The sequence below is a fragment of the Streptomyces sp. NPDC001532 genome (assembly GCF_040298625.1).
In the GTDB taxonomy this organism is placed as follows: Bacteria; Actinomycetota; Actinomycetes; order Streptomycetales; family Streptomycetaceae; genus Streptomyces.
On sequence record NZ_JBEPAL010000011.1, the window covers coordinates 1 to 57671 of the forward strand.

Consider the following 57671-nt stretch of genomic DNA (forward strand, 5'->3'; position numbering starts at 1 on the left):
GGGCGGGGGCCCCCCCCCCCCCGCGTGTCGGCCCCCGGGCCTCGACCGCCCCCCGCCAACGACCCCGCCAACGACCCCGGGTACGGCGAAGGGCGGTGGGATGCGTGGCCGCACGCATCCCACCGCCCTCGCCGCACACGCTCTCAGTCCCGCGACTCAGTCCTCCGACGACTCCCCGTCGTCCGTGCCCGGCTTCGGCGGCTTCGGCGGGCGGGTGCGGTCGCCGGGGTTGTCCCGGCCGCCGTCCCGGCGCCGCAGATACCGCTCGAACTCGCGGGCGATCGCCTCACCCGACGCCTCCGGCAGCTCGGCGGTGTCCCGCGCCTCCTCCAGCGTCTGCACGTACTCCGCGACCTCGCTGTCCTCGGCGGCCAGCTGGTCCACACCGACCTGCCAGGCGCGCGCGTCCTCGGGCAGCTCGCCCAGCGGGATGCGCACGTCGATCAGGTCCTCCAGCCGGTTCAGCAGCGCCAGTGTCGCCTTCGGGTTGGGCGGCTGCGACACGTAGTGCGGAACGGCGGCCCACAGCGACACCGCCGGTACGCCCGCGTGCGTGCAGGCCTCCTGGAGCACGCCGACGATGCCGGTCGGACCCTCGTACTTGGTCTCCTCCAGGTCCATCCGGCGGGCCAGGTCCGCGTCGGACGTGGTCCCGCTGATCGGGACCGGACGGGTGTGCGGGGTGTCGCCGAGCAGCGCCCCCAGGATGACCACCAGCTCCACACCCAGTTCGTGCGCGAAGCCCAACAGCTCGTTGCAGAACGAGCGCCAGCGCATGGACGGTTCGATACCGCGGACCAGCACCAGGTCGCGCGGCTTGTCACCGCCGACCCGCACCACCGACAGCCGTGTCGTCGGCCACGTGATCTTGCGCACGCCGCCGTCGATGAACACCGTGGGGCGGTTCACCTGGAAGTCGTAGTAGTCCTCGGCGTCCAGCGCCGCGAAGACCTCGCCCTTCCATTCCCGTTCCAGATGCGCGACCGCGGTGGAGGCGGCGTCGCCGGCATCGTTCCAGCCCTCGAACGCGGCCACCATGACTGGGTCGATCAGCTCGGGAACCCCCTCCAGCTCGATCACCCAGTGCCTCCTTCCGACGTGCCCTCGCTTGACGTCCCAACCTTACGGCGTGCGGCGGGGGCGCCCGCAGCCCCCTCGCACAGGGGAGTGAACGGATCACTGCCCCGATCACCGTCCCGGAACACCCCGCGATTCATCCGAGCTGTGAACCGGTCCGTCCGACGCCGCTCACAGCGTGCCGCGCAGCCACTGCTCGACGCCGGCGATGTGCACGGTGGCCCAGGCGCGGGCGGCCTGCGCGTCCCGGTCGCGCAGCGCGGCGAGGATGGCCCGGTGCTCGCGCAGGGTCCGGTCGACCGCGTCCCGCTCGCCCAGTCCGCGCCGGATGCGGGCCGAGGTGGTCGGCCCGGACAGGCCGTCGAGGAGGGAACACAGCACCGAGTTGCCGGACGCCCTCGCCACGATCCGGTGGAACTCCAGGTCGACGGCGACCAGTTCGGCCACCGGCGGAGCGGTGCCGAGGGCGTCCAGCCGGGCGTCGAGCTCGTCCAGTTCCCGCTCGCCGATCCGGGCCGCGGCCAGCGCCGTGGCGGCCGGCTCCAGGATGCGCCGCACCGCCAGGAACTCCAGCACCGTGTCGTCCCGGTGGAGGTCGACGACGAAGCTCAGCGCCTGAAGCAGCAACTGCGGGTCCAGGCTGGTGACATACGTGCCGTCGCCCTGCCGCACGTCCAGGATCCGGATCAGGGCCAGCGCCCGTACGGCCTCCCGAAGGGAGTTGCGGGACAGGCCGAGGCCGGCGGCGAGTTCGCTCTCCTTGGGCAGCCGGTCGCCCGGTCGCAGCGCACCGGAGACGATCATGCCCTTGATCTTCTCGATCGCCTCGTCGGTCACCGCCATGACCGGCCCCCTGTCCCTCAGACCTCCGATGTCTCGGGTCATTATGGAGGCGGCCGTCAGGGCGGCCGAGGCCCCCGCCGACGCCCGCTCGTCGACACCATGGGGGGCGGCTCCCGTCGGCGGGGAGCCGCCCCCCACTGAGGGTGTCCGGCCCCCTTGTGCGGAGGGGGCCGTTCCCGGGGCCGGCGATGGTCAGGGAGGAGCCGGCCCGAGGTCCGGTCTACTGCCCGTCGAGCAGCCCCTGGACCTTCGCCCGGACCTCGTCCGTGGCCAGGCCGCGGATCGTCAGCGTCGTACGGCGGCGCAGCACGTCGTCCGCCGTCTCGGCCCACTCGTGGTCACGGGCCCACACGACCTGCGCCCAGATCTCCGGCGCGTCCGGGTGGACCCGCCGGGCGAGTTCGGGGTTCTCGTTGGCGAGCCGGGCGATGTCGAAGGCCAGCGAGCCGTAGTGGGTCGCCAGGTGCTTCGCGGTGTCCGCCGCCATTCGCGGGCCGGGCGCCGGACCGTCGGTGAGCAGCCGGTGGGCGACCGCGCGCGGGTTGGCGACACCCGGCAGCGGCAGCTTCTTCGGCAGCGAGGAGATCGGCTCGAAGTCTTCGCCCAGCGGGTGGCCGGGCAGCGCCTGAAGCTTCTGCATCACCGTACGGCCGATGTGCCGGAAGGTCGTCCACTTGCCGCCCGCGACCGACAGCATCCCGCCCTTGCCCTCGGTGACGACCGTCTCGCGCTTGGCCTTCGCGGTGTCGCCGGGGCCGCCCGGCAGCACCCGCAGACCGGCGAACGCGTAGGTGATCAGGGACCGGTCCAGCTGCTGGTCGCGGATGGAGAACGCGGCCTCGTCGAGGATCTGGGATATGTCCTTGTCGTCGACCGAGACGTCCGCCGGGTCGCCCTCGAACTCCTCGTCCGTGGTGCCGAGCAGCAGCATGTCCTCCCAGGGGAGGGCGAAGGTGATGCGGTACTTGTCGATGGGGGTGGCGAGCGCGGCCTTCCACGGGGAGGTGCGCTTCAGGACCAGATGCGCGCCCTTCGACAGCCGGATCGACGGCGCGGCATTCGGGTCCTCCATACGGCGCAGGTGGTCCACCCACGGTCCGGTCGCGTTCAGCACCAGCCGGGCGTCGACGCCGAACTCGTCGCCGGAGAGCCGGTCGCGCAGCTCGGCGCCGGTCACCCGGCCCTTGGTGAAGCGCAGTCCGGTCACCTCGGCGTGGTTGAGGACGACCGCGCCCGCCTCGGTGGCCGCGCGGACCGTCATCAGCGCCATCCGGGCGTCATTCATCTGGTCGTCGCCGTACACGGCCACGGCCTTCAGGTTCTCGGTGCGCAGCTCGGGCACGTCCGCCTGCGCCTTGGCGGGGGAGAGCAGGTGGCCGACGCCGTCGCCGAAGGCCGACAGCATCGAGTACGCGAACACACCCGCGCCGAGCTTCGCGGCGCCGTGCGGCCCGCCCTTGTACACCGGCAGGTAGAAGGTGAGCGGGTTCGCCAGGTGGGGGGCCACCTGGCGGGAGACCGCACGGCGTTCGAAGTGGTTCTCCGCCACCAGCTTGACCGCGCCGGTCTGCAGGTAGCGCAGACCGCCGTGGAGCAGCTTGGAGGAGGCGGAGGAGGTGGCGCCGGCCCAGTCGCCGGCGTCGACCAAGGCCACCCTGAGGCCGGACTGCGCGGCGTGCCAGGCGGTGGAGATACCCAGGATGCCGCCGCCGATCACGAGGAGGTCGTACGACGCCTTGGCGAGCTGCTCCCGGGTCTCGGCTCGGCTCGGGTTCGAGCCGGTGGCCGGGCGCGTGCCCAGGGCAGGCACGGACTGCAGGGTGGACTGAGTGGTCATGTCGGGTTCTTACTCCTCGTCCTCGAGCCAGCCCATGGTCCGCTCGACGGCCTTGAGCCAGTTCTTGTACTCACGGGCGCGGGTCTCCGCGTCCATGCGGGGGGTCCACTCGGCGGCCCGGCGCCAGTTGGCACGCAGGTCGTCGGTGCTGGTCCAGAAGCCGACGGCGAGGCCGGCGGCGTAGGCGGCGCCGAGGCAGGTGGTCTCGGCGACCATCGGGCGCACCACGGGGGCGTCCACGAAGTCGGCGAGGGTCTGCATCAGCAGGTTGTTGGAGGTCATGCCGCCGTCGACCTTGAGGGCGGCCAGCTCGACGCCGGAGTCCTTGGTCATGGCGTCGGCGATCTCGCGGGTCTGCCAGGCGGTGGCCTCCAGCACGGCACGGGCCAGGTGCGCCTTGGTGACGTACCGGGTGAGACCGGCGATGACACCGCGGGCGTCGGAGCGCCAGTACGGGGCGAACAGACCGGAGAAGGCCGGCACGAAGTACGCGCCGCCGTTGTCCTCGACCGACAGCGCCAGCGTCTCGATCTCGGCGGCGGTGGAGATCAGGCCCATCTGGTCGCGCATCCACTGCACCAGGGAGCCGGTGACGGCGATCGAGCCCTCCAGGGCGTAGACCGTGTCCTGGTCGCCGATCTTGTAGCCGACCGTGGTCAGCAGGCCGCTGTAGGAGTTGATGATCTTGTCACCGGTGTTCATCACCATGAAGGTGCCGGTGCCGTAGGTGGACTTGGTCTCACCCTCGGAGAAACACGTCTGGCCGAACAGGGCGGCCTGCTGGTCGCCGAGCGCGGAGGCGACCGGGATGCCGCCGAGCAGGTCGCCCAGCTTGCCGCCGGTGATCTCGCCGTACACCTCGGCGGAGGAGCGGATCTCCGGGAGCATCGCCAGCGGGACGCCGATGGACTCGGCGATCCGCTCGTCCCACTCCATGGTGTGCAGGTTCATCAGCATGGTGCGGGAGGCGTTGGTGACGTCCGTGACGTGCTTGCCGCCGTCGGTGCCGCCGGTCAGGTTCCAGATGACCCAGGTGTCCATGGTGCCGAAGAGGATGTCGCCGGCCTCGGCGCGCTCGCGCAGGCCCTCGACGTTGTCCAGCAGCCAGCGGGCCTTGGGACCGGCGAAGTAGGAGGCGAGCGGAAGGCCGGTCTCGCGGCGGAAGCGGTCCTGGCCGACGTTGCGGCCGAGCTCCTTGCACAGGGCGTCGGTGCGGGTGTCCTGCCAGACGATGGCGTTGTGGACCGGCTCACCGGTGTTCTTGTCCCACAGCACGGTGGTCTCGCGCTGGTTGGTGATGCCGATGGCCTTGATGTCGTCACGGGTGATGCCGGCCTTGTCGATGGCTCCGGCCACCACCTCCTGGACGTTGGTCCAGATCTCGATGGCGTTGTGCTCGACCCAGCCCGGCTTGGGGAAGATCTGCTCGTGCTCCTTCTGGTCGACGGAGACGATGCGCCCGTCGCGGTCGAAGACGATGCAGCGGCTGGAGGTGGTGCCCTGGTCGATGGCGGCGATGAACGGGCCATGCCCGTGGGAAGCGATGCCGGCGGTGTGGGCGTCGGTCACGGTGTGCTCCTCGGATTCAACGGATACGTGTGCAACGGATACGTCATGGGGTCGTGCGCTGATGCTCCAGCGGCCGCTAGGCGAAAGCCAGCTTGTAGAGGCCTGCCGCGATCGCGCCGCCGGCGAGCGGGCCGACCACCGGGATCCAGGCGTAGCTCCAGTCGGAGCCGCCCTTGTTGGGCAGCGGGAGCAGGGTGTGCACGATCCGCGGACCGAGGTCGCGGGCCGGGTTGATGGCGTACCCGGTCGGGCCGCCCAGGGACAGACCGATGGAGACCACGACCAGGGCGGTGATCAGCGCGCCGAGGGTGCCGAGGCCGTTGCCGTTGTCGTTCAGGCCCTGGGTGAGGACCGCGAGCACCAGCACCACCGTGCCGATGATCTCCGTGGCGAGGTTCTGCACCGCGTTGCGGATCTCGGGGCCGGTGGAGAAGACGCCGAGCACCGGACCGGCGCCCTTCTCCTGGGCCTCGACGGCCTTGGTGGTGGTGGCCTGCGCGCCCGGACCGCCGACGATCTCCCTGTCGGTGAGGTGGGCGTGGAACTGGCCGTAGTAGGCGACCCAGACCAGGGTCGCGCCGATCATGGCGCCGAGCACCTGGCCGCCCCAGTAGGTGGCGACGTTGCTCCAGTCGTTGTCCTTGATCGCGAGAGCCAGGGTCACGGCCGGGTTCAGATGCGCGCCGGACAGCGGCGCCGTCGTGTAGACCGCCGTGAGCACGGCGAAACCCCACCCGAAGGTGATGGCGAGCCAGCCGGCGTTGCGGGCCTTGGAGGCCTTCAGGGTGACAGCGGCGCAGACGCCACCGCCGAGCAGGATGAGTATGGCGGTACCGATGGTCTCGCCGATGAAGATGTCGGAGCTGGACACCCGCGACTCCTTTGTCCTTCGTCCAGGGGAAGCCGAAACCCCGTGTCCCTACGGAGGTTCGAGCGCCCTCAGGGGTGAGAGCGATGCCGGCCCTTGGCGTTGCCACACTCTAGCGTGTATTGCCGGTAGGTGTTCGACAATGCCGACCGATGGACGGGAGTCTTGTCCCGGCGTCAGGCGTGCGTCAAGAGTTCCGTTATCGAAAATACGATCGTTATTGATCGTGATGGGTTATCGATCTTCGGTGCCGCGTCGGGCGGGGTATGTCTGGTATGCCCGTTGCCGGGCATGCCGATCACCGGAACGCCGTCCGGCGTCCCGGTGAGAGGGGTGTGGTCACGGCCCCGAAGGTGCCGCCGCGGGCCTCAGAAGCGGCCGGCGCCCAGGTCCCGCGACACCGCGCGGGCGCAGTCGCGCACCGCCGCGATCAGCTCGGGGCGCGGCTCGCCGTCGCGGTTCAGCCGCTCCACCGCGCCGGTGATGCCGACCGCGCCGACCGGCATCCGGCGCCGGTCGTGGATGGGCGCGGCGAGGGAGGCCACGCCCTCCCAGGTCTCCTCCACGTCGGACGCGTAGCCCCGCGCGCGGGTGACGTCCAGGATCTGCTCGAAGGGCTCCAGGTCGCAGACGGTGCGGTCGGTGAAGGGCTTGCGGTCGGCCTCGACGACCTCGCTGTGCGCGACCGGGTCGTACGCCGAGAGCACCTTGCCGAGCGCCGTGGAGTGCAGCGGCTGCATGGCGCCGATCTCCAGCACCTGCCGGCTGTCGTCGGGCCGGAAGACGTGGTGGACGATCAGCACGCCCTGCTGGTGCAGCACGCCCAGGTAGACGCTCTCGCCGCTGGAGCGGGCCAGGTCGTCGGTCCACACCAGGGCCCGCGCCCGCAACTCGTGCACGTCCAGGTAGGTGGTGCCGAGCCGCAGCAGCTCCGCGCCCAGCTGGTACCGCCCGGAGGCGTCGTCCTGCTCGACGAAGCCCTCCTGCTGGAGGGTGCGCAGGATGCCGTGGGCGGTGCCCTTGGCGAGGCCCAGGGCAGAGGCGATGTCCGACAGGCCCAGCCGCCGTTCACCGCCCGCGAGCAGCCGCAGCATCGCGGCCGCCCGTTCCAGCGACTGGATGTTCCGTGCCATCGCCGTCCTGCCTCCGTCCCCTTCGACTGTCGAACCGCGGACTTCACTGCCGCCGTTCGGCAATGTCGAACACTACCGGTCGATGCCGACCTCCCGCTAATGGTCGGTCGTCATCCGTTGTGCCGGCGTCCACCCCGGGTGGCCGAAAGTGAGCGGCCGATGGTCCGGCCTTTCCACTCGTCCGCCTCGTGGACGCCCCTGACCATAGGCCCCCGCCGCCGGTTACCCTGACGGCGTGCGTCCGCCCCGGGAAGGTCCCCGACCGCATCCTGAGGTGACGCAAAGCCGACAGCCGTCGCATTCCAGGGAGCCCTTACATGGCCTCGTTGCCGCCGACCCCTTCCGCCGACAGCCGGACCCGTGCGTCCGCTCTTCGCCAGGCCTTCGCCACCCGAGTGGTGGTCGCCGACGGAGCGATGGGCACCATGCTCCAGGCGCAGGAACCCACTCTTGAGGACTTCCAGACCCTGGAAGGCTGCAATGAGGTCCTGAACGTCACCCGGCCCGACATCGTCCGTTCGGTCCACTCCGCCTACTTCGACGTCGGCGTGGACTGCGTGGAGACCAACACCTTCGGCGCCAACCTGAGCGCGCTCGGCGAGTACGACATCGCCCACCGGGTGCACGAGCTGTCCGAGGCCGGCGCCCGCATCGCCCGCGAGGCCGCCGACGAGTACACCGCCCGGGACGGCCGCCCCCGCTGGGTGCTGGGCTCCATGGGCCCGGGCACCAAGCTGCCGACCCTCGGCCACATCTCCTTCACCGCGATCCGCGACGCCTACCAGCAGAACGCCGAGGGACTGCTGGCGGGCGGCTCCGACGCACTGATCGTCGAGACCACCCAGGACCTGCTCCAGACCAAGGCCTCGGTCATCGCCGCCCGGCGCGCCATGGAGGTCGCGGGGTACGAGGTACCGCTGATCGTGTCGGTCACCGTCGAGACCACCGGCACCATGCTGCTCGGCTCCGAGATCGGCGCCGCCCTGACGGCCCTGGAGCCGCTGGGCATCGACATGATCGGCCTGAACTGCGCGACCGGCCCCGCCGAGATGAGCGAGCACCTGCGCCATCTCTCCCGGCACTCCCGCACCCGGCTGTCCTGCATGCCCAACGCCGGCCTGCCCGAGCTCACCAAGGACGGCGCGCACTACCCGCTGACCGCGCCGGAGCTGGCGGACGCCCAGGAGAACTTCGTCCGCGACTACGGCCTCTCCCTGGTCGGCGGCTGCTGCGGCACCACGCCCGAGCACCTGCGCCAGGTGGTGGAGCGCGTCCGCGACCTGGCCCCGGCCGAGCGCAGCCCGCGCCCGGAGCCCGGTGCCGCCTCGCTGTACCAGTCGGTGCCGTTCCGCCAGGACACCGCCTACCTGGCGATCGGCGAGCGCACCAACGCCAACGGCTCGAAGAAGTTCCGCGAGGCCATGCTGGAGGCCCGCTGGGACGACTGTGTGGAGATGGCCCGTGAGCAGATCCGCGAGGGCGCCCACATGCTGGACCTGTGCGTGGACTACGTCGGCCGGGACGGCGTCGCCGACATGGAGGAGCTGGCCGGCCGCTTCGCCACCGCCTCCACGCTGCCGATCGTGCTGGACTCCACCGAGGTCGAGGTGATCCGCGCCGGCCTGGAGAAGCTCGGCGGCCGCGCGGTGATCAACTCGGTGAACTACGAGGACGGCGACGGCCCCGAGTCCCGCTTCGCCAAGGTCACCCGGCTCGCCCAGGAGCACGGTGCCGCGCTGATCGCCCTGACCATCGACGAGGAGGGCCAGGCGCGCACGCCGGAGAAGAAGGTCGAGATCGCCGAGCGGCTGATCGCCGACCTGACCGGCAACTGGGGCATCCACGAGTCGGACATCCTCATCGACACCCTGACCTTCACCATCTGTACCGGCCAGGAGGAGTCCCGCAAGGACGGCATCGCCACCATCGAGGCGATCCGCGAGCTCAAGCGCCGCCACCCGGACGTCCAGACCACCCTGGGCCTGTCCAACATCTCCTTCGGCCTCAACCCGGCCGCCCGCATCCTGCTGAACTCCGTCTTCCTCGACGAGTGCGTCAAGGCGGGCCTGGACTCGGCGATCGTGCACGCCTCGAAGATCCTGCCGATCGCCCGGTTCACCGAGGAGGAGGTGCGGACGGCGCTCGACCTGATCCACGACCGCCGCAGCGAGGGCTACGACCCGCTCCAGAAGCTGATGGCGCTGTTCGAGGGCGCCACCGCCAAGTCGCTGAAAGCCGGCAAGGCCGAGGAGCTGGCCGCGCTGCCGCTGGACGAGCGGCTCAAGCGCCGCATCATCGACGGCGAGCGCAACGGACTGGAGGCCGACCTCGACGAGGCCCTGCGGGACCGTCCGGCGCTCGACATCGTCAACGAGACCCTGCTGGACGGCATGAAGGTGGTCGGCGAGCTGTTCGGCTCCGGCCAGATGCAGCTGCCGTTCGTGCTCCAGTCCGCGGAGGTCATGAAGACCGCCGTGGCCCATCTGGAGCCGCACATGGAGAAGACCGACGAGGCCGGCAAGGGCACCATCGTGCTCGCCACCGTGCGCGGCGACGTGCACGACATCGGCAAGAACCTCGTCGACATCATCCTGTCCAACAACGGCTACAACGTCGTCAACCTCGGCATCAAGCAGCCGGTCTCCGCGATCCTGGAAGCCGCCGAGGAGCACCGGGCCGATGTCATCGGCATGTCCGGGCTCCTGGTGAAGTCCACGGTGATCATGAAGGAGAACCTGGAGGAGCTGAACTCCCGCGGCCTGGCCGCCGGCTACCCGGTCATCCTCGGCGGCGCCGCACTGACCCGCGCCTATGTCGAGCAGGACCTGTACGAGCTGTACGAGGGCGAAGTCCGCTACGCCCGCGACGCGTTCGAGGGCCTGCGCCTGATGGACGCCCTCATCGGCGTCAAGCGCGGCGTGCCCGGCGTCCGGCTGCCGGAGCTGAAGCAGCGCCGGGTGCGGGCCACCACGGCCTCCGTGGAGATCGAGGAGCGCCCGGAGGAGGGCCACGTCCGCTCCGACGTCGCCACCGACAACCCGGTCCCCACCCCGCCCTTCTGGGGCACCCGCGTCGTCAAGGGCATCCAGCTCAAGGAGTACGCCTCCTGGCTGGACGAGGGCGCGCTGTTCAAGGGCCAGTGGGGCCTGAAGCAGGCGCGCAGCGCCGACGGGCCGACCTACGAGGAGCTGGCCGAGACCGAGGGCCGGCCGCGGCTGCGCGGTCTGCTGGACAAGCTCCAGACCGAGAACCTGCTGGAGGCGGCCGTCGTCTACGGCTACTTCCCGTGCGTCTCCAAGGACGACGACCTGATCATCCTGGACGACGCGGGCAACGAGCGCACCCGCTTCACCTTCCCGCGCCAGCGCCGCGGCCGCCGGCTGTGCCTGGCCGACTTCTTCCGCCCGGAGGAGTCGGGGGAGACGGACGTCGTCGGCCTCCAGGTGGTCACCGTCGGCTCCCGGATCGGCGAGGCGACCGCGCAGCTCTTCGCGTCCGACTCCTACCGCGACTACCTCGAACTGCACGGCCTCTCCGTGCAGTTGGCCGAGGCGCTCGCCGAGTACTGGCACGCCCGGGTCCGTTCCGAGCTGGGCTTCGCCGCGGAGGACCCGGCCGACATCGAGGACATGTTCGCCCTGAAGTACCGCGGCGCCCGCTTCTCCCTCGGCTACGGCGCCTGCCCCGACCTGGAGGACCGCGCCAAGATCGCGGAACTGCTCCAGCCGGAGCGCATCGGCGTCCAGCTGTCGGAGGAGTTCCAGCTCCACCCCGAGCAGTCCACGGACGCCATCGTCATCCACCACCCGGAGGCGAAGTACTTCAACGCCCGCTGAGGCGCGAGCCCCGACGTCCTGGACAGGCGTTCGAGGGGTAGGTGGGGCACGTCGGGGCGCGCCCCGGCGGTTCCTGCCGACTACCCCCGCGCCCGCCGGTCAAACGAGGCGCTTCGTCCGCCGGAGTCGTACACTGGTCGGTCCACTGCAGGCCGGTTCCCGCGCGGGAACCGGCCTGCTCGTCCCCCAAGGAGGTACGCCGGATGACGACGACCGTCCCCGCGCTCGGCACCCGTACGGCCGAAGGCTCAGCGCTCCAGGCCGTGCTCCTCGACATGGACGGGACCCTGGTGGACACCGAGGGCTTCTGGTGGGACGTCGAGGTCGAGGTCTTCGCGGGCCTCGGGCACACCCTCGACGACTCCTGGCGCCATGTCGTGGTCGGCGGCCCCATGAGCCGCAGCGCGGGGTTCCTCATCGAGGCGACCGGCGCCGACATCACCCTCGCCGAGCTCAGCGTGCTGCTCAACCAGGGGTTCGAGGACCGCATCGACCGCGCGCTGCCGCTGATGCCCGGGGCCGCGCGGCTGCTGGCCGAGCTGGCCGCGCACGAGATCCCGACGGCCCTGGTCTCCGCCTCCCACCGGCGCATCATCGACCGGGTGCTCACCTCGCTCGGCCCGCAGCACTTCGCGCTGACGGTGGCGGGCGACGAGGTGCCGCGCACCAAGCCGCATCCGGACCCGTACCTCTTCGCCGCCGCCGGACTGGGCGCCGAGCCGGGCAGATGCGCGGTCGTCGAGGACACGGCGACCGGGGTGGCCGCGGCCGAGGCGGCCGGCTGCCGAGTGGTCGCGGTGCCGTCCGTGGCCCCCATCGCACCGGCCCGCCGACGGACCGTGGTGAGCTCCCTGGAAGAGGTGGACCTGGCATTTCTGCGCGGGCTGATGACGCAAAAGCGCTAGCTCTTCACCCACCGTGCAGCGCCGATAGTGCCGGAATTCATCGAACGTTCCAGCGAACGAATTCGAGCCGCCACGGCCGGCCGAATTCCGGCGGCTTCACACCTTGTTCACCGTGTGACGTTCACCACGCCGGCGAGGCTCGACAGCCTGCCACCCGCGTGCTCCTTGCCCGCTTCCTGCGGGTTGCGCCGTGCCCTTGTGTCCCGATTGATCGCACGCTGCGCCAATCCTTCCGCTGTCGGGTTTTCGGTGCGTCCGCGCCCGGTTTCGCTGCGTGATGAACGCTCAACTCCGGTGGCCGTCAACCCCGGTGCGGACGCGCATTAATCTCGTCGCGAGAACCTCACCCCTACTCCCGTGATCCGGCCGCGACACCCCTGCATGCCGGATACACGGACTCGAACAGCTCTGGAGAACGTCGAGCATGAACCGCAAGACTTTGGTGCTGCCGGCTGTGGTCGGCCTGCTCGCGCCCGCGCTCGCCGCGTGCGGCGGGTCCGACAGCGGGGGCGACGGCGGTGACGCGATCGTCGTCGGCACCACGGACCGGTTCATCGCCTCCCAGGACGCACCCGCGCCCCTCGACCCGGCCTACGCCTACGACGTCGGCACCTGGAACGTGCTGCGCCAGACCGTGCAGACGCTGATGATCCAGCCGCGCGGCGAAGGCGAACCCGTCCCCGAGGCGGCCGAGAGCTGCGGCTTCACCGACACCGGCAACGAGCGCTACTCCTGCACGCTGCGCGACGACCTGACCTTCGCCGGCGGCGACCCCATCACCGCCGCCGACGTGAAGTACTCCATCGACCGCGCCCGTGCCATCAAGGCCGACAGCGGCGTCTTCGCCCTGCTGTCCACCATCGACACCGTCGAGACGCAAGGCGACCGCGAGGTCATCTTCCACCTCAAGACCGCGGACGCCACCTTCCCGTACAAGCTGTCCACGCCCGTCGCCGGCATCGTCAACCCCGACGACTACGCCAAGAACAAGCTCCGCGACGGCTTCGACGTGGACGGCTCCGGCCCGTACACCCTCCAGGCGGAGGAGAAGAACGGCGAGCTGGTCAAGGCCGTGTTCACCAAGAACCCCGACTACAAGGGCGCGTTGGAGGTGAACAACGACAAGGTCGAGCTGGTCTCCTACGCGGACGCCGACGCCATGGACAAGGCGCTCGGCGACGGCGACATCGACCTGATGACCCGCACCATGACGCCGCAGCAGATCCAGAAGCTCGGATCCGACGCCCCTGAGGGCGTGGACCTGGTCGACATGCCGGGCCTGGAGATCCGCTACCTGGCCTTCAACACCGACGCCCCCGCCGTCCGCGGCAAGGCCGTGCGCCAGGCGATGGCCCAGCTCATCAACCGCGGCGAGATCGTCTCCGAGGTCTACGGCTCGCAGGCCGAACCGCTGTACTCGCTGGTGCCGGCCACCATCACCGGCCACTCCAACTCCTTCTTCAACCGCTACGGCGACCCGAGCCTCGCCAAGGCCCGCAACATCCTCGCCAAGGCCGACATCACCACGCCGGTCAAGCTGACGCTGCACTACACGACCGACCACTACGGCTCGGCCACCAAGAAGGAGTTCGAGCTGCTCCAGAAGCAGCTCAACGACAGCGGCCTGTTCGACGTCGACATCAAGGGCACGCCCTGGACGACGTTCCGCCCCGCGGAGCAGAAGGGCGAGTACGAGGTCTACGGCATGGGCTGGTTCCCGGACTTCCCGGACGCCGACAACTACCTCGCGCCCTTCCTCGACCAGGACAACTTCCTCGGTTCGCCGTACGCCAACAGCCAGATCCGCAACACGCTGATCCCGCAGTCCCGTCGCGAGGCCGACCGTATCTCCGCCGTCGACAGCCTCACCCAGATCCAGGACATCGTCGCCGAGGACGTCCCCGTCCTGCCGCTGTGGCAGGGCAAGCAGTACGTGGCCGCGGGTGACGACATCACCGGCACCGCCTACGCGCTCAACTCCTCCTCGACCCTTCAGCTCTGGGAGCTCGGCCGCGGTGTGAGCGGCTGACATCCGCTGACATCCCCACCCGTGCCCGGGGCGACGGCACCCCGCCGCCCCGGGCGCACTTCTCGAGATCGACGTAAGGCACACGCACGTGAACATGCGCAAGCAGTGGCCCGTCCTGCCCGTGGTGGCGGGGCTGGCCTCCGGCCTGCTGACCGGATGCGGTACGGAGACCGGTGGCGCGGGGGAGAACGGCTCCTCCATCGTCATGGGAATGTCCGACGACGTCCTGGCGACGGACCCCGCCTCCGGCTACGACCCCGGCTCCTGGCTGTTGTTCAACAACGTCTTCCAGTCGCTGCTCAGCTTCCCCAAGGGCGGCACCGAGCCCGAGCCCGAGGCCGCCGAACAGTGCTCCTTCACGGACGCGTCGACCAAGGTCTACGAGTGCACCCTCAAGGACGGGCTGAAGTTCAGCAACGGTGACCCGCTCACCGCGAAGGACGTCAAGTTCTCCTTCGACCGCATGCTGGACATCGACGACGCCGACGGCCCGGCGATCATGTTCCCCATGCTCGGCTCGGTCCAGACGCCGGACGACAGGACCGTCGTCTTCAAGCTGAAGGTCCCGGACGCCACCTTCCCCAGCAAGATCGCCTCCGGCGCCGGCTCCATCGTCAACCACCGCGAGTACGACGCCAAGGGACTGCGCACGGACGGCCAGGCCTCCGGCTCCGGCCCCTACCAGCTGGACTCCTTCGACGACGACCGCGCCGTCTTCTCGGTCAACGAGCACTACAAGGGCAACGCCGAGGTCCCCGACACCGGCATCACCCTGAAGTTCTTCCACGGCGACCGGACCGCCCTCAAGCAGGCCCTGCTCGACGACGAGGTCGACATCGCCTACCGAGGCCTGAGCGCCGGCGACATCGCCGACATCGAGAAGGCCGACACCGACTCCGGCGCCGAGGTCATCGAGGGCACCAGCGCCGAGGTGCAGCACCTGGTCTTCAACATGGACGACCCGATCGCCGGAAAGCTCTCCGTGCGCAAGGCCATCGCCCACCTGATCGACCGTGACGCCCTCATCGCGGACGTCTACCAGGGCACCGCGACGCCGCTGTACTCGATCATCCCGGCCGGCATCACCGGCCACAACACGGCCTTCTTCGACACCTACGGCGCCCGGCCCTCCAAGGCCAAGGCCGCCGCCGCGCTGCGCGCCGACGGCATCACCGGCAAGGTCGAGCTCACCCTCTGGTCGACGCCGTCCCGCTACGGCCCCGCCACCGACGAGGAGTTGCAGGCGATCGCCGGCCAGCTCAACGCCAGCGGGCTGTTCGAGGCGAAGGTCAAGTCCGTCGCCTTCGACCAGTACGAGAAGGACATCGAGGCCGGGAAGTACGGCGTGTACGTCAAGGGCTGGGTGCCCGACTACCCGGACGCCGACAACTTCACCGCCCCGTTCTTCGGCAAGGGCAACGTGCTCGGCAACAACTACGCCAACGACACCATCACCGGCACGCTGATCCCGCGCACGGCGGCCCAGTCGGACCGCGCCTCCACCGACAAGGACTACGGCGCGCTCCAGGACATCGTCGCCGAGGAACTGCCGCTGCTGCCGATCTGGCAGGCCAAGCAGTACGCGGTCGTCCGCGACGGCGTCTACGGCCTGGAGTACTGCCTCGACGCCTCGACCGTGTTCCGGTTCTGGGAACTCAGCAAGAGCTGAGCCACACCCACGCGAAAAGGGGGCGGCCCCTCCTCCGACCGGAGAAGGGGCCGCCCCCTTTTCGACGTTCGCCCGTCGACGCGAGGTCTACTGCGCGCCGGGGCGCACCAGTCCGCTCTCGTACGCGTACACCGCCGCCTGCACCCGGTCGCGCAGCCCCAGCTTGGTGAGCACATGACCGACGTGGGTCTTGACCGTGGTCTCGCTGACGAACAGGTCCGCGGCGATCTCCGCGTTGGACAGGCCCCGCGCGACCAGCTTCAGCACCTCCACCTCGCGGTCGGTCAGGGTGTTCAGCGCGTCCGGCACCGGCTCCTCGCCGGACGGCAGATGCGTGGCGTACTTGTCCAGCAGCCGGCGGGTGATGCTCGGGGCGAGCATCGCCTCACCGGCGGCCACCACCCGGATCGCCTGCACCAGCTCATGGGCGGGCGCGTCCTTCAGCAGGAAGCCGCTCGCGCCGGCCCGCAGCGCCTCCACCACGTACTCGTCCAGATCGAAGGTGGTCAGCACCAGCACCTTCGCCGGGCCGTCCCGCCCGGGACCGGTGATCTGCCGGGTGGCCTCCACACCGTCCATCCGCGGCATGCGGATGTCCATGAGCACCACGTCGGGCTGGAGGGCCCGCACCTGGTCGAGTGCCTGGAGGCCGTCTCCGGCCTCGCCGACGACCGCGATGTCCTGCTCGGCCTCCAGGATCATCCGGAAGCCCGTACGCAGCAGCGGCTGGTCGTCGACCAGTAGGACGCGGATGGCCACGTAAGTCTCCTTAGCTAGTCCGGCCCCATTCTGCCCTGCTCGCCGGCGCCGGACTCGGCCGCCCTCACCGCCAGCGGATACGGCGGGGGAGTGCCGCCGAATTCCGGACAGTGGGCCTGGTGATCGCACCAGCCGCACAGCTTGGTGGGGCGCGGCCGCCAGTCGCCGGTCTCGGTGGCCAGCCGGATCGCCTCCCACAGCGCGAGCAGCTTGCGCTCCACCCGCTCCAGGTCGGCGAGGACCGGATCGTAGGTCAGCACATCACCGCTGCCGAGGTACACCAGCTGGAGCCGGCGCGGGACGACGCCCTTCAGTCGCCAGACCACCAGCGCGTAGAACTTCATCTGGAACAGCGCGCCCTCGGCGTACTCGGGCCGCGGGGCCTTGCCCGTCTTGTAGTCGACGATCCGCACCTCACCGGTCGGCGCCACGTCGACCCGGTCGATGATGCCGCGCAGCCGCAGCCCCGACTCCAGCTCGGCCTCGACGAACAGCTCGCGCTCGGCCGGCTCCAGACGGCTCGGGTCCTCCAGGGTGAACCAGCGCTCCACCAGCCGCTCCGCCTGCTCCAGCCAGGCCGCCATCCGGGCGCCCTCCGGGTCGTCGGCGAACAGCTCGGCCAGCTCCGGCCGCGACTCCCGCAGCCGGTCCCACTGGCCCGGGATCAGCGACTTGGCGCGCGGCGCGGTGCGCTCGGCGGCGGGCGCGTCGAAGAGCCGCTCGAGCACCGCGTGCACCAGCGTGCCCCTGGTCGCCGCCTCGCTCGGCTTCTCCGGCAGCTTGTCGATCACCCGGAACCGGTACAGCAGCGGGCACTGCATGAAGTCGCCGGCCCGCGAGGGGGACAGGGAGGAGGGCGGTATGACGACGGGAGCGACGGCTGCCGCCGTCGCCGTCGTGGCGGTCGCGGGAACCGCGTCGACCGGCGTCGCCGCCGGATCGGCCGTACCGTCGCTCAGGGCCTCCGTCACGCCCTCGGTGCTCGTCTCCATGCCCACAGACCTTACGGCCCGCCACCGACAGCGGACCCCTCGCGGTCGTGTCGCCCGCGACAGCTGGGGAACGAGAGGGGTGCCGGGGCGGAACGCGACCCCTCGGCCGCATACCATCGACCCGAGACCTTCCGCCCGGCAGGTGCGGGACACGCTTCGAACGAGGGGACACCGTGGACGAGAGCGGCGGGAGCGGGCAGCCGCGGTCGGGCAACGACCACTCGACCGACCACCGCACGGCAGCCCCGACCACATCGGCGGCCTCGGGCCCGCCCGACACCGGCGCGGGCCGCGCCCCCCGAGAACCCCACAGGGCCCCGACCGGACAGCCGGCCCCGCCCGCGGACACCTCCGCCGCAGGCCCCGAGGGCCCGGCCCCCGCGACGGCACCCCCCACCACCCCGCAGGCCCCGGCCCGGGCCGCGGACCCCTTGCGCAAGCCCACGGAACCCACCGAGCCCACGGAACCGACGAGGCCCGCGGAACCCACCGAGCCCCCGCCGCCGGCGACCCGCCCGGACGCGCCCACCGAGGGCGGGCACGAGACCGGATTCCCGGACCTCCGGGAAACGGCCCCCGGCGGTGCCGGGCACGACCGCACCCACGCGCACTCCGGTACCAAGGGCCCCGTCCCGCAGAAGCCGGAGCCGGGCGGCGGTCTGCGGGTGGGGCGGCCGTTCGGCGTGCCCGTCTACGTCGCGCCCAGCTGGTTCCTGGTTGCCGCGCTGATCACCTGGGTCTTCGGCGGTCAGCTGGACCGTGTGCTGCCCGAGCTGGGCGCGGCCCGCTACCTGGTCTCCCTGTTCTTCGCCGTCGCCTTCTACGGCTCGGTGCTCGTCCACGAGCTGGCGCACACGATCGCCGCCCTCCGCTTCAAGCTCCCGGTCCGCCGCATCCAGCTCCAGTTCTTCGGCGGCGTGTCCGAGATCGAGAAGGAGGCCGAGACCCCCGGCCGCGAGTTCGTGCTGGCCTTCGTCGGCCCGCTGCTCAGCCTCGTCCTCGCCGGCGTCTTCTACCTCGCCATGCTGCCCGTCGAGCCCGGCACCGTCCCCGGCGTCCTGCTGGCCGGCCTGATGATCTCCAACCTCATCGTGGCCGTCTTCAACCTGCTGCCCGGCCTCCCGCTCGACGGGGGCCGGATGCTCCGCGCCGTCGTCTGGAAGCTCACCGGCAAGCCCATGAGCGGCACCGTCGCCGCCGCCTGGGTCGGCCGCGCGCTCGCCGTCGCCGTGCTGATCGGCCTGCCGCTGCTCACCCAGTCCGGCGCCCTCGGCTCCGACGCCGTCGACAACGTCGGCATGGACACCGTCATGGACGCCCTGCTCGCCGCGATCCTCGCCGCGATCATCTGGACCGGCGCCGGCAACAGCCTGCGCGTCGCCCGCCTGCGCGAACACCTCCCGGAGCTGCGCGCCCGCGCCCTGACCCGCCGCGCGGTGCCCGTCCAGACCGACACCCCGCTCTCCGAGGCCCTGCGCCGCGCCAACGAGGCCGGCGCCCGCGCCCTGGTCGTCGTCGACGCGGACGGCGCCCCCGTCTCCCTGGTCCGCGAGGCCGCCATCGTCGGCGTCCCCGAGCACCGCCGCCCCTGGGTCGCCGTCAGCGGCCTCGCCCAGGACCTGACCGACGGCATGCGCGTCTCCGCCGAGCTGGCCGGCGAGGAACTCCTCGACGCGCTGCGGGCCACCCCCGCGACCGAGTACCTGGTGGTCGAGGAGACCGGCGAGATCTACGGCGTGCTGTCCGCCGCGGACGTCGAGCGGGCCTTCGTGAAGGCGATGGCCCGCCCCTCCTAGGTCCCGGCCCGTGGTCGGCGGCCTCCGCAATCCCCGGTAGTCTGTTCACATGTCCGAACCGACCGGTGCCGCCCGCCGCCGCGGGCCCTTCAAGGTCGGGGACCAGGTACAGCTGACCGACCCCAAGGGCCGCCACTACACGTTCACGCTCGAAGCCGGAAAGAACTTCCACACCCACAAGGGTTCCTTCCCGCACGACGAGCTGATCGGCGCACCCGAGGGCAGCGTTGTCCGTACGACGGGGAACGTCGCCTATCTCGCGCTGCGCCCCCTGCTCCCCGACTACGTCCTGTCCATGCCTCGCGGGGCAGCCGTCGTCTACCCCAAGGACGCGGGGCAGATCCTCGCCTTCGCCGACATCTTCCCCGGCGCGCGCGTCGTGGAGGCCGGCGTCGGCTCCGGCTCGCTCAGCACCTTCCTGCTGCGCGCCATCGGCGACCAGGGCATGCTGCACTCCTACGAGCGCCGCGAGGACTTCGCCGAGATCGCGCAGCAGAACGTGGAGCGCTACTTCGGCGGCCCGCACCCCGCCTGGCAGCTCACCGTCGGCGACCTCCAGGACAACCTGAGCGACACCGACGTGGACCGCGTCATCCTCGACATGCTCGCCCCCTGGGAGTGCCTGGAGGCCGTCTCCAAGGCCCTGGTCCCCGGCGGCATCGTGTGCTGCTACGTGGCCACCACCACCCAGCTCGCACGGACCGTGGAGTCCATCCGGGAGATCGGCTGCTTCAACGAGCCGACCGCCTGGGAGACCATGATCCGCAACTGGCACATCGAGGGCCTGGCCGTCCGCCCGGACCACCGGATGATCGGCCACACCGGCTTTCTCCTCACCGCCCGCCGCCTCGCGGACGGCGTCGAGCCGCCGATGCGCCGCCGCCGCCCCGCCAAGGGCGCCTACGGCGAGGACTACTCCGGCCCCAACGCCGACGGAGGCGCCGGCCGCTGAGCCGGCCGGGCGGCCTCCCGGCCGTCCACGCCCCGTCCCGCCCAACGTTCCGGCGCCGTGGCCGAGTTCCCGCACCCCGCGGAGAACTCGGCCACGGCGCCGCGTCGTTGACACCCCGCGCGCGCTCCGGCCCCGCCGCCCGCAACAGGTCGTGACCCCGCCGTTCCCCCGTCCTGTGACGTGTGGCACCATGCTGGCCACCCCACCGGCACAGCCCTCACAGGAGACACTCCTAGTGCAGCAATCCGCGGTCCCGGAACTGGCACACACGCACACCCGCCCGATCCACTGGCTTGCCACCGCCACCGCGCTCGCCGGTGTCGTAGCCCTCTCCTCTCTCCTGCAGCCGGACGCCGCCACCGCCGCCCAGAAACCGGGCCACCGCACCCAGTCCGCCCCGGTGGCCGCGCCGCCCGCGACCGACGGGGTGGACTTCCCCCTCGAATGCGGTCCCGTGAAGGCCGTGGTGGAGCGGAAGGCGACCGGGGACCTCGACGGCGACGGCCGGCCGGAGACGGTCGCCGTGGTGCACTGCGACGCCGGCATCAGCACCCCGCCGGACGGCGTGTACGTCCTCACCGGCGGCGCCGACGACGGGCACGCGCGCGTGGTGGCCACCCTCGTGGACCCCAAGGACCGCTACACGGTGAAGGACTTCGCGGTCCGCGACGGCGCGGTCGCCGCGACGCTGCTCGGCTACTCCTCGGTGGACGTGCCGACCTGCTGTCCCGACCTGGAGGAGAGCGCTAAGTGGCAGTGGCGCGACGGCGCGTTCGTCCGTTCGTCACCCGCCGAGGCCCGCAGCGTCTGACACCCGGCCACCGGGCCGTGTGAGAAATCAGACAGTAGTAACGCACCGTACAGATCTGGTCACTCTGCGTCCGGTCCATAGACTTCGACCCTGTCCGAAACCCGACGTACGTGAATGCAGTCGCCCGGACACTCCTTCGCCGAGTCGATCACGTCGGTGAGGAGCGGCAGCGGCACGGGCGTTGTCGCTCCGGCGTCCTGGAGCAGCTCGTCGTCGGCGCTCTTCACATAGGCCAGACCGTCGATGTCCAGCTCGAACACCTCCGGCGCGTACTGCGCGCAGATGCCGTCGCCGGTACAGAGGTCCTGGTCGATCCAGACCTCCAGCGCCTCGCCGTCGACTCCGGCCTCCTGCTGCACGGTCATCTCTCCTGCCGTTTTCTGCGCCAAGCCATACGGGAATCCGGCCAGCTGTGGCGGGTGTTGAACGCTTCGACCCTACCTCTGGTCGCTTTCCAACCGCGTTCCGTGGGTATTCCCCTGGCGTGAGGGAGAGCGCAAGGGTGAAGATCGGACACACCCCGACAGTCTTTGTGATCTAGGGGTTTCAATCGACACCCACCCAGGTAGGGTCTGGAAGCGTCCAGCTCCCCTTGGAGGAGGTGAGGACCGTGGCAGCCCACGACGACGACATGAACCGCGGCATCCGCCCGGGACGCGGGTCCGACGACCCGGCCGGGCAGATCGCCTACCTTGAGCAGGAGATCGCCGTCCTGCGACGTAAGCTCGCCGACTCTCCGCGACACACGAGGATTCTCGAAGAGCGGATCGTCGAGCTGCAGACCAACCTGGCCGGCGTGTCCGCCCAGAACGAGCGACTTGCCAATACGCTCCGTGAGGCCCGCGACCAGATCGTGGCCCTCAAGGAGGAGGTCGACCGGCTCGCGCAGCCGCCGGCCGGCTTCGGTGTCTTCCTCACGGCGAACGAGGACGGCACGGCCGACATCTTCACCGGGGGCCGCAAGCTCCGGGTGAACGTCAGCCCGAGCGTCGAGCTGGAAGAGCTCCGGCGCGGCCAGGAAGTCATGCTCAACGAAGCGCTGAACGTGGTCGAGGCCATGGAGTACGAGCGCGTCGGGGACATCGTCACCCTCAAGGAGATCCTCGAGGACGGCGAGCGGGCCCTGGTGCTCGGGCACACCGACGAGGAACGGGTGGTGCGGCTCGCCGAGCCGTTGCTGGACGTCACCATCCGTCCCGGCGACGCCCTGCTGCTCGAACCCCGCTCCGGCTACGTCTACGAGGTCGTGCCCAAGAGCGAGGTCGAGGAACTCGTCCTCGAAGAGGTCCCCGACATCGGCTACGAGCAGATCGGCGGCCTCGGCAACCAGATCGAGGCCATCCGCGACGCGGTCGAGCTCCCGTACCTCTACCCCGACCTGTTCAAGGAGCACGAACTGCGGCCGCCCAAGGGTGTGCTGCTGTACGGGCCCCCCGGATGCGGCAAGACGCTCATCGCCAAGGCCGTCGCCAACTCGCTGGCCAAGAAGGTCGCCGAGGTCACCGGCCAGGCCGCCGGCAAGAGCTTCTTCCTCAACATCAAGGGCCCCGAGCTGCTGAACAAGTACGTCGGCGAGACCGAGCGGCAGATCCGCCTGGTCTTCCAGCGGGCCCGTGAGAAGGCCAGCGAGGGCACCCCCGTCATCGTCTTCTTCGACGAGATGGAGTCCCTCTTCCGCACCCGTGGCTCGGGCGTCAGCTCGGACGTGGAGAACACCATCGTCCCGCAGCTGCTCGCCGAGATCGACGGTGTGGAGGGCCTGCAGAACGTGGTCGTGATCGGCGCCTCCAACCGCGAGGACATGATCGACCCGGCGATCCTGCGGCCCGGCCGGCTCGACGTCAAGATCAAGATCGAGCGTCCGGACGCCGAGGCGGCCAAGGACATCTTCGGCAAGTACCTGACCCAGCGCCTGCCGCTGCACAGCGAGGACCTCGGTGAGCACGGCGGCGACAAGGACGCATGCGTCCAGGCCATGATCCAGACGGCCGTGGAACACATGTACGCCGAATCCGAGGAGAACCGCTTCCTGGAGGTCACCTACGCCAATGGCGACAAGGAAGTCCTCTACTTCAAGGACTTCAATTCCGGCGCCATGATCGAGAACATCGTGGGCCGCGCCAAGAAAATGGCGATCAAGGACTTCCTGGAGCACAACCAGAAGGGCCTTCGCGTCTCCCATCTCCTCCAGGCCTGCGTGGACGAGTTCAAGGAGAACGAGGACCTGCCGAACACCACCAACCCGGACGACTGGGCCCGCATCTCCGGTAAGAAGGGCGAGCGGATCGTCTACATCCGCACCCTGATCACCGGAAAGCAGGGCGCGGACACCGGACGCTCCATCGACACGGTGGCGAACACCGGACAGTACCTGTAAAACACAGGGCGGCTGCGGGTGCCCTTTCCGGGTATCCGCAGCCGACTGTTTTTCAGGCCACGGCTGGAGCAGGCAATGACGCAAATGATCTCCCCACCAGCGCAAAGGCGTTCTAGGCTCTTCCGTACCGCCAAGTCGCGCAGTGCGGGGTCGGGCACCGCATTCGCAACCGAGCGCCAGCGGTACGAGAGCGGAGCCCGCGACCGAGGGCTTCGCCGGGCAAGGAGGGCCGCATGACCGTACGGCGAGTGATGGGCATCGAGACGGAGTACGGGATCTCCGTCCCCGGACACCCCAACGCCAATGCCATGCTCACCTCGTCCCAGATCGTCAACGCCTACGCGGCGGCGATGCACCGGGCCCGCCGGGCCCGCTGGGACTTCGAGGAGGAGAATCCGCTGCGGGACGCGCGGGGCTTCGACCTCGCCCGTGAGGTCGCCGACTCCAGCCAGCTCACCGACGAGGACATCGGCCTCGCCAACGTCATCCTGACCAACGGCGCACGGCTCTACGTCGACCACGCGCATCCCGAGTACAGCGCCCCCGAGGTCACCAACCCGCGGGACGCCGTCCTCTGGGACAAGGCCGGCGAGCGGATCATGGCCGAGGCCGCCGAGCGGGCCGCACAGCTCCCCGGCGCCCAGCCCATCCACCTCTACAAGAACAACACCGACAACAAGGGCGCCTCCTACGGCACGCACGAGAACTACCTGATGAAGCGGGAGACCCCGTTCTCGGACATCGTGCGCCATCTGACGCCCTTCTTCGTCTCCCGCCAGGTCTTCGCCGGAGCCGGCCGTGTCGGCATCGGCCAGGACGGTCACGAGCACGGCTTCCAGCTCAGCCAGCGCGCGGACTACTTCGAGGTCGAGGTCGGCCTGGAGACGACCCTCAAGCGGCCGATCATCAACACCCGCGACGAGCCCCACGCGGACGCGGAGAAGTACCGCCGCCTCCACGTGATCATCGGCGACGCGAACCTGTCGGAGATCTCGACCTACCTCAAGCTCGGCACGACCGCGCTGGTCCTGTCCATGATCGAGGACGGCTTCATCGCCGTCGACCTGGCCGTCGACCAGCCCGTGCGCACCCTGCACCAGGTCTCGCACGACCCGTCCCTCAAGCGTCTGATCACCCTGCGCAGCGGCCGGACACTCACCGCCGTCCAGCTCCAGATGGAGTACTACGAGCTGTCGCGCAAGTACGTGGAGGAGCGCTTCGGGGCCGACGCCGACGAGCAGACCAAGGACGTCCTGGCCCGCTGGGAGGACACCCTCAACCGGCTGGAACACGACCCCATGAGCCTGGCCGGCGAGCTGGACTGGGTCGCCAAGCGCGAGCTCATGGAGGGCTACCGGCGCCGGGACAGCCTCGACTGGGACGCGGCCAGGCTGCACCTGGTCGACCTCCAGTACGCCGACGTACGCCCCGACAAGGGCCTCTACAACCGTCTCGCGGCCCGCGGCCGGATGAAGCGCCTCCTGGACGAGGCGGACGTCGAGCGGGCCATGCAGAAGCCGCCGGAGGACACCCGGGCCTACTTCCGCGGGCGCTGTCTGGAGCAGTACGCCGACGACGTCGCCGCGGCCTCCTGGGACTCGGTGATCTTCGATCTGCCGGGCCGCGACTCGCTCCAGCGCGTCCCAACCCTGGAACCGCTTCGCGGAACGCGTAATCACGTCAAGGAGCTGCTGGACCGCTGCCGCACGGCGGAGGACCTGGTGAGGGTGCTCTCCGGCGGCTGAGCGGGTACTCGGGGGATGTCGGCCGGACAGGGTGGAAAACACCGGGTCCGGGAATCATCGAGACGGGCCCCGTACGTTGAGGAAACTGCGGGGCCATTGTCGGACCCGGCTTGTAGGGTCTGATCTTGACCGAGCAACTGTGTCGGGCGAACCGAGCGGGGTGAGGGTTATGGCGACCAAGGACACCGGCGGCGGACAGCAGAAGGCCACCCGGTCCACGGAGGAGGTCGAGGAGCAGGCGGCAGAGGCGCAGGCTTCCGAGGACCTCAAGGAGCGTCACGAGAAGCTGAGCGACGACGTGGACTCGGTCCTGGACGAGATCGACGACGTCCTCGAGGAGAACGCAGAGGACTTCGTGCGTTCGTTCGTGCAAAAGGGTGGCCAGTAAAGGTATCCCGCCTCGTCCTCCTCTGAGCCGAAGGTCCATGGAGGTCTGAGGAACGCCCGGAAGGCGAGACACCGGCGCGGTGCCGGGAGCGTGTGGCAGGGATGCCTGCCGTGCGCGACCGGTGCCGCGCCGTATCTGCCGAACCGCTTCCGCCACGCATGTGGATCACCGCCGGAAGACGGGTAGGGTCCGTGGCGTAACGTGCTTCAACTGCAATTCCGGCCTCGGCCTGTTGACTACTTGGAAGGAAACGCGTGGAAGCCAACACTCGTAGCACCGGGCGTCTACCAGCAGCCTTCCTGACGCCTGGATCCTCTTCGTTCATGGACTTCCTGTCGGAGCACCAGCCCGAGCTGCTGCCCGGCAAGCGCCAACTGCCCCCCACCCAGGGCGTGATCGAGGCGCCGCACGGCACGACCATCGTCGCCGTGTCGTTCCCCGGCGGCGTGGTGCTCGCCGGTGACCGGCGCGCCACGATGGGCAATGTCATCGCGCAGCGGGACATCGAGAAGGTCTTCCCGGCGGACGAGTACTCGGCCGTCGGCATCGCCGGCACCGCCGGTCTGGCCGTCGAGATGGTCAAGCTGTTCCAGCTGGAACTCGAACACTTCGAGAAGGTGGAGGGCGCCCAGCTCTCGCTGGAGGGCAAGGCCAACCGCCTGTCGACGATGATCCGGGCCAACCTCGGCATGGCCATGCAGGGCCTCGCCGTGGTCCCGCTCTTCGCCGGCTACGACCTGGACCGCGGCAAGGGCCGCATCTTCTCCTACGACGTGACGGGCGGCCGCTCCGAGGAGCAGCAGGGCTACGCGGCCACCGGCTCCGGCTCGATCTTCGCGCGCGGCGCCATGAAGAAGCTCTTCCGCGACGACCTCACCGAGGAGCAGGCCACCACGCTGGTGGTGCAGGCCCTGTACGACGCGGCAGACGACGACTCGGCGACCGGTGGTCCCGATGTCGCCCGCCGGATCTACCCCATCGTCACCGTGATCACCGAGGACGGCTTCCGCCGGCTCACCGAGGACGAGTCCTCGCAGATCGCCCGCTCGGTGCTGGAGCGGCGGCTGGAGCAGCCCGACGGCCCGCGGGCCGAGCTGCTCTGACCGCGGGCGCTGTTGTCTCAGGTGATCCAGTGACTTCCACAGAAAGGGACGGATAACCGGTGTCGACGCCGTTCTATGTCTCACCCCAGCAGGCCATGGCCGACCGGGCCGAGTACGCCCGCAAGGGCATCGCCCGCGGCCGCAGCCTGGTCGTGCTGCAGTACGCCGACGGCATCGTCTTCGTCGGCGAGAACCCGTCCCGCGCGCTGCACAAGTTCAGCGAGATCTACGACCGGATCGGCTTCGCCGCGGCGGGCAAGTACAACGAGTACGAGAACCTGCGCATCGGCGGCGTGCGCTACGCCGACCTGCGCGGTTACACCTACGACCGGGACGACGTCACTGCGCGGGGCCTGGCCAACGTCTACGCCCAGACGCTGGGCACGATCTTCTCCAGCGTGGGCGAGAAGCCGTACGAGGTGGAGCTGGTCGTCGCCGAGGTCGGGGAGACGCCGGAGTCCGACCAGATCTACCGGCTGCCGCACGACGGCTCGATCGTGGACGAGCACGGCTCGGTCGCGGTGGGCGGCAACGCCGAGCTGATCAGCAGCTACCTCGATCAGCGCCACCAGGACGGCATGACCCTGTCGGGGGCGCTGAAGCTGGCCGTGCAGGCGCTGTCCCGCGAGTCCAACGGCACCCAGCGGGAGATCCCCGCGGAGCGCCTGGAGGTCGCGGTGCTGGACCGCACGCGTCCGCAGAAGCGCAAGTTCAAGCGGATCGTCGGCGGTCAGCTGTCGCGCCTGCTGGCGGAGGGCACCACCACGCAGACGGAGAGCGAGTCGTCCGCGGAGCCCTCGGAGTCCGACACGGAGTCCGGCGAGTAGTCGCGCTCCCGCCTCTTCGCGCATGCCCCGGCTCCGTCAGGCGCCGGGGCACGGTGCGTTCAGAGGGCCGGTGGAGGCGCCGTGGAGCCGCGGACGACCAGTTCCACCGGAATGTCGCCGCGGGCGGGCCTACGGCCCTCCAGGACGTCCAGCAGGGCCCGCATCCCGTGCTCCCCGAACAGCTCGGCGTCCAGCCGGACCGTGGTGAGCTCCGGATCGATGGCGGTCGCCAGGGCCAGGTCGTCGAGACCGGTGACGGAGATGTCGTCGGGGATGCGCAGACCGAGCCGGCGGGCCGCCTTGTAGGCGCCGGCCGCGAGCTTGTCGTCGTCGCACACCACCGCGGTGGGCCGGGGGCCGGGCGCGGTGAGCGCGGCCTCGGCGGCGGCCCGCGCGCCCTCGATGGAGATCGGCGCGGGCGCGGTGCGCACGGTGGTGTCCGGCACCGCGCCGACCCGGGCGGCCAGCTCACGGGCGCGCACCTCGAAGGTCCAGGAGGGCACGTCGGCGGCCAGGTGCAGGAAGCGGCGGTGGCCGAGACCGAGGAGATGCTCGGCGACCTGCCGGACCCCGTCGGCGATGTCCAGGTTGACGGTCGCCGCGCCCAGGCTGCCCTCCGGATCGCTGTCCAGCATCACCAGCGGCAGCTGGTCGCCGCGGATGGCGGTGAGGGCGTCGGCGGCCATGGAGGAGGCGATGACACCGTCCAGGGCGGCCTCGGCGGACGCGAAGGGGTCGCGGGCGGGGCCGATGCCCTCGGGGGAGGGGTACAGGACCACGCCGAAGCCGTGGGCGGCGGCCACCCGGGCGGCACCGGTGTAGACGCCGGCGAAGAACTCGGTGGTCAGGACGGGGACCACCAGGAGGACGGTCCGGGTGCGCCCGAGGCGCAGGTTGCGGGCGGCGAGGTTGGGCCGGTAGCCCAGCTCCCGGGCGGCCTCGCGGACCCGCTCGGCGGTGGCCTCGGAGACCCGGCCGCGCCACTTGCCGCCGAGCACCAGCGACACGGCGGCCTGGGAGACCCCGGCGGCCTCGGCGACGTCGCGGCTCGTGGGGCGGGTGCTGGCTCGGGCCACCGTCGGGTGCTCCTTGGTCGGGGTCGCGCCCGGGCCTCGCCTGGACGTGCGAACTGCGCACATGGTACGTATGACGGAGGACGTTATACGTAAAACCTGAGCCGGAGGACGGGACCATGGCCGCGGGATACCTGGAGATCCTCAGGGCGAGGCACGCCGCCCGGCTGCTCACGGGCACGCTGGTGGGACGGCTGCCCAACGCCACCGCCGCGATCGCGATCGTGCTGTTCATCCGCGCGGAGGGCGGTTCCTACAGCCTCGCCGGAGCCCTCGCCGCCGTCTACGGCGTCGCCAACGCCGTCGGGCAGCCGCTGCTCGGGCGGCTGGTGGACCTGCACGGGCAGCCGCGGGTCCAGCTGCCCGCCGCCGTCCTGTCGGCCCTGGCGATGGCCGTCTTCGCCCTCGCCGGCACCCAGCCGCCCGCGCTGTCCTACGCCGCCGTGGCCCTGGCCGGGCTGTTCACGCCGCCGCTGGAGGGCGGGCTGCGGGCGCTGTGGCCGTCCGTGCTGCGCAAGGAGGACCAGGTGCACACCGCGTACGCCATGGACGCGGTGGCCCAGGAGGTCATGTTCACCGTCGGACCGCTGCTGGTCACGTTGTGCACCGCGCTGTGGTCCGCGCAGGCGGCGCTGCTGGTCCTGAACGTCATCGGGGTGCTCGGCGCGCTCTCCGTGGTCCTGTCGCCGCCCTCGCGCGCGTGGCGGTCGGCTCCGCGCGAGGCGCACTGGCTGGGCGCCCTGCGCTCGCCCGGGCTGATCGCCCTGCTCGGCGCGTTCCTCTTCGTCGGCGTGGCGCTCGGCTCCATCACCGTCGCGGCCGTCTCGTACGCCGACGACCACGGCGGGGACGCCGTCTACGGCTGGCTGATGGCGGCCCTGGGGCTGGGCGCGCTGGTCGGCGGCGCCGGCTACGGGGCCCGCCGGTGGAGTGGCGCGCCGGAGCGGCGACTGAGGGTGCTGGTGGGCCTGCTGGCGGTCTGTTACCTGCCGCTGCTGCTGATGCCGGGACCGGTCGCCATGACCGCGCTCGCGGCGCTCTCCGGCGTCTTCCTCGCCCCGGCCATCGCCTGCGCGTTCGTCATCGTGGACCGGCACGCCCCGCGGGGGACGGTGACCGAGGCGTTCTCCTGGCTGGTGACCACCTTCACCGTCGGTGCCTCGGTGGGGACGGGTCTGACCGGGCCGGTCGTCGAGTGGGGCGGAGCGGTGTGGGGATTCGCCGTGCCGGGTGCCGCCGGTGGGGTGTCCCTGGTGGTCCTGCTCGCCACCGGACGGGTCCTCGCAGCTCCCGCGCGGACCGCGGTCGTTGCGTCTTCATCGGAAAATGATCCAAATCGTGCCGTCGAACCCCGTTTCAGCTCAGGGGATCGGGCGTAATGTTCAGTCATGGACCGCCGCATTTTCGGGCTGGAGAACGAGTACGGCGTCACGTGCACGTTCAGGGGACAGCGCCGCCTGTCGCCTGACGAGGTGGCGCGGTACCTCTTCCGCCGTGTCGTGTCATGGGGCCGCAGCAGCAATGTCTTTCTGCGAAACGGCGCCCGGCTCTATCTCGACGTGGGCTCACATCCGGAATACGCCACACCCGAATGTGACAATGTGACCGAACTGGTCACCCACGACAAGGCCGGGGAGCGCATTCTCGAAGGACTCCTGGTGGACGCGGAACGACGCCTGCACGAGGAGGGAATCGCGGGCGACGTCTACCTCTTCAAGAACAACACCGACTCGGCGGGCAACTCCTACGGGTGCCACGAGAACTACTTGGTGGCACGGCACGGGGAGTTCTCGCGACTCGCGGACATTCTCATCCCGTTCCTCGTGACCCGCCAGCTGCTGTGCGGTGCCGGCAAGGTGCTGCAGACGCCGCGCGGTGCCGTGTACTGCGTGAGCCAGCGGGCCGAGCACATCTGGGAGGGCGTCTCCTCGGCGACGACCCGCTCCCGGCCCATCATCAACACCCGCGACGAGCCGCACGCGGACGCCGAGCGCTACCGCCGGCTGCATGTCATCGTGGGCGACTCGAACATGTCCGAGACGACCATGCTGCTCAAGGTCGGCGCCACCGACCTGGTGCTGCGCATGATCGAGGCGGGCACGGTGATGCGCGACCTGACCCTGGAGAACCCGATCCGGGCGATCCGCGAGGTCAGCCACGACATCACGGGCCGCCGCAAGGTGCGCCTGGCCAGCGGCCGGGAGGCCTCCGCGCTGGAGGTGCAGCGCGAGTACTACGAGAAGGCCGTGGACTTCTGCGAGCGGCGCGGCATCCGCACCGGCACCGTCGAGCAGGTGCTGGAGCTGTGGGGCCGCACGCTGGACTCGATCGAGAGCGAGGACCTCGACCGCATCGACACCGAGATCGACTGGGTCATGAAGTACAAGCTCATCGAGCGGTACCGCGCCAAGCACAACATGACCATGTCGCATCCGCGGGTCGCCCAGATAGACCTCGCCTATCACGACATCCACCGCCGTCGTGGTCTGTACTACCTGCTGGAGAAGAAGGGTCAAGCGGCCCGGATCTGCAACGACTTGAAGATCTTCGAAGGCAAGTCGGTGCCGCCGCAGACCACTCGGGCGCGGCTGCGCGGCGACTTCATCCGGCGGGCGCAGGAGCAGCGCCGGGATTTCACGGTCGACTGGGTGCATCTCAAGCTCAACGACCAGGCACAGCGCACCGTGTTGTGCAAGGACCCGTTCCGCTCCGTCGACGACCGGGTGGAGAAGTTGATCGCCGGAATGTGAGCCGGCCGTGCTTTCCGGCCGCACGGCCGGAACGCCACACGGGCGCCGTACGTTACCCGTACGGCGCCCTTCGCACGCCGTAGAGTTGCGCGCACGCCATCCACAAGATCGACCGATTACGAGGCCCCCATCGTGCGCCGACGCTCACTCATGATTGCCGTTCCCGCCGGACTGGTCACGCTCGCCGGGTGCGGCGACGACAAGGCCGATTCGAGCAAGGCCACCGACAGCGCCTCGCCCTCCGCGGGGGCCACGTCGGCCGCGCCGTCGCCGAAGATCGTGGACGGTCCGCTGCCGGCGATCACGGCGGGCACCCAGTTCGACGAGAAGCCGACGGTGGCCAAGGGCAGCGGCGACCCGTCGAAGGACCTCGCGGTGAAGACGGTCATCGCGGGCGGCGGCACCACCGTGGCCGAGGGCGACTACGTCCAGGCGAACTACCTGGGCCAGATCTGGGACACCGCGAAGGTGTTCGACAACTCCTACGACCGCAAGACCCCGCTGGTCATCCAGCTCGCCCAGGGCAGCATCATCGACGGCTGGCGCTACGCGCTCACCGGCAAGAAGACCGACAGCCGTGTGCAGTTCTCGGTGCCCCCGACGTGGGGGTACGGCGAGCAGGGCCAGTCCCAGGCGGGCATCAAGGGCACCGACACGCTGGTGTTCGTCGTGGACCTCCAGGCGACCTACAACTCCAAGAGCTCCGCCAAGGGCACGGACGTCGCGCAGGACGACACGAACCTGCCGAAGGTCGGCACCAACACAGACGGCAAGGCGCCCTCGATCGAGGTCCCGAAGGTGGACGCGCCGAAGAAGCTGGTGGCGAACTACGTCATCGAGGGCGACGGCGCCGAGGTCGGGGCCGAGGACAGCGTGCTCGTGCAGTACAAGGGCGTGCAGTGGGCGGGCGGCAAGGAGTTCGACTCCACCTACAGCCGCAAGTCGCTGACGTCCTTCTCGCTCCAGCAGGTCGTCAAGGGCTGGTCGCAGGGCCTGACGGGCAAGAAGGTCGGCAGCCGTGTGCTGATCGTCATCCCGCCGGACCTGGGCTACGGCGACAACCCGCCGAGCGGCAGCGGTATCGCCAAGGGCGCCACGCTGGTCTTCTCGGTGGACATCCTCGCCAAGATGTGAGGCTCCGCCGTCCGCTGGAGTGGCCGGCCACGGGAGCGGGCGCCGGGATGAAAGACTGAGCGCGTTCGTTGTCGTACACATGCAGGAGCCAAGAGTGAGCATCGACAAGCCCGAGATCGACTTCCCGGGCGGCGAGCCCCCGGCGGACCTCGAGATCAAGGACATCTGGGAGGGCGACGGTGCCGTGGCGCAGGCGGGCCAGACCGTCACCGTCCACTACGTGGGCGTCGCCTTCAGCACCGGTGAGGAGTTCGACGCGAGCTGGAACCGGGGCACTCCGTTCCGTTTCCCGCTGGGCGCCGGCCGGGTCATCGCGGGCTGGGACCAGGGCGTGCAGGGCATGAAGGTCGGCGGCCGTCGCCAGCTGACCATCCCCGCCCACCTCGCCTACGGCGACCAGAGCCCGACCCCGGCGATCAAGCCCGGCGAGACCCTGATCTTCGTGGTGGACCTGCTCGGGGTCTGATCGTCGTACCGGAGTCGTGAGCGATCAGGAGACGTTCGGATCGGCGTAAGGACTGCGTCCAAGATCCGATCGTTTCCGATCACCTGGGGCCCATGCCTGTCCGGGCATGGGCCCTCCGCTTTTGCCACGGCACCGCGGGGCGGTACGGTCATCGGTCGGAAGCACCATAGGGAAGGCGAAGGGCGTCGATGGCCATTGCCAAGGCCGAGCGGCTGATGAACCTGGCGCTGTGTCTGCTCGGGACGCGACGGCCGCTCAGCAAGCGCGAACTGCGTGACTCCATCGAGGCCTACGTCGAGGCCTCCGGACCGGGCAGAGGCGCGGCCGGATCGGACGACTCCTTCAACCGCATGTTCGAGCGGGACAAGGACGACCTGCGCGAGCTCGGACTGGTCATCGAGACCGTCGAGAACCTGGACGGCGAGGTCGGCTACCTGGCCCGGCGCGACAGCAACCGCCTCCCGCCGATCACCCTGGACGCCGAGGAGGCCGCCGCCCTCGGCCTGGCCGCCAAGGTCTGGCAGCAGGCCCGGCTCGCCGGCGCCGCCAGCGGCGCCCTCCAGAAGCTGCGCGCGGCCGGACTGCCCGAGGACGTGGACCCCTACGAGGCCCATGGCGCGCTGGAGCCGCGCATCCCCGTGCACGAGGCCGCCTTCGAGCCGCTGATGCTCGCCTGCCGCGACCGCCGTCCCGTGGTCTTCGAGTACCGCAAGGCCACCGCCGCCCACCCCGAGACCCGGCAGGTCGAGCCCTGGGCGCTGGAGTGCTGGCGCGGCCACTGGTACCTGGCCGGCTGGGACCGCGACCGCGGCGCCGAGCGGGTCTTCCGGCTGTCGCGGATCACCGGCAAGGTGCGCTCGCGCGGCGCGCGCTTCACCGCGCCGGTCCCCGACGTCGTCACCGTGCGCGAGACCGTCGCCGGCTGGGCGGGCGAGACCGCCGACCGCAGCGCGCGCATCCGGCTGCGCACCGGCGCCGGCTACCCGCTGCGGGCGAAGGCCACCTCGGTGCGGGAACTCGGCGACGGCTGGGACGAGTTGGAGATCCCGTACGGGCACGGGCTGGACGCCTGGCTGGTGGAGTTCGGACCGGACGTGGTGGTCCTGGAGCCCGCGGAGCTGCGGGCCGACGTGGTGGACCGGCTGCGTGCCGTCGCCAAGGGCTGAGGGGGAGCGGAGCACAGTGGCAGGCAAACCGGTCAGGCCCGTGAACGCCATCGACCAGACCCGGCGGATGCTCTCCCTGGTGACCTATCTGAGGGAGCGCCCCGGCGCCCGGATCGAGGACGTCGCCCGCGCCTTCGGCATCACCGAGGACGAACTGGTCTCCGACCTCGACGTGCTGCCCATGTGCGGCACCAGCTTCCGCGGCGGCGATCTGCTGGACATCGACACCGACGGCGAGCGGATCTGGTGGCACAACCCCGCCGCCCTGGGTGCCGACGCGGCCGAGCCGCTGCGGCTCGCCGCCGACGAGGCCACCGCGCTGCTGGTCGCCGCCCGCGCCGTGGCGACCCTGCCGGGCCTGCGCGAGAGCGACCGCCAGGCGCTGCTGCGGGCCACCGCCAAGGTGGAGACCGCGGCCGGCGAGGCGGCCGGCGCCAGCTCCCGGCTGTCGGTGACCTTCGAGTCCGAGGGCGGTGTCTTCGCCGACGTCGACCGGGCCATCTCCGAGCGCCGCCGCCTGTGGATCCGCTACTACTCGCCGGCCCGCGACGAGGTCACCGAGCGCGAGATCGACCCCATCCGGCTGGTCAGCGTCGGCCACACCTATGTCGAGGCCTGGTGCCGCCGCTCCGAGGCGCGCCGCACCTTCCGCCTCGACCGGGTCGCCGAGATCAGGATCCTCGACGAGCCGTCCGCGCCGCCCGAGGTGGAGCTGCGGGACCTGTCGGAAGGGCTGGTGCAGCCCGCCGCCGAGGACCCCGAGGTCGTCGTCGAGGTCGGGCCGGGCGGACGCTGGGTCGCCGAGTACTACCCGCACGACAGCGCCGAGGAACTGCCCGACGGCGGTCTGCGGATCAGCCTGCGCACCCCCGACCCGGCCTCGCTGCGCCGGCTCGCGCTGCGCCTCGGCCCCGACGGCCGGATCGTCGCCCCGGCCGAGCTGGCGGACAGCGCCCGCCGGGCCGCCCGCGAGGCACTGGCGGCGTACGACGGGATCGAGGACCGGGCGCCGGGCGGCGGCGGAGCCCCGGTGAGCGACGGCGCGGTGCCCGACGGACTGTTCGACAGGCAGGAGCAGGGACTGTGAGCGAGACGGCGTCCGGTGTGCGGAGTGTCTCGGCGGCCTCCGCCTTCGCCGGGATGCGCAGTGTGACCCCGGTGGTGTTCAAGGCCGGCTGCCCGGACTGCCGGGGCCGCTTCGAGCTCGCCGCGAGCGCCCTGCGGCTCGCCATCGGCGCCACCAGCCGGACCACGTTCTACTCGTTCACCTGCCCCGAGTGCGGTGTGGTCGTCCGCAAGCCGGCGGGGGAGCGGATCGTCGAGCTGCTCACCGGCGGCGGGGTACGGACCCTGCGGCTGCACTCCACCGTCTGAGACGGTCTAGGCTCGGCGTCATGTTCTGGCCGATGTTCGCGGTTGCTGTGGGGTTCCTGGGTCTCGCCGTCCTCGGTGTGCTCGCCGTGCGGGTCTTCGTGGAGGCGCGGCGCCTCGGTCGGCAGGTCACCGACTCCGCACGCCGGATCAACCGGGCCGCCGAGGACCTGGAGCGCGCCTCCGTGAGCGTGGCCCGCTCTGTGGACGCGCTGTGAGAGGCACTGTGCCGCCCCTGTGAGTCCTGCCGGTTGATGTGCTTTGGGCCGCTTCGCCCTGTCGACTTGGCCCACCCGGCAGGTACGCTGCTGGTCGCGGTACGGAAAACGAGGCCCGGACCGCGGACCGGGAGTACGCACGGGGATTGCCGGACGTTTACCCCTGAGCGTTACGATCGCTGCCGGCACGGTCGTTCGGACACATGTCCGACCGGTCGGACAGCCACCCACCCACCCGCCTCGGTGAGAAGGTAAAGACTTATGGGACGGCTCGGACCTACCGAGATCATTCTGATCCTCGTCGTCATCATCCTGCTGTTCGGTGCGAAGAAGCTTCCGGACATGGCCCGCTCGCTGGGCAAGTCCGCGCGCATCCTGAAGAGCGAGGCCAAGGCGATGAAGGAGGACGACAAGTCCGCCGCGCCGGCCGACCCGCCGCACAAGACCGACGAGCAGCCCGCTCAGCGCGTCATCCAGGCCGCCCCCGGCGACGTGACCAGCTCCCGCCCGGTCACCGAACCGACGGACACGACCAAGCGCTGACGCAGGGCCGGTGACCTCCGGCCCGCCGCACGAGATGGGAACGTGGGTTGCTGAAGTCTGCCCGCAAGAAGGAGAAGGATCCCGAGGGGCGGATGCCCCTCGCGGAGCACCTTCGTGAGCTCCGCAACCGGCTCGCGAAGGCGCTGCTGGCGATCGTGGTGGTCACGGTCGTCGCCGCCTTCTTCTACTACGACATCATCAACTTCTTCACCGAGCCGATCCTCGACAAGGTCGGCTGTTCGCAGAGCTTCGAGGAACTGGCGAAGGCGAAGGAGTCGGCCGACCCCTGCGCGCAGATCACCATCAACGGTCTGCTCACGCCGTTCACGCTCGCGCTGAAGGTCTCCCTCATGGCGGGTGTCGTGCTGGCCTCGCCGGTCTGGCTCTACCAGCTGTGGGCCTTCGTCGCGCCCGGCCTGCACCGGCACGAGAAGAAGTACGCCTACGCGTTCGTGGGCCTGGGTTTCCCGCTCTTCCTCGGTGGCGCCTTCTTCGCCTACAAGCTGCTGCCCACCACCGCCAAGGTCCTGATCGAGTTCACCCCGTTCGGCGTCGACAACCTGCTGCCGCTGGACGACCTGCTCGACCTCGTGACCCGCATGGTCGTGGTCTTCGGCCTCTCCTTCGAGCTGCCGCTGCTGCTCATCATGCTCAACCTCACCGGCGCCATCACAGGCAAGCGGATGGCCGGCTGGTGGCGCGGCATGATCATGGGCATCACGGTGTTCGCCGCCGTCGCGACGCCCAGCACCGACCCGCTGTCCATGCTGGCCCTGGCCGGGCCGATCTGGATCCTGTACTTCGTCGCGGTGGTCTTCTCGCTCGTCAACGACGCCCGTCGCCGACGCCGTGAGGCCCTGGGCCCCGCCGACGACGAGGCCTCCGAGCTGGACCTGACGCCCGAGGACATCGGCGAGGTCGAGGCCGTCGCCGCCGCTCCCGCGCTGCCCGAGCAGGCGACCAGGGACCGGGTCAACGGTTATGACGACGTGACCTGAGGACCGCCGGGCACCTCGTAAGGTCGCTTCCGTGACCAGCGAGATCACCCTCTTCGTCAACCCCACCGCGGGCCGCGGCCGGGGCGCCCACGCGGCGCAGCCGGCCGCTTCCGCGTTGCGGGCGGCCGGTTTCTCGGTCCGGACGGTCCTCGGGGAGCACGCCGAGGACGCCCTCGCCCGGGCGCGGTCCGCCGTGGCCGACGGCACCGGCGCGCTGATAGCCGTCGGCGGGGACGGCATGGTGAATCTGGCGCTCCAGGCCGTCGCCGGCACCCGCACCCCGCTCGGCCTGGTCGCGGTCGGCACCGGCAACGACTTCGCCCGCGCCCTCGGCCTGCCGGTGCGCGACCCGGCCGCCGCGGGACGGCTGATCGCCGACGCCCTCAAGGGCGACCGGCTGAGCGACATCGACCTCGGCCGGGTCGGGGACCGCTGGTTCGGCACCGTGCTGGCCTCCGGCTTCGACTCCCGCGTCAACGACCGCGGCAACCGGATGCGGTGGCCGGCCGGCCGCCTCAAGTACGACCTCGCGATGCTCGCCGAGCTGGCCGCGTTCCGCCCGTTCCCGTACCGGATCACCCTCGACGACGGAGCCGTACGGGAGATCGAGGCGACCCTGGTCGCGGTCGGGAACGGGTCGTCGTACGGCGGCGGCATGCGCATCTGTCCCGGCGCGGACCTCACCGACGGGCTGTTCGACGTCACCGTGGTCGGCGACTGCTCCCGCCGGACGCTGCTGCGGGTCTTCCCGACGGTGTACCGGGGCGGGCACGTGACCCATCCCGCGGTCTCCGTGCACCGCGCCACGAAGGTCGAGCTCATGGCCGAGGGGATCACCGGCTACGCGGACGGCGAACCGCTCGGCCCGCTGCCGCTGACCGCGCGCTGCGTTCCCGGAGCGGTGCGGGTGGCGGGCCGCTGAGCTGCGGCTATCACCGCATCCACAGGACCGGATCCGGATAATGATCGTCCTGTTGTCAGTGCGGCCCGGTACGCTCGAAAGCACGATGACACAGGACCTCTCACCGGCCGAGCGGTACGCGGCAGCCCGCAGGCGGGCAGCCGAGCAGGCCACCGCGCTCGCGTCCTTCCGCGAGATGTACGACTTCGGTCTCGACCCCTTCCAGATCGAGGCCTGCAAGGCACTTGAGGCGGGCAAGGGCGTGCTCGTCGCCGCCCCCACCGGCTCCGGCAAGACGATCGTGGGCGAGTTCGCCGTCCACCTCGCGCTGCAGCAGGGCAAGAAGTGCTTCTACACGACACCCATCAAGGCGCTGTCGAACCAGAAGTACGCCGACCTGTGCCGCCGTTACGGCGCGGACAAGGTCGGCCTGCTGACCGGTGACAACAGCGTCAACTCCGACGCCCCCGTGGTCGTGATGACCACCGAGGTGTTGCGGAACATGCTGTACGCGGGCTCCCAGACCCTGCTCGGCCTCGGTCATGTGGTCATGGACGAGGTGCACTACCTCTCCGACCGCTTCCGCGGCGCGGTCTGGGAAGAGGTGATCATCCACCTCCCCGAGTCGGTGACGCTGGTGTCGCTGTCCGCGACCGTGTCCAACGCCGAGGAGTTCGGCGACTGGCTGGACACCGTCCGCGGCGACACCGAGGTGATCGTCTCCGAGCACCGGCCCGTGCCGCTGTTCCAGCACGTGCTCGCCGGGCGCCGGATGTACGACCTGTTCGAGGAGGGCGAGGGCCACCGCAGGGCCGTCAACCCCGACCTCACCCGCATGGCCCGGATGGAGGCCTCCCGGCCCTCGTACCAGGACCGCCGGCGGGGCCGGGCGATGCGCGAGGCCGACCGGGAGCGGGAGCGGCGGCAGCGCTCACGGGTGTGGACGCCGAGCCGGCCCGAGGTGATCGAGCGGCTGGACGCCGAGGGGCTGCTGCCCGCGATCACCTTCATCTTCAGCCGCGCCGCCTGCGAGGCCGCCGTCCAGCAGTGCCTGTACGCGGGACTGCGGCTCAACGACGAGGAGGCGCGCGAGCGGGTGCGGTCCCTGGTCGAGGAGCGCACCGCCTCGATCCCGCGTGAGGACCTGCACGTCCTCGGGTACTACGAGTGGCTGGAGGGCCTGGAGCGCGGTATCGCCGCCCACCACGCGGGCATGCTGCCGACCTTCAAGGAGGTCGTCGAGGAGCTGTTCGTCCGCGGGCTGGTCAAGGCCGTCTTCGCGACCGAGACGCTGGCGCTGGGCATCAACATGCCGGCGCGCTCGGTGGTGCTGGAGAAGCTGGTCAAGTGGAACGGCGAGCAGCACGCCGACATCACCCCGGGCGAGTACACCCAGCTGACCGGCCGCGCCGGGCGTCGAGGCATCGACGTCGAGGGACACGCCGTCGTGCTGTGGCAGCGCGGGATGAGCCCGGAGCACCTGGCCGGACTCGCGGGCACCCGGACGTATCCGCTGCGGTCCAGCTTCAAGCCGTCGTACAACATGGCGGTCAACCTGGTCGAGCAGTTCGGGCGGCATCGCTCGCGCGAGCTGCTGGAGACCTCGTTCGCCCAGTTCCAGGCGGACAAGTCGGTCGTCGGCATCTCCCGGCAGGTGCAGCGCAACGAGGAGGGCCTGGAGGGCTACAAGGACTCCATGACCTGCCACCTCGGCGACTTCGAGGAGTACGCGCGACTGCGGCGGGAGCTGAAGGACCGCGAGACCGAGCTGGCCCGGCAGGGCGCGTCGCAGCGGCGCGCCGAGGCCGCCGTGGCGCTGGAGCGGCTCAAGCCCGGTGACGTCATCCACGTGCCGACCGGCAAGTACGCGGGGCTGGCGCTGGTGCTCGACCCGGGGCTGCCGGCCGGGCGGTCCAACGGCCACCGCGGCCTGGAGTACCACGACGGGCCGCGTCCGCTGGTGCTGACCGCCGAGCGGCAGGTGAAGCGGCTGGCGGCGATCGACTTCCCGGTGCCGGTCGAGCCGCTGGAGCGGATGCGGATCCCCAAGTCGTTCAACCCGCGCTCGCCGCAGTCCCGTCGGGACCTGGCGTCGGCGCTGCGCACCAAGGCCGGGCACATCCCGCCCGAGCGGCACCGCAAGCGGCGGTCGCAGGCCGCGGACGACCGGGAGATCGCCCGGCTGCGCACGGCCCTGCGGGCCCACCCCTGCCACGGGTGCAACGACCGCGAGGACCACGCGCGGTGGGCCGAGCGCTACCACCGGCTCAAGCGGGACACCTCGCAGCTGGAGCGCCGGATCGAGGGACGCACGAACACCATCGCGCGGACCTTCGACCGGATCGTGGCGCTGCTGACCGAGCTGGACTACCTGCGCGACGACGAGGTCACCGAGCACGGCAAGCGGCTCGCCCGGCTCTACGGCGAACTGGACCTGCTGGCCAGCGAGTGCCTGCGGGCCGGGGTCTGGGAAGGGCTCAGCCCCGCCGAACTCGCCGCCTGTGTCTCCGCGTTGGTGTACGAGTCGCGGGTCAGCGACGACGCGATGGCGCCGAAGCTGCCGTCCGGCAAGGCCAAGGCCGCGCTCGGCGAGATGGTGCGGATCTGGGGCCGGCTGGACGCCCTGGAGGAGGAGTACCGCATCAACCAGACCGAGGGCGTCGGACAGCGGGAGCCGGATCTCGGGTTCGCCTGGGCCGCGTACATGTGGGCCTCCGGCAAGGGCCTCGACGAGGTGCTGCGCGAGGCGGAGATGCCGGCGGGCGACTTCGTGCGCTGGTGCAAGCAGGTGATCGACGTGCTGGGGCAGATCCAGGCCGCCGCGCCCTCGGCGGGCTCCACGGTGCCGAAGAACGCCCGCAAGGCGGTCGAGGAACTGCTGCGCGGGGTCGTCGCCTACTCGTCGGTGGGGTAGCCGCCGCGCCTCTTCCGGCGCTGTGACGAGGGCCGTTCACCGCTCGAGGTGAACGGCTTTCGTATGCCCGTTCGCCGTTACCCACGGTGTGCGAGTGAATCCCGAGCGTGTAAATGGAGTCGAGCGTACTAGCCCCACGCGCCCCATTTCAGGTGCTTGCCGAATATGACACGGCGATGATCCGGTCGGACTAAGCTCGCCCGCAGCGCACCGAGTTGCGGTGTATTCGTGCGCTTGTTCCCCGATCGTCGTGAAGACCCAGATATGTCCATGACCCTTCCCCCCGCAAGCCCGCCCGACACCCAGCCGACTCGTTTCAGAGGGCCCACATGGTGAGTGTTCAATCCCCTCCCGGCCGCCGCGAACTCTCCTACGCACGCTTCCTGTTGCCGCCGGCCATAGTGATGGCCGCGGCGACCGGGGCCGCCGTCGCCGTGGTGGCCCCCTCCGCCCGCCTCGCCGTGGCCCTGTGCGGCGGCATCGCCACCCTGCTGGTCGTCCTGACCGCCGCCGAGGCCGCCCGCCGATGCCGAGCGCTCCGCAGCCACCAGACCAACCGCGACCAGCAGCTGGCCCATCTGGAGCAGCGCCTCGTCACCGAGCACCAGCAGCTCGTCTACCTCACGCACGACGTCATGCCCACCGTCCTGCGCTGGCTGCGCGGCGGTATGGCGGGCAACGACGTGGGGCCCGCGCTGGAGCGCAACGTGCCCGGCTTCCGCGAACTGCCCGAACTCCACCGCAAGCTGATGGACTCGATGACGCTGGCCGTGGAGCACGAGGTGGCGATGCGCGATGGCGCGCAGCGCTCCTTCGTCCACGTCGCCCAGCGCGTCCAGGCCCTTGTCCACCAGCAGGCCAAGGAACTGCGCGAGATGGAGGAGGACCACGGCCGCCACCACGAGGTCTTCCAGGACCTGCTGCGCATCGACCACGGCAACGCCCTGATCGGCCGCCTCGCCGACTCCGTCTCCGTCCTCGGCGGTGGCCGGCCCGGCCGCCAGTGGCCCCAGCCCGTCGCGCTCTACAGCGTGCTGCGCGGCGCCATGTCCCGGATCCTCGAGTACAAGCGCATCGAGCTGAAGTCGATCGCCAAGGTCAACATCAAGGGCATCTCGGTCGAGCCGATCATCCACGCCGCGGCCGAACTCCTCGACAACGCCACCCGCTACTCGCCGCCGCAGACCCATGTGCACGTCTCCGCCCACGAGGTGCAGTACGGCGTGGCCATCGAGATCGAGGACTGCGGCCCCCCGCTCAAGGAGGAGTCCCGCCTCCAGCTGGAGTACCTGCTGGCCCAGGCCATGGACGGCACCGACCTCGAAGTGATCGCGGACACCCCGCGCCTGGGCTTCGCCGTCACCGGCCGACTGTGCAAGGAGTACGACATGCAGATCTCCCTGCGGTCCTCCGCGTACGGAGGACTGCGGGCCGTGCTGGTCGTACCGCGGAACATGATGACCGACGAGCCCGGCGTGCTCGGCTTCGTGCCGCACGGCATCGGCGCCCAGTCCGTCGCCCCGCGCCCCCCGGGCTCCCTCGAGGGCCCCAAGCGCAAGCCCAAGACGCGCCGCCCCACCAACCCGCGCATCCCGGCCACGGTCTCCATGGAGGACGACGTCCCGGTCGTCACCGAGTGGACGGAGGGCGGACTGCCGCAGCGCCGCAGCCGGATGAAGGTGCCGCTCAGCCAGCAGTACGCCGAGATCGCGGCCTTCGAGCAGGCGGAGAAGGAAGCGGCTGAGCGGGCCGCCGCCCGCCGGGCCCGGGAGAACCCCTGGGGCGCCCCCGAGCCGGAGCCGGAGCCGGAGCCCGCGCCCAAGAAGAAGGAACTGCCGCCGCCCGGCCTGTGGGTCGAGGCCTTCTACGAGGGCCTGAAGAAGGACAACCCCGGCGACCCCACCGCGTTCACCCGCAACCCCACCGCGTATCTGCACCTGCTCAAGGACCACAAGGAAGAACCGGCCCGCACGGAGGCCGACGACGAGGGGGACCTCACGTGATTCAGCAGCGAGGCAACATCGACTGGATGCTCCGGGACCTCGTCGACGGGACCATCGGCATCGAGATGATCGTGGTGCTGTCCGCCGACGGACTGCGCATCGCGCGCTACGGCGGCGACCCCGACGCCGCCGACCGCGTCGCCGCGGCCTGCGCCGGCATGCAGTCCCTCGCCAGCGCCATCACCGACGAGATCCAGGCCAGCGAGCGGGGCGAGATGCGCGTGCTGCTGATGGAGGTCGACGGCGGCTACTTCTATCTGATGTCGGCCGGGGACAACGCCTACATCGCCGTGCTCTCCGACGTCCGCACCGAGCCCGGACTGATGAGCGGCCGGATGCGCGACCTGATCCTGCGCCTCGGCACGCACCTCACCAGTCCGCCCCGGCGGAACGGGCAGACCGTATGACTCCTCCGCAACGCCAGCGCCGCCAGCCCCCGAAGGAACCGGACGCCGCACCCCCGAAGGAGGGCGAGGGCAAGAACCCCGAGCGGCTGTACCTGATCGGCGAGGGAAAGGACGGCTCGGCCGAGATCGACCTGGTCACCTTAATCGTGGCGCGCGCCGACCCCCCGCCCTCCCTGCCACCGGAACAGGCGGCGCTGCTCCGGCTCTGTTCGGCCCCCCTGTCCGGGGCCGAGCTGTCCGCCTATCTGGAGTTGCCGTTCAGCGTGGTGTCCGTCCTGCTGACCGAGCTGCTGACGGGCGGACTGGTGCAGGCGCGCGCCCCGATCGTCCGCCAGGCGCTCCCGGACCGTTCCCTCCTCGAAGCGGTGATGCATGGACTTCAAAAGCTCTGACACCATCCCCGGCCCACGCGCCGAGGACCAGCTGCCGCACACCGCCCAGGCCGCGGTGAAGATCGTGATCGTCGGTGGCTTCGGAGTCGGCAAGACCACCATGGTCGGTTCGGTCAGCGAGATCCGGCCGCTGACCACCGAGGAGACCATGACCCAGGCCGGTATCGGAGTCGACGACAACTTCGGCTCCGACACCAAGACCGCCACCACCGTGGCGATGGACTTCGGCCGCATCAGCGTCTCCGAGCAGCTGGTGCTGTACCTGTTCGGCACCCCCGGCCAGGAGCGGTTCTGGTTCCTCTGGAACGGCCTGTTCGAAGGCGCGCTCGGCGCGGTCGTCCTCGTCGACACCCGGCGGCTGGAGGTCAGCTTCGACGTCATGGGCCGGCTGGAGGAGCGCGGCGTACCGTTCGTGGTCGCCGTCAACGCCTTCCCGGACGCGCCGCGTTACCCCCTCGACGAGCTGCGCACCGCGCTCGACCTGGCGCCCGAGATCCCCATCCTCGAATGCGACGTACGCCGCCGGGCCTCCAGCCGGGACGTGCTCATGACCCTGATGCGCTTCCTGCACTCCCTTGCCCTCACCGGCCGGCTCTCCTGAACGACCGCCCCCCGAAGAAGCTTGAAAGCGACCCACCGTGACGTCTGACATCTCTTCCCCCACCGGTACGGACGACCTCCCCCTCGGACCGCCGCCCGGCTGCCCCGCGCACGGACTCGGCCCCGGCGGACTGCACCGGCTCTACGGCCCCGAGCCGCTGGAGCTGCGCTCCCTCTACGAGCAGCTGCGCGAACAGCACGGCCCGGTGGCGCCGGTGCTGCTCCACGACGACGTGCCGATCTGGCTGGTGCTCGGCCACGCGGAGAACCTGCGCCTGGTCGGCTCGCCCGCGCTGTTCAGCCGGGACAGCCGCATCTGGACCCCGCTGAAGGAGGGCATGGTCAAACCCGACCACCCCCTGATGCCGCACATCGCCTGGCAGCCCATCTGCTCGCACGCCGAGGGCGACGAACACCGGCGGCTGCGCGACGCGGTCACCAGCGCCATGCAGCCCATCAACCACCGCCAGCTGCGCCGGCACATCTACGGCTACGCCCAGGAACTGGTCAACAAGTTCTGCGAGCGCGGCGAGGCCGACCTGGTCAGCCAGTACTCCGAGCACCTGCCGATGGCCGTGATGTGCCGGCTGCTGGGCATGCCCGAGGAGTACGGCGACCGGATCGTGCACGCCGCCCGCGACATGCTCAAGGGCACCGAGACCGCGATCGCCAGCAACGCCTACATCATGGAGGCGCTGGGCCGGCTCACCGACCGCCGGCGTGCGCAACCCGCCGACGACGTCGCGGGCCTCCTCGCCGGCCACCCCGAGGGGCTCACCGACGAGGAGGTCAGGGAGCACCTGCGGGTGGTGCTGATCGCCGCCTACGAGGCCACCGCCAACCTGCTCGCCAACGCGCTGCGCATGGTGCTCACCCACCCGGGCTTCCGGGCCCAGCTCAACGGCGGCCAGATGACCGTGGGCCAGGCGGTCGAGCAGTCGCTGTGGGACGAGCCGCCGTTCAGCACGGTCTTCGCCTACTTCGCCAAGCAGGACACCGAGCTGGGCGGGCAGCGCATCCGCAAGGGCGACGGGCTGCTCTTCGCTCCCGCGCCGGGCAACGTCGACCCCCGGGTCCGGCCCGATCTGGCCGCCAGCATGATGGGCAACCGGTCCCACCTCGCCTTCGGCGGCGGCCCGCACGAGTGCCCCGGCCAGGACATCGGCCGTGCCATCGCCGACGTCGGTGTCGACGCGCTGCTGCGCCGGCTGCCGGACGTGCAGCTCGACTGCGAGGAGGACGAGCTGGAGTGGCGGGAGTCGATCGCCTCCCGCCATCTGGTGGACCTGCCGGTGCGGTTCGAGCCCCGGGAGCAGCAGGACGTGCAGCAGATGCCGAGCCACAGCCCGAACCCGCCGAAGTTCCCGGGCGGCTGGTCGCCCATCCCGACGGAGCACGAGCCGCTCCCCGCCGCCCCTCTCCCGGAACCGGTCCCCGAGCCGGAACCCGCCGCCGCCGCGGAGCCGGTCCACCGGCCGGGCGCGTGGCAGAGGCTGCTGCGGTGGTGGCGGGGGTACTGAGGCTCCGGTGACGGGCGGGGGCCGGGCCGGGCCGGGTGAGGTCACCGGCCGGGCCGCGGGCCGAGCCGGGTAAGGGCACCGGCCCGGCCCGCCGGGTCCCGTCAGCGCTCCGGCCAGGCCTCCAGTACGCGGTCGCTGCGGAACGCGTGGGCCCTTCCCGTCAGCGGGTCGGTGAACCGCAGTTCGCGCGCGAGGAGTTGGAGCGGATCGCGGAAGTCGTCCGGCGCGGTGGGGGCGGCCACGGCCGGGTACAGGGGGTCGTCGAGGATCGGCACGCCCAGCGCGTTCATGTGCACGCGCAGCTGGTGGGTCTGGCCGGTGCCGGGGGTCAGACGGTAGCGGCCCAGGCCCTCGCGGTGTTCCATCAGCTCGATCCGGCTGACCGCGTTCGGCTCGCCCTCCACCTCGCGGGCGGTGAGTGAGCCGCGCTCCTTGACGATCCTGCTGCGCAGGGTCCGGGGCAGGACGAGCGCGGGGTCGTACGGGGCCACCGCCTCGTACTCCTTGTGCACCAGCCGGTCCCGGAACAGCGTCTGGTAGGCGCCCCGTTCCTCCGGGCGGACGGTGAACAGCACCAGCCCGGCCGTGAGCCGGTCCAGCCGGTGCGCTGCGCCGAGGGTGGGCAGGTCCAGTTCGCGGCGGAGCCGGGCGAGCGCGGTCTCGGTCACATGGCTGCCGCGCGGGGTGGTGGCCAGGAAGTGCGGTTTGTCGACGACGACGATGTGCTCGTCGCGGTGCACGATCCGCAGCGGGAACGGCACCGGCACCTCCGCGGGCAGCTCCCGGTGGAACCAGACGAACATCCCCGGCACGAACGGCGCGTCCGCCCGCACCGCGGTGCCGGCCGCGTCGACGAACTGCCCGGTGTCGAACATGCCGTCCACCACTCCGGCCCCGGCTCCCGAGAGCCGTTCGACCAGGTGCTCGCGGACGGTGGCCCAGGGCCCCTCGGCGGGCAGCCGCACCCGTACGGGGTCGACTCCCCGGCGCTGGGGCAGCGGGGCGGGCGGGATGCGGGTCCTGCGTCTCATCGCCGTCCAGCGTAGGCGGTGTCGGCGCAGGTCCGCGCAGTGCCCGTGGTGCGGAACCGGGTCAGGCGGCGGGCGAGTCGGTGCCGTTCTCCTGCTCCGCCTCGATCCGCGCGTTCCAGTCCCGCTTGGAGGCCTGCCAGCCGTCCTCGTTGTGGCCGAGCCGCCAGTAGCCGGAGACGGACAGGTCCTCGCGCGGGATCGCGTGGTCGACCCGCAGCAGCGCGCGCAGCTCCTTCACGGAGGCGGCCTCGCCGTGCACGAACGCCTGCACCCGGCCCTCGGGGAAGGTGAGCGCGCGGACGGCCTCGACCAGCGCCTCGCCGACGGGCCGGTCGCCGCGGTGCAGCCAGACGACCTCCGCGTCGGAGTCGATCTTCTGCTCCTCCTCGGGACCGGCGACCTCCACGAAGGCCCGGACCTCGGCGCCGTCGGGCAGTGACTCCAGCGCGGCCGCGATGGCGGGCAGGGCGCTCTCGTCGCCGGCGAGGAGGTGCCAGTCGGCGTCGGGATCGGGGGCGTAGGCGCCGCCGGGGCCCATGAAGCGGAGGGTGTCGCCCGGCTGGACGCGCATCGCCCAGGGGCCGGCCAGGCCCTCGTCGCCGTGCAGCACGAAGTCCAGGGTGAGCTCGCGGACCTCGGGGTCCCAGGCGCGCACCGTGTACGTCCGGGTCACCGGCCACTGGTCGCGGGGGAGTTCCTCGCGGATCCGCTCCAGGTCGAAGGGCTCCGGGTAGGTGATGCCCTCGGCCGGCGGGAACAGCAGCTTCACGTAGTGGTCGGTGCACGAGCCCGCGCTGAACGCGGCGAGTCCGTCGCCGCCGACCACCACACGCTGCATGTGCGGGGTGAGCCGTTCGGTGCGGACGACCTGGGCCGAGTGGGCCTTCCGCGGCTTTCTGGCCGGACGTTCTGCCATGACGGCCTCCCTGTTCCCTGAACTTAGGCTTGCCTAAGTTAGCATCTTCCCCCTCTTTGCTCACACCTCTTCGTGAAGACTCGATGAGCGTGTGCCGCCCGCGCGACCGCGCCCCGACCCCCGCCCGACCAGGCGTCGAGCGCTCCCCGAGCGGCCGTTCGCCGCCTCGCCGACGGTCCGTCGCCGGGACGGTCCCGCCTCGCGTGTGGCGACGCTCACGCCTCCAGTGTCGCCAGCAGTCGCTTGAGCGAACCGCCCAGACCCCAGCGGGCCGCCAGCGCCTCCACCGCCGCGGGGTCCCGGGGGGTGCGCGGCAGTGCGGTGTCGACGTCGGGCAGGGGGACGTCGGCCGCGACGCGCACCACCCTCGGCGCCACCGCGAGGTACGGCCGCGCCTCGGTCAGCCGTCTGCGCTGCGTCGGCGTGAGCTTGGCCCGGGGGTCGTCGACCGCCGACTGGATGCCGGCCAGGTCGCCGAAGTCGGCGAGCAGCTTGGCGGCTGTCTTCTCGCCGATGCCGGGGACGCCCGGCAGGCCGTCGCTCGGGTCACCGCGCAGCAGTGCCAGATCCGCGTACCCGCTCCCGCCGACCCCATACTTCTCGCGCAGCCAGGCCTCGTCGGTGACCTGGAGGGTGCCCACGCCCTTGAGCGGGTACAGCACGCGCACGCCGCGCGCGTCGTCCACCAGCTGGTACAGGTCGCGATCGCCGGTGACGATGTCCACCGGACCGTCGGCGCGGGCGGTGAAGGTGCCGATGACGTCGTCCGCCTCGTACTCCGCGACGCCCACGCGGGCGATGCCGAGCGCGTCGAGCACCGCCTCGATGACCGGCACCTGCGGGGACAGGGTGTCCGGCACCTCCTCCTCGTCCGGTCCCGCCGGGTGCTCCTCGGCGACCCGGTGCGCCTTGTAGGAGGGGATCAGCTCGACCCGCCACTTGGGGCGCCAGTCGGCGTCCATGCAGGCCACCAGGTGCGCGGGGCGGTGGTCCTTGACCAGGCGGTCGATGAATTCCAGCAGTCCGCGCACGGCGTTCACCGGTGTGCCGTCCGGAGCCTTCACGGACTCCGGGACGCCGAAGTAGGCGCGGAAGTAGAGCGAGGCGGTGTCGAGGAGCATCAGTCGTCCGGTCACGACTCGCATCATGCCGTACGGCACTGACAGGAACGTGTTGCGTCCTGCGCACCCCCCGTGAGCCGTCCCACTTGGGTGTTTGGGTCGGGGCGACTCGGGCAGGCGCCGCCACAGAGCGATGTCGGTTGCGCATTCAACTGTGTCTGCGCCCTCGTCGCTCTCTTTCATTGCCGCCCAGGACAAGAGGTACGTGTGTCATCCAGGCTTGAGGCCGAGCATCTGTACAAGGTGTTCGGCAGACGACCGGACGAGGCAGTCGACCGGCTCCGCGCCGGTGCCGACCGGGACGAGCTGCGCTCCGACGGCACCACCGCCGCCGTGATCGACGCCTCCTTCACCGTGGAACCCGGCCAGATCTTCGTCGTCATGGGCCTGTCCGGATCCGGTAAGTCCACCCTCCTGCGCATGCTCAACGGACTGCTGGAGCCGACCGCCGGAACCGTCCGCTTCGACGGCCAGGACCTGACCGCGCTCGCCGACCGCGAGCTGCGCGAGGTCCGCGCCCGCAAGATCAGCATGGTGTTCCAGCACTTCGCGCTGTTCCCGCACCGCAGCGTGCTGGAGAACGCCGCCTACGGCCTGGCCGTGCAGGGCGTGCCCCGCGCCGAGCGCGAGCAGCGCGCCGGCGAGGCGCTGGCCCTGTGCGGTCTGGCCGGCTGGGAGAGGTCCTGGCCGGACGAGCTGTCCGGCGGTATGCAGCAGCGCGTGGGCCTGGCCCGGGCGCTCGCCACCGACGCCGATCTGCTGCTGATGGACGAGTCCTTCAGCGCCCTGGACCCGCTGATCCGCCGCGACATGCAGGACCAGCTCCTCAGCCTCCAGAAGACGCTGAAGAAGACGATCGTCTTCATCACCCACGACCTCAACGAGGCCATGCGCCTCGGCGACCGCATCGCGGTGATGCGCGACGGCCGGATCGTGCAGACCGGCAGCGCCGAGGACATCCTGCTGCGCCCCGCCGACGACTACGTCGCCTCCTTCATCCAGGACGTCGACCGCTCCCGGGTGCTGACCGCCGCCGCGGTGATGGACACCGACGTGCACGGTGACGAGGGCGACACCTGCGGCTGCGAGACCGCGACGCCGGACACCCCGTTCACCGAGCTGTGCGCCATCAGCGCGCGCGTGCCGCACCCGGTCGCGGTGCTGGACGGCGGACGCCGGCTCGTCGGCGTCGTGCCCCGGCAACGGCTGGTCGGCTTCCTCGGCGACCAGGAGGGCGGACCCACGCCCTGCGACAGCCCGCGCGAGGGGAAGGTGACCGCCAGTGCCTAGGCTCCAGCTCGGTGACTGGGTCGACTCCGGGGTCGACTGGCTGCTGAACCACCTGTCCTGGCTCTTCGACGCGATCAAGACGGTCGTCGAGGGCATGTACGACGGCATCGACGCGGTGCTCAACGCGCCCGAGCCGCTGCTGCTCGCCGGCATCCTCGCGGTCCTCGCCTGGTGGCTGCGCGGTCCGGTCGGCGGCGTCCTCGCCTTCGCCGGCTTCGCGCTGATCGACTCGCTCGGCCTGTGGGAACGGGCCATGTCGACCCTCGCCCTGGTGCTCGTCGCCACCGTCATCGCGCTGGTGATCGCGGTCCCGCTGGGCATCTGGGCGGCCCGCTCCCGGCGGGTCAGCGCCCTCGTACGGCCGGTCCTGGACCTGCTCCAGACCATGCCGTCGATGGTGCTGCTGATCCCCGCCATCCTCTTCTTCGGCCTGGGCACCGCCGCCGGTGTCATCGCCACGCTGATCTTCGCGATCGCGCCCGGCGTCCGGATGACCGAGCTGGGCATCCGCCAGGTCGACAAGGACCTCGTCGAGGCCGCCGAGGCCTTCGGCACCACACCGCGCGACACCCTGCTGCGGGTCCAGCTGCCGCTCGCCCTGCCGACGATCATGGCCGGCGTCAACCAGGTGATCATGCTGGGCCTGTCCATGGTCGTCATCGCCGGCATGGCCGGCACCGGCGGCCTCGGCGGAGCGGTCAACGAGGCGATCGGCCAGCTGGAGATCGGCTACGGCTTCGAGGCGGGCGTCGCCATCGTCGTCCTCGCCATCTACCTGGACCGGATGACCAGCGCCCTCGGCACCCAGATCTCCCCGCTCGGCCGCCGCGCCGCCGCCAAGGCCCGCGTCGCGAGCGGTGCGAAGGCGCTCCTGGTGCACCGCCCGCGCCCGGTCGTCCCGGTCGTCGGTGTGGCCGTCCTCGCCCTGGTCGCGGGCGGCATGGGCGTCTTCGGCCCGTCCGCCGGCCCCGCCGACGCCTCCGCCTCGAACGTGGGCAAGGGCAAGGAGATCACCATCGGGTACATCCCGTGGGACGAGGGCATCGCCTCGACGTTCCTCTGGAAGGAGATCCTGGAGCAGCGCGGCTTCGACGTCACGACCACCCAGTACGCGGCCGGCCCGCTCTACACCGGCCTCGCCACCGGCCAGGTCGACTTCCAGACCGACGCCTGGCTGCCGACGACCCACGCGGAGTACTGGAAGAAGTACGGCAAGCAGCTCGACGACCTGGGCAAGTGGTACGGCCCGACCTCGCTGGAGCTGACCGTCCCGGCTTACATGAAGGACGTCGACACCCTCGACGACCTCAAGGAGCACGCCGACGAGTTCGGCGGCAAGATCGTCGGGATCGAGCCCAGCGCCGGGATGATGGGCCTGCTCAAGGACAAGGTCCTCAAGGAGTACGGCCTGGAGGGCACCTACGACGTCGTCGACGGCTCCACGCCCGCGATGCTCGCCGAGCTGAAGCGCGCGTACGCCAAGAAGGCGCCGATCGCCGTCACCCTCTGGTCGCCGCACTGGGCGTACAGCGACTACGAGCTGAAGAAGCTGAAGGATCCCAAGGGCGCCTGGGGCGCCGGCGACGGCGTGCACAGCCTGTCCCGCAAGGGCTTCGCCGACGACAACCCCGAGGTCGGCCGGTGGCTGAAGGACTTCTCGATGACCGAGCGGCAGCTCACCAGCCTGGAGTCGCAGATCACCAAGGCCGGCAAGGGCGGCGAGCAGGACGCCGTCCGCGACTGGCTGAAGCGGAACCCGGGCCTGGTGGAGAAGTGGGCCCCGGTCGACGGCCAGGGCGGCACGAGCCGGGCGGCCGGGTGACCTGACGGACCCGACCGCCGGAGCGAGGGGCGGACCGCATCGCGGTCCGCCCCTCGCGGCATGTCCGGGAGGTTGGGTGACCTGACGGACCGTACCGGAACGAATGCCACCGCTCCCGCGAAAGGATCCGGACAACCACATAGCGCTAAGCCACCCCCCGAACCCGGCCGTCCTCCCTGCCCGAGGACACCACCGGCCGTCCGGCGCACCCCGCGCCTCCGTCCCGCCGCGCCGGGGCCGCTCCGGCCCCACCGCGGTTCGGGGCCGCGCCCGCGGAACCGGCAGGTCCTCGCCGTGCGGGCCGCGACGGCGATCCGCAGCCGCGCGTCCTTCCGGCGAGGGCCGCCCGCCCGCGGACCACCCCAGATCACCGGCTGGACCAAGCCGTCCCGGCCCGGGACACGGCGGGGAACATCGGGGAACATCGGAGAGTGCGGCCGCATTGAAGTGGAAGGACGGAGGTGGCGGGACGACCCGGACGACATCTCGCACCGACCGCACCGATCGAGGACCGGCGCCGACGGGAGGCTCCGGCAGCCGGCCGACCCACGGCCACGACCCCGCGGCCGTACGGAACCCACCCACCGCTCTTCCCCGCGCCCCCCGGCGGCGGCGTCGCCGGCACCGCGCCGATCACCGTCCCCACCGGCCGGCCGGCCCCGCTGGTCAGCCTCTTCGTCCCGAAGGAGGGCCCCCGCCCGGCGCGTCACGGACAGCTGATCCACTGGCGGAAACCGAGAGGTCGCAACCGACGCAGTGTGTCGTCGATGTGACGGCCGCATGAAACGGTTTGCCGAACATGCGTAGGGTGCAGAGAAGTCATCAAGGAAGCCACGCCCGGGTGGCGGCGAGGCAGCTCCACGGCGACGAGCGAAGGAGGGAGCCGGAGCGATGGGCGACCACAAAGAGCAGCCCCTTCGGGTGGGCGCGGCCGTCCGGCGGCGGCGCCGGGCCCTGGAGCTCACCCTCGCCGTCGTGGCCGAACGCAGCGGCCTGTCGGTGCCCTTCCTGAGCCAGGTCGAGAACGACAGGGCGCGGCCCAGCCGCAGCTCCCTGGAGAAGGTCGCCGACGCCCTGCGCACCACCGCTGTCGAACTCCTCGCCGCCGCCGACCCGGCGTGCAGCGTGGACGTCGTCCGCGCGGAGGACACCGAGCAGGTGCCCGAGCCGCAGGTGCGGTCCCTGGTGCGCGGCCACCACCAGATGCACGCCTCCGAGTTCACCGGTGACCATGACGCGGGCCGGGAGTTCCAGCATCGCAACGACCAGTTGATGTACGTCGCGGACGGCGCGGTCGAGATCGAGGCGGAGGGCCGCGCGTACCGGCTGGGCCGCGGCGACACGCTGTACCTCACCGGCGGGGTGCGCCACCGCTGGCGGGCGACCGTGCCGGAGACCCGGGTGCTCGTCGTCGCCGTGGCGGAACACATCGAGGCCGTCCGCGACCGGCACCGCTAGTGCGGGCACCGGTGGCGCGGGCGTCTGTGGCGGGGGCATCGCGGGCACCGGTGGCGCGGGCGTCTGCGGCGGGAGCATCCGTGGCACGGTCGCCGGTGGCGCGGGTCGTCTCCCTGGTGCCGTCGCTGACCGAGGCGGTGGCCGTGTCCGTCCCCGGAGCGCTGGTCGGGGCCACCGACTGGTGCAGCCATCCGGCGGATCTGGACGTCACCCGCGTCGGTGGCACCAAGAACCCGAAGACCGACCGGATCATCGCGCTCGCCCCCGACCTGGTGATCGCCAACGAGGAGGAGAACCGCGCCCCCGACCTCGACGCGCTGCGCGCGGCCGGCGTCGAGGTGCTGGTGACCGAGGTGCGGGACGTACCGGGGGCCTTTCGGGAACTGGACCGGATGCTGGCCGTCTGCGGGGCGCGCGGCAGGCCCCGCTGGCTGGACGAGGCGGAGGCGGCCTGGGCGGCGCCGCCGGTGCCGGAGCGCCCGGTGACGGCCGTGGTGCCGATCTGGCGGCGGCCCTGGATGGTGCTCGGCCGGGACACCTTCGCGGGCGACGTGCTGGCCCGGCTGGGCGTCCGCCACCGGTACGCCGACCACGCCGAGCGCTACCCGCGCGTCCCCCTCGACGCACTGCGCGCCGCCGGTCCCGACCTGGTCGTGCTGCCCGACGAGCCGTACCGCTTCACCGCCGACGACGGTCCCGAGGCCTTCCCCGGGCTGCCCTGCGCACTGGTCAGCGGACGGCACCTGACGTGGTACGGGCCGTCGCTGGCCGAGGCGCCGGCAGTACTGGGCGCGGCGCTGCGAGCAGCCGTCCGCTGAGCAGGCCGCCCGCCGTCCGTACCGCCGCCGTCGCCCAGGCGGCCACCAGCACCGCGTAGAGCAGGACCGCTAGCGCGTCGAGGACGACCAGTCCGGTGTGCCGGGCCAGCGACCCGACGCCGGTGACACAGGTGCCGATCGGGAAGGTGAACGCCCACCAGGTCATCGCGAAGCCCATGCCGTGCCGCCGGGCGCGCGCCACGTGCGCGGTGGCCAGCCCCAGCCAGAGCAGCGCGAACCCCATCACGGGCACGCCGTACAGCACGGCGAGCACGCTGAACCCGTCGCCGTACGCGGCCGGTACGACAGCGGGGGCGACGTCCGCGAAGTTCCCGGCCGCCGTCGTCGACTGGCCCAGCGGACCCAGCACCAGGAAGAGGGTCGGGGTCAGCGCCAGCGGCAGGGGACCGGCGGTGATCAGCCGGGCGAAGACCAGCGGCAGCATCAGCAGCGTGCCGAGCAGGCTCAGCCCGAACAGCGCCACACACGCGAACAGCAGAGTCCGCCGCGCCTGGCCCGGCGGCAGATGCGGCACCAGCAGCGGGCCGACCGCGGCCGACACCATCGGCGCGACCAGCGGCAGCAGCCACACGGGGGTCGCCTGGTCCGCCTTCACGCGGTGGCGTACGGCCATCAGGTACGGGACGGCGACCGCCGCCGCCAGCCCCACCGCGGTCCCGGCGGTGAACAGCACAGTGCCGAGCGCGACCGCCGCCGTGCCGCCGATCCAGTCCCGGCCGAGGGAGAGGGTGCCGCCGCCGACCGACACCAGGGCCATCGCCAGACAGCCGTAGAACGGCGCCGCCGCTGGGTCGCGCAGATGGGCGCGGGCCTGGTCGCGGTGGTGGGCCCAGTGCAGGGCGCGGGCGGCGAGCAGGGTCACCAGGGCGAGGAGGGACAGTGCCCACACGGTGGTGCAGGCGGTGCGCAGGCCCGGCAGCGGCAGGGGGAGCGCGACGCCCGCGGTGCCGACGACGGCGGTACCCATCACGGAGGCGTACCAGTTCGGGCCGAGGTGGCGGACTGCGGTGACCATGACACCACCGTCTCCCGCGATCTGCGTCCCCACCAGGGAGTATCTGTCTATGGGGACATAAACTGGCTTTATGAGCAGCGCGAGTGACACCCAGGGGCCGAACGGAACGGAGGAACCCACGCCGACCGGATCGCTGGCGCACCGGGTGCCCGACCTGGGAGCGCTGGAACTGCTGCTGGCCGTGGCACGGCTGGGCAGCCTCGGCGCGGCGGCCCGTGAGGTCGGCATCACCCAGCCCGCGGCGAGCAGCCGCATCCGCTCCATGGAACGCCAGCTGGGTGTCGCGCTGGTGGACCGCTCCCCGCGCGGCTCCCGGCTCACCGACGCCGGGGCCCTCGTCACGGACTGGGCCCGGCGGGTCGTCGAGGCGGCGGAGGCCTTCGACGCGGGGGCGCAGGCGCTGCGGGACCGGCGGGACTCGCGGCTGCGGGTGGCGGCCAGCATGACCATCGCCGAGTACCTCCTGCCGGGCTGGCTGCTCGCGCTGCGCGCCGAGCGGCCGGACACCGCGGTCTCGCTGCTCGCCGGGAACTCGGCGGCGGTGGCCGAGCGGCTGCTGGCCGACGAGGCGGACCTGGGCTTCGTGGAGGGACTGAGCGTGCCGGCCGGGCTGGACTCGGCGGTCGTCGCCCGCGACCACCTCATCGTGGTCACCGCGCCCGGCCACCCCTGGGCCCGCCGCCGGCAGCCGCTGTCGGCCGCGGAACTCGCCTCGACGCCGCTGGTCCTGCGCGAGGAGGGCTCCGGCACCCGCCAGGTCCTCGACGCGGCCCTCGGCGGACTGGCCCGCCCCTTGATCGAGCTGTCCTCCACCACCGCGGTGAAGGCCTCCGCGGTCGCCGGCGCGGGCCCGGCGGTCCTCAGCGAACTCTCCGTCCGCGAGGAACTGTCCACCCGCCGCCTGGTCAGCGTCCCCGTCGACCGCGTCAGCCTCCGCCGCGACCTCCGAGCGGTCTGGCGCACCGGCCACCGCCCGGCGGGCCCGGCACGGGACCTGCTGTCGCTCACGCGGCGGTAGGGCGGCGGGGCGGGGGTGGCGTCCTCTGCGCGGTCTTGCGCACCGGCCGCTGCCCGGCGGGCGCGGGACGGGGGCGGGTCCGGGGCCACGCGCCGCTCACGCAGCCGGTGGCGCTGTCGCCTCGATCAAGGCGTGCAGCAGGCGGTCGTCCTCGGCCATCTCCGGGTGCCATTGCACGCCCAGGGCCCAGCCCGACGTGGCCGGCAGCTCGATCGCCTCGATCGTGCCGTCCGTGGCGTGGGCGCAGGGGAGGAGGCCGGTGCCGAGGCGGTCGACGGACTGGTGGTGGTACGTCGGTACCGAGGTCTCCTCCGGGACGATCGCGGCGTAGCGCGTGCCCGGGACCGGCTTGACCGGGTGGCGGCCGAAGACGCCGACCACCTCGGCGTGGCCGTCGAGATGCTGCACGAGGGTGCCGCCGAGGGCGACGTTCAGCAGCTGCATGCCCCGGCAGATCCCGAGCAGCGGCACCCGGGCCGAGAGCGCCGCGTCGATGAGGGCCAGCTCCCACGCGTCCCGCTCCCGCGCCGGAGGCCCGGTGCGGGGGTCGCGCTCGGCGCCGTAGCGGGCCGGTTCCACGTCGGGTCCGCCGGCCACGACCAGGCCGTCCAGGCGGGCCACGGCCGCCGCCGCGTGCTCCGGCGCGTCCGGTGGCAGCAGCGCGGCCAGTCCGCCGGCGCGCTGCACCTGCCGGTGGTACCCGGCGGGCAGCAGGGCCGTCTCCAGCTCCCACACGCCCCAGCGCGTCGTGGCCTCCAGGTAGGTGCTGACACCGATCAGCGGCCGCCTGTCCGTCATCCGACCTCCCGCAATGGACTCACCTCATACCTTTGCCGAGGCGCGGGCCCCACGGCAAGACGCTCAGCCCAGGAAGCCGCGCAGCAGCGCCGCCGTTCCCGCGCAGTGCTCCCGCATGATCTCCCGCGCCCCGTCCGCGTCGCCGTCGAGCACCGCCTCCACCAGCGCGGTGTGCTGGTGCTGGGAGTGCTCCAGGTTGCGCACCAGCAGCGGGATGCAGTCGAGCAGGTCGTTCACCGTGGCCCGGACCGCCGCGTACTGCGCGGTCAGGCTGGGCGAGCCGGACAGCTCGGCGAGCGTGAGGTGCAGCAGGGTGTCCCGGCGGCGGTAGTCGGCGAGCGGCGCGTCCCGGGTGCCGGCCAGCGCCTCGCGCAGGCGCGCCGCCCGCGCC

At 71.3% G+C, this 57671-nt stretch carries 50 protein-coding genes and 1 pseudogene (1 of these 51 running past the window's edge); 35 read left to right on the forward strand and 16 right to left on the reverse strand.

Features of this window, described 5'->3' with window-relative positions:
• Window positions 1-156: 156 nt before the first annotated feature.
• The 6 genes from ABT232_RS13030 to ABT232_RS13055 form a co-directional block, all read right to left on the reverse strand.
• Window positions 157-1080: a PAC2 family protein gene (locus ABT232_RS13030; RefSeq protein ID WP_351839589.1), complete on the reverse strand. Its 924-nt coding sequence runs from the start codon at window positions 1078-1080 to the stop codon at window positions 157-159.
• A 168-nt stretch (window positions 1081-1248) separates the two neighbouring features.
• A complete protein-coding gene (locus tag ABT232_RS13035) occupies window positions 1249-1920 on the reverse strand; it encodes a FadR/GntR family transcriptional regulator (protein WP_351839591.1) in 672 nt (223 codons plus the stop codon).
• Between the two features lie 220 nt (window positions 1921-2140).
• Window positions 2141-3757 carry a glycerol-3-phosphate dehydrogenase/oxidase gene (locus ABT232_RS13040; RefSeq protein WP_351839593.1) on the reverse strand — a complete coding sequence of 539 codons (1617 nt, stop codon included), beginning with the start codon at window positions 3755-3757 and terminating at the stop codon, window positions 2141-2143.
• A 9-nt stretch (window positions 3758-3766) separates the two neighbouring features.
• A complete protein-coding gene (gene glpK, locus ABT232_RS13045) occupies window positions 3767-5326 on the reverse strand; it encodes a glycerol kinase GlpK (protein ID WP_351839595.1) in 1560 nt (519 codons plus the stop codon).
• Window positions 5327-5402: 76 nt separating this feature from the next.
• Window positions 5403-6197, reverse strand: a complete 795-nt coding sequence (locus ABT232_RS13050; RefSeq protein ID WP_351839597.1) for an MIP/aquaporin family protein — start codon at window positions 6195-6197, stop codon at window positions 5403-5405.
• Window positions 6198-6562: 365 nt separating this feature from the next.
• A complete protein-coding gene (locus ABT232_RS13055; RefSeq protein ID WP_351839599.1) occupies window positions 6563-7327 on the reverse strand; it encodes an IclR family transcriptional regulator in 765 nt (254 codons plus the stop codon).
• A 317-nt stretch (window positions 7328-7644) separates the two neighbouring features.
• Here ABT232_RS13055 and metH point away from each other — a divergent pair, with 317 nt between their 5' ends.
• The 4 genes from metH to ABT232_RS13075 all read left to right on the forward strand — a co-directional run bounded on the left by metH (window position 7645) and on the right by ABT232_RS13075 (window position 15766).
• Complete coding sequence (metH, locus tag ABT232_RS13060; RefSeq protein WP_351839601.1) at window positions 7645-11163, forward strand: methionine synthase; 3519 nt, start codon at window positions 7645-7647, stop codon at window positions 11161-11163.
• 203 nt (window positions 11164-11366) lie between these two features.
• Window positions 11367-12068, forward strand: coding sequence for an HAD family hydrolase (locus tag ABT232_RS13065; RefSeq protein ID WP_351839603.1), 702 nt, complete (start codon window positions 11367-11369; stop codon window positions 12066-12068).
• 424 nt (window positions 12069-12492) lie between these two features.
• On the forward strand, window positions 12493-14097 hold the full coding sequence (locus tag ABT232_RS13070; protein ID WP_351839605.1) for an ABC transporter substrate-binding protein: 1605 nt from the start codon (window positions 12493-12495) through the stop codon (window positions 14095-14097).
• Between the two features lie 88 nt (window positions 14098-14185).
• On the forward strand, window positions 14186-15766 hold the full coding sequence (locus ABT232_RS13075) for an ABC transporter substrate-binding protein (protein WP_351839607.1): 1581 nt from the start codon (window positions 14186-14188) through the stop codon (window positions 15764-15766).
• A gap of 87 nt (window positions 15767-15853) precedes the next feature.
• On the opposite strand, the gene ABT232_RS13080 is transcribed toward ABT232_RS13075, so the two are convergent.
• On the reverse strand, window positions 15854-16525 hold the full coding sequence (locus ABT232_RS13080) for a response regulator (protein ID WP_351839609.1): 672 nt from the start codon (window positions 16523-16525) through the stop codon (window positions 15854-15856).
• Window positions 16526-16539: 14 nt separating this feature from the next.
• A complete protein-coding gene (locus ABT232_RS13085; RefSeq protein WP_351839610.1) occupies window positions 16540-17517 on the reverse strand; it encodes a RecB family exonuclease in 978 nt (325 codons plus the stop codon).
• Window positions 17518-17690: 173 nt separating this feature from the next.
• On the opposite strand from ABT232_RS13085, the gene ABT232_RS13090 reads away from it, so the two are divergent.
• The 3 genes from ABT232_RS13090 to ABT232_RS13100 all read left to right on the forward strand — a co-directional run bounded on the left by ABT232_RS13090 (window position 17691) and on the right by ABT232_RS13100 (window position 21076).
• Window positions 17691-19313: a site-2 protease family protein gene (locus tag ABT232_RS13090; protein ID WP_351839612.1), complete on the forward strand. Its 1623-nt coding sequence runs from the start codon at window positions 17691-17693 to the stop codon at window positions 19311-19313.
• 49 nt (window positions 19314-19362) lie between these two features.
• The gene (locus tag ABT232_RS13095) at window positions 19363-20265 is read left to right on the forward strand and encodes a tRNA (adenine-N1)-methyltransferase (protein ID WP_351839614.1); all 903 of its coding nucleotides are present in this window, start codon (window positions 19363-19365) and stop codon (window positions 20263-20265) included.
• 235 nt (window positions 20266-20500) lie between these two features.
• On the forward strand, window positions 20501-21076 hold the full coding sequence (locus ABT232_RS13100) for a hypothetical protein (protein WP_351839616.1): 576 nt from the start codon (window positions 20501-20503) through the stop codon (window positions 21074-21076).
• A gap of 59 nt (window positions 21077-21135) precedes the next feature.
• Here ABT232_RS13100 and ABT232_RS13105 read toward each other — a convergent pair whose 3' ends face one another.
• Window positions 21136-21441 carry a ferredoxin gene (locus ABT232_RS13105; RefSeq protein WP_351839618.1) on the reverse strand — a complete coding sequence of 102 codons (306 nt, stop codon included), beginning with the start codon at window positions 21439-21441 and terminating at the stop codon, window positions 21136-21138.
• Between the two features lie 245 nt (window positions 21442-21686).
• Here ABT232_RS13105 and arc point away from each other — a divergent pair, with 245 nt between their 5' ends.
• From arc to prcA, 6 genes and pseudogenes are all read left to right on the forward strand, one after another.
• The gene (gene arc / locus ABT232_RS13110) at window positions 21687-23453 is read left to right on the forward strand and encodes a proteasome ATPase (RefSeq protein WP_351839620.1); all 1767 of its coding nucleotides are present in this window, start codon (window positions 21687-21689) and stop codon (window positions 23451-23453) included.
• Between the two features lie 233 nt (window positions 23454-23686).
• Complete coding sequence (dop, locus tag ABT232_RS13115) at window positions 23687-25198, forward strand: depupylase/deamidase Dop (RefSeq protein ID WP_351839622.1); 1512 nt, start codon at window positions 23687-23689, stop codon at window positions 25196-25198.
• Between the two features lie 169 nt (window positions 25199-25367).
• The gene (locus ABT232_RS13120) at window positions 25368-25586 is read left to right on the forward strand and encodes a ubiquitin-like protein Pup (protein ID WP_062154959.1); all 219 of its coding nucleotides are present in this window, start codon (window positions 25368-25370) and stop codon (window positions 25584-25586) included.
• A 133-nt stretch (window positions 25587-25719) separates the two neighbouring features.
• Window positions 25720-25889 (forward strand): annotated as a pseudogene (locus ABT232_RS13125) (endonuclease domain-containing protein); the annotation flags it as partial.
• A complete protein-coding gene (prcB, locus tag ABT232_RS13130; RefSeq protein WP_351839624.1) occupies window positions 25841-26689 on the forward strand; it encodes a proteasome subunit beta in 849 nt (282 codons plus the stop codon). The pseudogene ABT232_RS13125 and the gene prcB, both read left to right, overlap by 49 nt.
• A 59-nt stretch (window positions 26690-26748) precedes the next feature.
• Entirely contained in the window at window positions 26749-27516 is a 768-nt protein-coding gene (prcA, locus tag ABT232_RS13135; protein WP_351839625.1) for a proteasome subunit alpha, read from the forward strand.
• Window positions 27517-27575: 59 nt separating this feature from the next.
• Here prcA and ABT232_RS13140 read toward each other — a convergent pair whose 3' ends face one another.
• On the reverse strand, window positions 27576-28592 hold the full coding sequence (locus ABT232_RS13140; protein ID WP_351839627.1) for a LacI family DNA-binding transcriptional regulator: 1017 nt from the start codon (window positions 28590-28592) through the stop codon (window positions 27576-27578).
• Window positions 28593-28708: 116 nt separating this feature from the next.
• On the opposite strand from ABT232_RS13140, the gene ABT232_RS13145 reads away from it, so the two are divergent.
• The 17 genes from ABT232_RS13145 (at window position 28709) to ABT232_RS13225 (ending at window position 45972) form a co-directional block, all read left to right on the forward strand.
• Complete coding sequence (locus tag ABT232_RS13145) at window positions 28709-29968, forward strand: MFS transporter (protein WP_351839629.1); 1260 nt, start codon at window positions 28709-28711, stop codon at window positions 29966-29968.
• Between the two features lie 9 nt (window positions 29969-29977).
• Window positions 29978-31339, forward strand: a complete 1362-nt coding sequence (gene pafA, locus ABT232_RS13150; RefSeq protein ID WP_351839630.1) for a Pup--protein ligase — start codon at window positions 29978-29980, stop codon at window positions 31337-31339.
• A gap of 132 nt (window positions 31340-31471) precedes the next feature.
• Window positions 31472-32473, forward strand: coding sequence for an FKBP-type peptidyl-prolyl cis-trans isomerase (locus tag ABT232_RS13155; RefSeq protein WP_351839632.1), 1002 nt, complete (start codon window positions 31472-31474; stop codon window positions 32471-32473).
• 94 nt (window positions 32474-32567) lie between these two features.
• Entirely contained in the window at window positions 32568-32939 is a 372-nt protein-coding gene (locus ABT232_RS13160) for an FKBP-type peptidyl-prolyl cis-trans isomerase (RefSeq protein ID WP_351839633.1), read from the forward strand.
• A gap of 188 nt (window positions 32940-33127) precedes the next feature.
• Window positions 33128-34105 (forward strand): helix-turn-helix transcriptional regulator, encoded by a 978-nt coding sequence (locus ABT232_RS13165; RefSeq protein ID WP_351839635.1) that lies wholly within the window; start codon window positions 33128-33130, stop codon window positions 34103-34105.
• Between the two features lie 16 nt (window positions 34106-34121).
• Window positions 34122-35192 (forward strand): helix-turn-helix transcriptional regulator, encoded by a 1071-nt coding sequence (locus ABT232_RS13170; RefSeq protein ID WP_351839637.1) that lies wholly within the window; start codon window positions 34122-34124, stop codon window positions 35190-35192.
• The gene (locus tag ABT232_RS13175) at window positions 35189-35479 is read left to right on the forward strand and encodes a hypothetical protein (RefSeq protein WP_351839639.1); all 291 of its coding nucleotides are present in this window, start codon (window positions 35189-35191) and stop codon (window positions 35477-35479) included. The genes ABT232_RS13170 and ABT232_RS13175 overlap by 4 nt, the downstream gene beginning before the upstream one ends.
• 20 nt (window positions 35480-35499) lie before the next feature.
• The gene (locus ABT232_RS13180) at window positions 35500-35694 is read left to right on the forward strand and encodes a hypothetical protein (protein ID WP_351839641.1); all 195 of its coding nucleotides are present in this window, start codon (window positions 35500-35502) and stop codon (window positions 35692-35694) included.
• Window positions 35695-35955: 261 nt separating this feature from the next.
• Window positions 35956-36237 carry a Sec-independent protein translocase subunit TatA gene (gene tatA, locus ABT232_RS13185; protein ID WP_351839643.1) on the forward strand — a complete coding sequence of 94 codons (282 nt, stop codon included), beginning with the start codon at window positions 35956-35958 and terminating at the stop codon, window positions 36235-36237.
• Between the two features lie 47 nt (window positions 36238-36284).
• Window positions 36285-37235, forward strand: coding sequence for a twin-arginine translocase subunit TatC (gene tatC, locus ABT232_RS13190; protein WP_351839645.1), 951 nt, complete (start codon window positions 36285-36287; stop codon window positions 37233-37235).
• A 31-nt stretch (window positions 37236-37266) separates the two neighbouring features.
• Window positions 37267-38157 carry a diacylglycerol kinase gene (locus ABT232_RS13195; protein ID WP_351839647.1) on the forward strand — a complete coding sequence of 297 codons (891 nt, stop codon included), beginning with the start codon at window positions 37267-37269 and terminating at the stop codon, window positions 38155-38157.
• A 40-nt stretch (window positions 38158-38197) separates the two neighbouring features.
• Complete coding sequence (locus ABT232_RS13200; protein WP_351839649.1) at window positions 38198-41050, forward strand: DEAD/DEAH box helicase; 2853 nt, start codon at window positions 38198-38200, stop codon at window positions 41048-41050.
• A 329-nt stretch (window positions 41051-41379) separates the two neighbouring features.
• The gene (locus ABT232_RS13205; RefSeq protein ID WP_351839651.1) at window positions 41380-43053 is read left to right on the forward strand and encodes an ATP-binding protein; all 1674 of its coding nucleotides are present in this window, start codon (window positions 41380-41382) and stop codon (window positions 43051-43053) included.
• Window positions 43050-43460 (forward strand): roadblock/LC7 domain-containing protein, encoded by a 411-nt coding sequence (locus ABT232_RS13210; protein WP_351839653.1) that lies wholly within the window; start codon window positions 43050-43052, stop codon window positions 43458-43460. The genes ABT232_RS13205 and ABT232_RS13210 overlap by 4 nt, the downstream gene beginning before the upstream one ends.
• Window positions 43457-43852, forward strand: a complete 396-nt coding sequence (locus ABT232_RS13215; RefSeq protein ID WP_351839655.1) for a DUF742 domain-containing protein — start codon at window positions 43457-43459, stop codon at window positions 43850-43852. Before ABT232_RS13210 ends, ABT232_RS13215 begins: the two co-directional genes overlap by 4 nt.
• The gene (locus tag ABT232_RS13220) at window positions 43833-44453 is read left to right on the forward strand and encodes a GTP-binding protein (protein ID WP_351839657.1); all 621 of its coding nucleotides are present in this window, start codon (window positions 43833-43835) and stop codon (window positions 44451-44453) included. Before ABT232_RS13215 ends, ABT232_RS13220 begins: the two co-directional genes overlap by 20 nt.
• Before the next feature lie 37 nt (window positions 44454-44490).
• Window positions 44491-45972: a cytochrome P450 gene (locus tag ABT232_RS13225; RefSeq protein ID WP_351839659.1), complete on the forward strand. Its 1482-nt coding sequence runs from the start codon at window positions 44491-44493 to the stop codon at window positions 45970-45972.
• A 101-nt stretch (window positions 45973-46073) separates the two neighbouring features.
• Here ABT232_RS13225 and ABT232_RS13230 read toward each other — a convergent pair whose 3' ends face one another.
• The 3 genes from ABT232_RS13230 to ABT232_RS13240 form a co-directional block, all read right to left on the reverse strand.
• Window positions 46074-47003 carry an RluA family pseudouridine synthase gene (locus tag ABT232_RS13230; RefSeq protein WP_351839661.1) on the reverse strand — a complete coding sequence of 310 codons (930 nt, stop codon included), beginning with the start codon at window positions 47001-47003 and terminating at the stop codon, window positions 46074-46076.
• Between the two features lie 61 nt (window positions 47004-47064).
• On the reverse strand, window positions 47065-47919 hold the full coding sequence (locus ABT232_RS13235) for a siderophore-interacting protein (RefSeq protein WP_351839663.1): 855 nt from the start codon (window positions 47917-47919) through the stop codon (window positions 47065-47067).
• Window positions 47920-48134: 215 nt separating this feature from the next.
• Window positions 48135-49079: a 5'-3' exonuclease gene (locus ABT232_RS13240; RefSeq protein WP_351839664.1), complete on the reverse strand. Its 945-nt coding sequence runs from the start codon at window positions 49077-49079 to the stop codon at window positions 48135-48137.
• A 168-nt stretch (window positions 49080-49247) separates the two neighbouring features.
• Here ABT232_RS13240 and ABT232_RS13245 point away from each other — a divergent pair, with 168 nt between their 5' ends.
• The 4 genes from ABT232_RS13245 (at window position 49248) to ABT232_RS13260 (ending at window position 54428) form a co-directional block, all read left to right on the forward strand.
• Complete coding sequence (locus ABT232_RS13245) at window positions 49248-50330, forward strand: quaternary amine ABC transporter ATP-binding protein (RefSeq protein ID WP_351839666.1); 1083 nt, start codon at window positions 49248-49250, stop codon at window positions 50328-50330.
• Entirely contained in the window at window positions 50323-52152 is a 1830-nt protein-coding gene (locus ABT232_RS13250; RefSeq protein WP_351839668.1) for an ABC transporter permease/substrate binding protein, read from the forward strand. Before ABT232_RS13245 ends, ABT232_RS13250 begins: the two co-directional genes overlap by 8 nt.
• Before the next feature lie 891 nt (window positions 52153-53043).
• Window positions 53044-53610, forward strand: a complete 567-nt coding sequence (locus ABT232_RS13255) for a helix-turn-helix domain-containing protein (RefSeq protein WP_351839670.1) — start codon at window positions 53044-53046, stop codon at window positions 53608-53610.
• An 80-nt stretch (window positions 53611-53690) separates the two neighbouring features.
• Entirely contained in the window at window positions 53691-54428 is a 738-nt protein-coding gene (locus ABT232_RS13260; RefSeq protein ID WP_351839672.1) for a helical backbone metal receptor, read from the forward strand.
• On the opposite strand, the gene ABT232_RS13265 is transcribed toward ABT232_RS13260, so the two are convergent.
• Window positions 54340-55464 (reverse strand): TDT family transporter, encoded by a 1125-nt coding sequence (locus tag ABT232_RS13265; RefSeq protein WP_351839674.1) that lies wholly within the window; start codon window positions 55462-55464, stop codon window positions 54340-54342. The genes ABT232_RS13260 and ABT232_RS13265 overlap by 89 nt on opposite strands.
• A 70-nt stretch (window positions 55465-55534) precedes the next feature.
• On the opposite strand from ABT232_RS13265, the gene ABT232_RS13270 reads away from it, so the two are divergent.
• On the forward strand, window positions 55535-56482 hold the full coding sequence (locus ABT232_RS13270) for a LysR family transcriptional regulator (RefSeq protein WP_351839676.1): 948 nt from the start codon (window positions 55535-55537) through the stop codon (window positions 56480-56482).
• 96 nt (window positions 56483-56578) lie between these two features.
• Here the strand turns inward: ABT232_RS13270 and ABT232_RS13275 are convergent, their stop codons facing one another.
• Entirely contained in the window at window positions 56579-57280 is a 702-nt protein-coding gene (locus tag ABT232_RS13275; protein WP_351839678.1) for a gamma-glutamyl-gamma-aminobutyrate hydrolase family protein, read from the reverse strand.
• A 63-nt stretch (window positions 57281-57343) separates the two neighbouring features.
• Window positions 57344-57671, reverse strand: partial view of a FadR/GntR family transcriptional regulator gene (locus ABT232_RS13280; RefSeq protein WP_351839680.1) — the 3' portion only. The gene runs 419 nt beyond the window's last position; 328 of the gene's 747 nt are visible here — the last part of the coding sequence; its start codon lies off the right edge, out of view; the stop codon is at window positions 57344-57346.

Bases quoted from the DNA above. Each gene is read 5' to 3' on its own strand.
- ABT232_RS13035 (WP_351839591.1), bottom strand. From the start codon at position 1,920: ATGGCGGTGACCGACGAGGCGATCGAGAAGATCAAGGGCATGATCGTC.
- ABT232_RS13040 (WP_351839593.1), bottom strand. From the start codon at position 3,757: ATGACCACTCAGTCCACCCTGCAGTCCGTGCCTGCCCTGGGCACGCGC.
- ABT232_RS13055 (WP_351839599.1), bottom strand. From the start codon at position 7,327: ATGGCACGGAACATCCAGTCGCTGGAACGGGCGGCCGCGATGCTGCGG.
- metH (WP_351839601.1), top strand. From the start codon at position 7,645: ATGGCCTCGTTGCCGCCGACCCCTTCCGCCGACAGCCGGACCCGTGCG.
- ABT232_RS13065 (WP_351839603.1), top strand. From the start codon at position 11,367: ATGACGACGACCGTCCCCGCGCTCGGCACCCGTACGGCCGAAGGCTCA.
- ABT232_RS13070 (WP_351839605.1), top strand. From the start codon at position 12,493: ATGAACCGCAAGACTTTGGTGCTGCCGGCTGTGGTCGGCCTGCTCGCG.
- ABT232_RS13085 (WP_351839610.1), bottom strand. From the start codon at position 17,517: ATGGAGACGAGCACCGAGGGCGTGACGGAGGCCCTGAGCGACGGTACG.
- ABT232_RS13095 (WP_351839614.1), top strand. From the start codon at position 19,363: ATGTCCGAACCGACCGGTGCCGCCCGCCGCCGCGGGCCCTTCAAGGTC.
- ABT232_RS13105 (WP_351839618.1), bottom strand. From the start codon at position 21,441: ATGACCGTGCAGCAGGAGGCCGGAGTCGACGGCGAGGCGCTGGAGGTC.
- dop (WP_351839622.1), top strand. From the start codon at position 23,687: ATGACCGTACGGCGAGTGATGGGCATCGAGACGGAGTACGGGATCTCC.
- ABT232_RS13120 (WP_062154959.1), top strand. From the start codon at position 25,368: ATGGCGACCAAGGACACCGGCGGCGGACAGCAGAAGGCCACCCGGTCC.
- ABT232_RS13145 (WP_351839629.1), top strand. From the start codon at position 28,709: ATGGCCGCGGGATACCTGGAGATCCTCAGGGCGAGGCACGCCGCCCGG.
- pafA (WP_351839630.1), top strand. From the start codon at position 29,978: ATGGACCGCCGCATTTTCGGGCTGGAGAACGAGTACGGCGTCACGTGC.
- ABT232_RS13165 (WP_351839635.1), top strand. From the start codon at position 33,128: ATGGCCATTGCCAAGGCCGAGCGGCTGATGAACCTGGCGCTGTGTCTG.
- ABT232_RS13180 (WP_351839641.1), top strand. From the start codon at position 35,500: ATGTTCTGGCCGATGTTCGCGGTTGCTGTGGGGTTCCTGGGTCTCGCC.
- tatA (WP_351839643.1), top strand. From the start codon at position 35,956: ATGGGACGGCTCGGACCTACCGAGATCATTCTGATCCTCGTCGTCATC.
- ABT232_RS13200 (WP_351839649.1), top strand. From the start codon at position 38,198: ATGATCGTCCTGTTGTCAGTGCGGCCCGGTACGCTCGAAAGCACGATG.
- ABT232_RS13205 (WP_351839651.1), top strand. From the start codon at position 41,380: ATGGTGAGTGTTCAATCCCCTCCCGGCCGCCGCGAACTCTCCTACGCA.
- ABT232_RS13215 (WP_351839655.1), top strand. From the start codon at position 43,457: ATGACTCCTCCGCAACGCCAGCGCCGCCAGCCCCCGAAGGAACCGGAC.
- ABT232_RS13220 (WP_351839657.1), top strand. From the start codon at position 43,833: ATGGACTTCAAAAGCTCTGACACCATCCCCGGCCCACGCGCCGAGGAC.
- ABT232_RS13230 (WP_351839661.1), bottom strand. From the start codon at position 47,003: ATGAGACGCAGGACCCGCATCCCGCCCGCCCCGCTGCCCCAGCGCCGG.
- ABT232_RS13235 (WP_351839663.1), bottom strand. From the start codon at position 47,919: ATGGCAGAACGTCCGGCCAGAAAGCCGCGGAAGGCCCACTCGGCCCAG.
- ABT232_RS13255 (WP_351839670.1), top strand. From the start codon at position 53,044: ATGGGCGACCACAAAGAGCAGCCCCTTCGGGTGGGCGCGGCCGTCCGG.
- ABT232_RS13265 (WP_351839674.1), bottom strand. From the start codon at position 55,464: ATGGTCACCGCAGTCCGCCACCTCGGCCCGAACTGGTACGCCTCCGTG.
- ABT232_RS13270 (WP_351839676.1), top strand. From the start codon at position 55,535: ATGAGCAGCGCGAGTGACACCCAGGGGCCGAACGGAACGGAGGAACCC.
- ABT232_RS13275 (WP_351839678.1), bottom strand. From the start codon at position 57,280: ATGACGGACAGGCGGCCGCTGATCGGTGTCAGCACCTACCTGGAGGCC.